This is a genomic window from Promicromonospora sp. NPDC050880 (genome assembly GCF_044456525.1).
Taxonomy (GTDB): domain Bacteria; phylum Actinomycetota; class Actinomycetes; order Actinomycetales; family Cellulomonadaceae; genus Promicromonospora.
This window is the reverse complement of sequence record NZ_JBITFV010000020.1, coordinates 1-56627: the sequence shown is the minus strand read 5'-3', so window position 1 is coordinate 56627 and position 56627 is coordinate 1. Positions and strand designations below refer to the sequence as shown.

Here is a 56627-nt window from a genome sequence, read left to right as displayed (position 1 = left end):
GCGACGACGATGAGGCCCTGGACACCGCCCTGCCAGTAGGGGCTCACCCCGACCTGGACGAGCCCGTTGGTCAGCACGGTCACCAGCAGCACCCCGACCGTGGACTGGAGGATGCCGCCGCGCCCGCCGGTGAGCAGGGTGCCGCCCACGACGGCCGCCGTGATGGCGGAGAAGTCGTAGCCCCGGCCCGCCTGGACCAGGCCCGCGCTGAGCTGGCTGGTGACCAGCACGCCCGCGAGCCCGTAGAACGCGCCCGCCATCGTGAAGACCCCGACCTTGTAGGGCGCCACCCGGACGCCGGAGAGCGCCAGCACCTCCTCGGCACCGCCGATCGCGAAGGCGTACCGGCCCAGCCGCGTGTAGCGCTGCACGAGCCAGGCCACCAGCACGCAGGCCAGGGCGATCCACGTCAGGAGCGCCAGCCCGGCGAACCGCTCCACGGCCCAGCCGCCCACCGTGGCGTCGGTGATGTTGGGCTGCACGCCCGCGAACAGGAGGGTGGCCACACCCAGGCCGACGGCGGAGACGCCGAGGGTGGCCATGAACGACGGCACCTTGAGCAGCACCAGCGCGAGCCCGCTGAGACAGCCGAGCGCGGCCGCGAGCAGCACGGCGACGCCGACGCCGAGCAGCCCCAGGTCGTTGTCGTTGCGGTTGTTGGCGACCAGGAGCGCGACCGTGATCGCGGACGCGCCCATGATGCCGGGGGCGGACAGGTCGATCGACCCCATCATCAGCACGAAGCTGATGCCGCAGGTCACCACGGCGAGGACCGCCGCGGCGTCGAGGACGTTCTGCACGTTGGACAGCGTGCGGAAGTCGGGGCTGAGGACCGCGAAGATCCCGGACACGACGACCAGGGCGATCGGCGGACCGGCGTCCCGCAGCGACACCCCCCGCCGAGGCCGGGGGCGGGACGCGGGCACGACGCCGGTGCGGGCCCCGGAGCCGGCCCCTGTGCCGGCTCCGGTGTCGGTGGGGGGTGCCATGGTCACGAGATCGCGCCCTGCGAGCGGCTGAAGAGGTTGTCGCAGGCGAAGTCGGCCTCGCTGGTGGCCGGCGAGACGAAGTCGGCCACGTTGTCCTGCTGGATGAGGAACTGCTCGGCGTACCAGGCACGGTCCTCGTCGGCGATGTCCTCGACGGCGAGCTCCCCGGTGGCCACGCAGTAGCCGATGGCCAGGCCGATACCGCCCTGCCACGGGCCGTCGCTGGAGACGGTGGCCGTCATGGTGCCGTCCTGGATCGCCGTGAGCGCGTCCGGCACGGCGTCGATACCGACCACCGCGACGTCGTCCCGGCCGGCCTGCTCCAGGGCCTCCAGCGCGCCGAGCGCCATGTCGTCGTTGGCGGCCCAGATGCCCTTGACGTCGTCGCCGTGCTTGGTGAGCAGGGTCTTGGTGACCTCCAGGGCCTCGGCCCGGGAGAAGTTGGCGGTCTGGTCGTCGAGCAGCTCGACGTCGGGGTTGGCCGCCAGGGACTCCTCCAGCCCGGCGAACCGGTCCTTGGCCGCGCCGGTGTCGAGGATGCCCTGGAGGGCGACGATGCCGCCCGAGCCGCCGATGGCCTCGGCCAGCGCGTCGCCGATCTGCCGGCCGGACTCGACGCCGTCGTAGGTGATGTGGGACAGCCAGTGGTCGTAGTCGGTGACGTCCAGGTCGGCCGGCTTGTTCCACTGGGTGACGAGGTAGGCGCCCGCGTCCTGGGCGCCCTCGACGATCGGCGGGGTGTCGGAGTCGCCGTTGGGCAGCACGTTCATGACCAGGCACTCGGTGTCGCCCGCGAGGAGCTGGCTGATCTGCTCCTGCTGGCGGGTCGAGTCGCCGTCGTAGGTGAGCCGCTCCTGGGTGAGGCCGACCTGCTCGGCGAAGGCGTCGCCGCCGTCGAGCCACGAGGCCTCGTAGGGGTTGGACTCGTTGCGGACCTGGCCCACCAGGGTCACGTCGGCGGGGTCGCAGGCGCCGGAGGCGGCCTCGCCGCCCTCGCCGGCGGCCGTCTCGGTGCAGGCGGTGAGCGTGACGGCCGCGAGGGCGACGCCGAGGGCGGCGGCCGTGTGCCGGGCCGCGGAGCGTCGAGAGGTGAACTTCATTGTCGTTCCTCGTTTTCGTTCGGTGCCGGTGTCCGGCGGTGGGGGTGTGGCGGGGGGACGGGTCAGCGGGCCATCCATCCGCCGTCGACTGCCAGGACGTGGCCGTTGACGTAGTCGGCGGCGGAGGAGCTGAGGAAGACGGCCGCTCCGGCGATGTCCTCGGCGGTACCCCAGCGGCCGGCCGGGATGCGTTCGAGGATGGAGCGCGAGCGGTCCGCGTCCTCGCGGAGCGCCGTGGTGTTGTCGGTGACCATGTAGCCGGGGGCGATGGCGTTGACCTGGACGCCGTGCGGTCCCCACTCGTTGGCCAGGGCCTTGGTGACCCCGGCGACGCCGTGCTTGCTCGCGGCGTACGACACCACCCGCAGGCCGCCCTGGAAGGACAGCAGGCTGGCGATGCTGACGATCTTGCCGTGGCCGCGCTCGACCATCGGGCGGCCGAGCTGCTGGGTGAGGGCGAAGAGGCCGTTGAGGTTGACGTCGAGCACGTGCTGCCAGGCGTCCCGGCGCACGGCCACGGAGTCCTCGCGGTCGATGATGCCCGCGTTGTTGACCAGCACGTCGATCCGGCGCGCGGCGGTCAGCTCGGCACCGACCCGCTCGACCGCGTCGAGGTCGCTCACGTCGAGGTCGACGACGTCGGCCTGCGCACCGAGCGCGACGACCTGGTCGCGGGTCTCCTCCTGGCGGCCCGGCCGGCCCAGCAGCACGACGTCCGCGCCCGCGCGGGCGAGGCCGAGCGCGACGGCACGACCGAGGCCGCGTCCCGCGCCGGTCACCGCGGCGCACCGGCCGTGCAGGTCGAAGGGCGAGCGCGCCGGGCCGCCGGGGTCGGTCGTCACAGGTCCTCCAGCGCGACCGGGCTCAGGTCGGTGTAGTGGTTGTTCTCGCCGGCCATGGCCCAGATGAAGGCGTACGACCCGGTGCCGGCCCCGGCGTGGATGGACCACGGCGGGGAGATGACGGCCTCGCGGTTGCGCAGCACGAGGTGCCGCGTGGCGCCGGGCTTGCCCAGGAAGTGGAAGACGCGGTCGTCCTCGTCGAGGTCGACGTAGCAGTAGATCTCGGTGCGCCGGTCGTGCAGGTGCGGCGGGAACGTGTTCCAGACCGAGCCGCTGGCGATCACGGTGACGCCGAACTGGAGCACCGAGGTCTTCAGCTCCTGACCCCACGCGTACCGGAAGAGGTTGCGCTCGTTGGCGGCCTCTGCCGAGCCCAGCGGCACCGGCTCCACCTCGCCGTGGCGCAGCGCCTGGGTCGGGTAGGTCGTGTGGGCCGGGGCGGACACGAAGTAGAAGGCGGCGTCGGCGCCACCGAAGGACACCTCGCTGCCGCGCCCCACGAACAGGCCGTCGAGGTGGTCGAGCTCGAACTTCTCGTCGTCCACGACCACATGACCGGCGGAACCGACGTTGATGACGCCGAGCTCGCGGCGTTCCAGGTGGGTCTCGGTGCCCAGCACCTCGGTCCAGGACGGCAGGGCGAGCTCCTCCGCGCCGGGGAGCGCCCCGCCCACCACCATCCGGTCGTCGTGGGTGTACGTGCCCCGGACCTCTCCGCTCACGAAGAGGTCTGCGACGAGGAAGCTCTCGCGCAGGTCCGCGGTGGTGGCCGTCTCCGCGCCGGACGGAGATGTCGAGTATCGAACCTGGATCACGAGGTCGCCTCTCGGTTTGTGAACTGCGTTCGTCTATGTGAACTTGCTCGACCATAGACGTGACCTGGCTCACGGGTCAAGGGGCGGAAACCTGTCCATGTATGCGAACTCGGGGTAGGGTCGGAATCACCCGGGGGGCTCCCCGGTGCACCGTGGAAGGGCCAGGGGAGAACATCGATGCCGCTACAGAAGGAACTGCGCAGGGAGTCGGCCGGTGCGGGCGACGCCGGGCCGGTCAAGTCCGCCGCGCGCGCCCTGGACCTGCTGGACGACATCGCGGCGCGCGGCCCCGGCACCCAGCTCCAGCTCTCGACCCGCCTGGGTATCCCCAAGAGCAGCCTGCACGCGCTGCTGCGGACCATGACCGACCGCGGCTGGCTGCAGACCGACCCCACCGGGAGCGTCTACCAGCTCGGCATCCACTCCCTCGTCGTGAGCTCCGCCTACCTCGACGGCGACCCGGTCCTGGCCCGGGCCACGTCGGTGCTCGACGAGGTCGCGGCCGTCACCGAGGAGACGGTCCACCTCGGCCGCCTCGACGGCGCCGACGTCATCTACACGGCCAAGCGCGAGTCGGTGCACCCGCTGCGCATGCACTCCGCCGTCGGGCGGCGCCTCCCGGCCTACGCCACCTCGCTGGGCCGCGCGCTGCTCGCGGAGCTGCCGGCCGAGGCTCGGCGCGACCTGGTGCCGGAGTCGATCGCCGCGATCACGTCGCACACGACCACCGACAAGGAGGCCGTGCTCGAGATCATCGACCGCGCGGCCGACCAGGGCTACGCCACCGAGAGCGAGGAGTCCTGCCTCGGGGTGCGCTGCTTCGGCGTCGCGCTCCCGTTCGGCCACCGGGCCGTGGACGCCATGAGCGTCGCCGTGCCGATCAGCCGGCTCGGCGGCGGGCGCGAGGACCTCATCATCGAGACCCTGCTGAGCGTGAAGTCGCGGCTCACGGCGGTGCACGACAACAGCATGGTGCGCTGAGCACGCGGGCCCCGCAGCGCCGGACGCTGCGGGGCCCGCGTGCTCAGGCGGTCAGTCCACGTCGCCGCGCCAGGCTCCGGTCTCGGTGCCGCGAGCCTCGATGTACTCCTTGAACCGGTCGAGGTCGCCCTGGACCCGGCGGTCGTCGGCGTTCAGGGCGCTGCCGATCTTCTCCGTGGCGTCCTCGGGCGTCCAGTCGAGCTGCACGGTGACCCGGGACTGCGCGTCGTTCAGGCGGTGGAAGGTGACCACCCCGGCCTGTTCGGGACCGGACACGCTCTTCCACGCCACGCGCTCGTCCGGGTGCTGCTCGGTGATCTCGGCGTCGAACTCGCGCTCGACCCCGCCCACCTTCGTCGTCCAGTGCGTGCGGGTCGGGCCCAGCTGACGGATCTCCTGCACGCCCTGCATGAACCGAGGGAACTCCTCGAACTGCGTCCACTGGTTGTACGCCGTGCGCACCGGGACGTCGACGTCGACGGACTTCGTGATGCTCGTCATGAGCGTCTCCTCTTCTCTCGGGTCCTTCCACCCTCGGGCCGTGCCCGGTCACTCGCCCGCCGGGCGACCGGGCGCGCACGCGAACGTGCGAGTGGGCGCGAACGGGTCCAGCGTCGGAGGGGACCAGACGGCGAAGGAGCACTCCATGCGCATCGGGTACACCCTCATGACCGAGCAGAGCGGGCCGCGCGAGCTGGTCCGGCACGCGACGGCGGCCGAGGAGGCCGGCTTCGACTTCGAGCTCTCGAGCGACCACTACTCCCCCTGGCTCCCGGAGCAGGGCCACGCGCCGAACGCGTGGGTGCTGCTGGGGGCCGTGGCCCAGGCCACGAGCCGGGCCGAGCTGATGACCTTCGTGACCTGCCCGACGATGCGCTACCACCCGGCCGTGGTGGCCCAGCAGGCGGCGACGCTGCAGATCCTGGCCGACGGCCGGTTCACCCTGGGGCTCGGTGCGGGCGAGAACCTGAACGAGCACGTGGTGGGCCGGGGCTGGCCCAGCATCGAGGTGCGCCACGACATGCTCGAGGAGGCGGTCCACGTCATCCGCGAGCTGCTCACCGGCGATCTCGTGACGTGGGAGGGCAAGCACTTCCGCGTCGACTCGGGGCGGCTCTGGGACACACCGGGAACGGGCGTCGAGATCGGGGTCGCGGTCTCCGGCGAGCGCGGCGTCGAGCGCTTCGCGCCCCTGGCCGACCACGTGGTCCAGGCGATGCCCGACGGCGACGTGGTGCGGCAGTGGCAGGCCGCGCACCCCGGCGGGTCGCGCGTGTTCGGGCAGGTGCCGATCTGCTGGGACCCGGACGAGCAGGCAGCGGTCGAGCGGGCGCACGCGGAGTTCCGCTGGTTCGGCGGCGGCTGGTCCGTCAACGCGGACCTGCCCACGCCGGCCGGGTTCACCGCGGCCTCGCAGTTCGTGCGGCCCGAGGACGTCGCGTCGTCGATCGCGTGCGGCCCGGACCTGGACAGGCTCGCCGAGAGCGCGCGCCCCTTCCTGGAGGCCGGGTTCACCGACCTGGCGATCGTGCAGGTGGGCGAGCACCACCAGGACCGGTTCCTGGCCGAGGCCGCCGGGCCGCTGGTCGAGCGGCTGCGCAACCTGTAGCGGCCCGGCCCCTCAGGTCCGGTCGGCGGCACCCTCGCCGAGACCGAACCGCAGACCCAGGTGGTCCATGGTGGCCGGGAGCGGATCCTCCGCGAGGTAGCGGCCGCGGGCCACCCGGAGGTCGTGGGCGGCCAGGTGCGCCAGCAGGTGCGAGGTCACCAGCAGCACGACGTTCCGGCCCGGGCACGACACCGGTCCCCCGCTGAACGGCACCAGCCCCCAGTCGTCGGCGTTGCGGCCGTCCAGCCACGCCTCGGGCACGAACGCGTCGGCGTGGCCGAGCCGTGCCGGGTCGCGGTGGAAGAACGCGCTGACCACGGCGAACCCCGTGCCGGCGGGCAGGGTGCGCTCACCCCACACGGTGGGAGCGGTGGAGTCCCGCAGCACCACGAGCGTCGTCGGCCACAGGCGCAGCGACTCCAGCACGCAGGCGCGCGCGTAGGGGAGGAGGGCGGTGCCGGGCCCCGGCGCGGCCACCTCGGCCAGCAGCCGTGCGCGCACCTCGGGCCGGGCGGACACGACGGCGAGCGCCCGCAGCGTCGCCGCCCCGGCGGCGTCGAACGCGAACAGCCAGTGCGGTACCTGGCCCGGCGCCATGGCGGCGCCCGCGGCGTGCGCCGCAGCGGCCAGGGTGCCCGGCTCCGGGGCGGCCAGGTAGGACTCGATACGGCTCGCGAGCTCGGTGCGGCGGCGCTCGTCCCGCGGGTGGAACCACGACCAGTTCGCGTCCCGGCGCAGGGCGTCGAGCAGGTCCACGAGCTCCCGGTCGGCGCGTGCGCCGGCGCCGAGCACCACCTGGAGCACGATGCCCCACCACACGTCCGTGAACGTCGCGGCGTCGAGCCCGCCGGAGCCGCGCAGGCGACGGGCCAGCTCCGCCGCTCCGTGCCGGACGGCGTCGGTGAAGGCGGCGCCGTCGTCGTGCACGGGCAGCTCCGTGCGCAGGGCGGTCTCGTTGAAGGGGCGGCGGTAGCGCCGGTCGGCGGTGGACGAGATGAGCACGCCGTCGGGCTGGAAGTGGCGCAGGGCGCCGACCTTCTCCTTCGACGCGGGCGTGAAGGGCTCGGGTGACTCCTCGAGCAGCCGGCGCACGTGACCGGGCTCGGTGACCACGACCATGCGGCGCGGGCCGAGCCGCAGGACGAGCGGGGCGCCGTCGTGCCGGGCGCGCAGCCCGGTCAGGACGGCGCGGGCGGCGCGGTCGGTCTGGTGGCGCTCGGCCCAGGCGGTGGCCCGGGGACGGCGGACGATCGCGCCCTGGGCGACCAGGGGTGCGAGCACGCCCGCCAGGACGCGGGTGGCCTCCGCGGGGTTCAGGTCTACCGGTGTGGACGTCATGGAGCCTCGCCTTCGGGTGTGCCGTGCGCTCGTGGGTGGGGTGGGTCAGGTGCCGTCGGCACCCGGCGCGAAGACCTGCCGGTAGAGCGCGACGGCCTCGTCCACGACGGGCCGGGCGAGGTAGGCCACCGGTGTGATCTCGACGAGCAGCGGCTCACAGTCCGGGCCGCGGGCGGAGACCGTGCCCGTCAGCAGCCACGGGAAGCGGTCGTCCACCATGAGGTGGGCGTACTGGCTGAGCTGGCGCGCCACCCAGTGCTCCACGGGGCGGGTCCACCACGGCTCCGGCGTCATCGGGTTGGCGCTGAGCCCCGGCATCAGGCAGCCGCTCTCGTGGTCCCGGCTGACCGTGGACCGGTCGGCCTCGGGGCCCGCGCTGAAGCGGACGTACAACGGGGCCAGGAGCTGGGCGAGCTCGGCCGCCTCGGCGAGCGACCCGAGCCGGGGCACGCCGGGCGGCGGCGAGGAGCCGGCCCGGTCGCCGGTCACGACCGGTGCCCCCGCACGGTGCACGGGCGGAACCTCAGGCGGCCGGGTCGAGCACTACCTTGACGCATCCGTCGTCCTTCCTCTGGAACATCGCGTAGGCCTCGGGCGCCCGTTCGAGCGGCCAGCGGTGGGTGCGCAGGTCGAGCACGCCGAGGGGGTCGGTGGGGTCGCCCACCAGCGGCAGCAGGTCGTCCGTCCAGCGGCGGACGTTGGCCTGCCCCTGCCGTATCGTCACCTGCTTGTCGAAGAGCCGCAGCATGGGCAGCGGGTCCTTGGCGCCGCCGTAGACGCCCGCGAGCGAGAGCACGCCGCCCCGGCGCACGAGCTCGATGCCGGTCAGGAGGGCGGCCAGCCGGTCGGTCCCGGCGTGCTCGGTGAGCGGCTTGGCCAGCACGTCGGGCAGCAGGCCGGAGGCCTTCTGCATCGTCTCGGCGAGCGGCGACCCGTGCGCCTCCATGCCGACCGCGTCGATCACCGCGTCCGGACCGCGGCCCTCGGTCAGGTCGCGCACGGCGCCGACGACGTCGGTCCGGTTCTGGTCGATCACCGTGGCACCGTGGCGGGCCGCCATCGCCAGCCGTTCGGGCACCAGGTCGACGCCGACCACGAGCCCGGCGCCGCGGTGCGCGGCGACGCGGGCCGCCATCTGGCCGATCGGGCCCAGGCCCAGCACCACGACCGACCCGCCCTCGGGCACCTGGGCGTATTCGACCGCCTGCCACGCCGTGGGCAGCACGTCCGAGAGGTAGAGGTAGCGCTCGTCGGGCTCGCCGTCGTCGGGCACCACGACCGGGCCGTAGTGCGCCTGGGGCACCCGCAGGTACTCGGCCTGCCCGCCCGGCACCTGCCCGTACAGCTTCGTGTACCCGAACAGGGCGGCCCCGCTGCCCTGGTCGGTCACCTGCGTGGTCTCGCACTGGGACTGCAGCCCGTGGCGGCACATCCAGCACCCGCCGCAGGCGATGCCGAACGGGACCACGACCCGGTCGCCGGGCTTCAGGTCACCGGCCTCGGGCCCGACCTCCTCGACCACCCCCATCGCCTCGTGCCCCAGCACGTCGCCGGCGTCGAGGAAAGCGCCCAGCACCCCGTACAGGTGCAGGTCGGACCCGCAGATCGCCGTCGAGGTGACCCGCACGACCGCGTCCTGCGGTTCCTGGATCGTCGGGTCCGGCACGTCCTCGACGCTGACCCGCTCGTTGCCCTGCCAGGTGAGTGCTCGCATGTTCGCCGTCCGATCCGTGTCGTCTGCGTCGGCCTCGTCCTGCCAGCCTCACCCCGGGCGCGGTCACCCGCATCAGCACGGGATCCGGCACGGATCTCGGCACAGGATCCGGCACGGACGTGGCGGGAAGCGGTTCGAGATGCGAGTGGTTCCGGGGCGCTCGACGGTGGTGGAACCGGAAGAAGCCCGGTGACGACCCTTCGGTGGAGGTCACCTGTGCGAGTTCTCGGAGTGAACGCTCTCTTCCACGACCCCTCGGCGGCGCTCGTGGTGGACGGTCAGATCCTCGCGGCGGCCGAGGAGGAACGCTTCACCCGGCGCAAGCACGGCAAGCGCCCGGTCCCGTTCGCGGCCTGGGAGCTGCCGGAGCAGGCCGCGCGGTGGTGCCTGGAGGTGGGCGGGCTGGAGCCCGGCGACCTGGACGCCGTGGCCTACTCGTTCGACCCGGCGCTGGCCAGGCCGTCCGAGGAGATGGGCCTGCCCGACCCGTGGGACTGGCTGCGGTTGCGGTACGCCGAGCGGGCGCCGTGGTTCCTCGCGACGGCGCTGCCCGGGCTGAGCCCGGACGCCGTGCGGTTCGTGCCGCACGAGGTGGCGCACGCCGCGTCGGCGGCGCTGGCCTCGCCCTTCGAGGCGTGCAGCGTGATGTCGCTCGACGGTCGCGGCGAACGGTCGTCGTTCCTGGCGGGGCGGTACGCGGACGGCAAGCTGGAGACGCTGGCGAGCCAGGACCTGCCCCACTCCCTCGGCCTCGTGTACGAGTCGCTGACCGAGCACCTCGGGTTCCTGCGGTCGAGCGACGAGTACAAGGTGATGGCGTTCGCGTCCTACGGCCGGCCGCGGTTCCTCCCGGAGCTGCGGGAGCTGTTGCGCACCACGCCGGACGGCGGCTTCGAGGCCGAGGCGCCCGACTGGTCGCGATGGGCGGAGCCGGCGGTGCCGGGGGCTGCCGACGAACCGGGTGCCGGCGGGCCCGCGCGCGACCGGGCCGACCTCGCGGCGTCGGTCCAGGCGCGCCTGGAGGAGCTGCTCGTCGAGCTGGCCACGGCACTGCACGCGCACACGGGCGACGACGCGCTGACGCTCGCGGGCGGCACCGCGCTGAACTGCGTGGCCAACTCGCGGCTGTGGCGCGAGACGCCGTTCGAGCACGTGTGGGTGCAGCCCGCCGCCGGTGACGCGGGCACCGCCCTGGGCGCCGCCCTGCAGCTCACGGCGGAGGCGGGCGTGGTGCCCCGGCCCATGACGTCGGCCGCGCTCGGGCGGTCCTGGTCGGACGACGAGCTGGCCCGGGCGCTGCGCACGGCGCGGGTGCCGTTCACCACGCCGCCCGACCTGCCCGGGCAGGTGGCGGCCGCGCTGGCCGACGACGCCATGGTGGCCTGGTTCGACGGCCGCTCGGAGTTCGGGCCGCGAGCGCTGGGCCAGCGGTCGCTGCTGGCGCACCCGGGTCACCGGGCCAACACGGAGCGGCTCAACGACGTCAAGGGCCGCGAGCAGTTCCGCCCGGTGGCACCGATGGTGCTGCTGGAGGACGCCCCCGAGATCTTCTCGGGCGGCCCGGTCCCGAGCCCGTACATGCTGTTCGTGCACGAGGTCGCCCCCGGGTGGCGCGACCGGATCCCGGCGGCCGTCCACGTGGACGGCACGGCCCGCGTCCAGACCGTCGACGACTCGCAGCCGCGGCTGCAGGCGACCCTCCGCGCGTTCCGCGACCGCACGGGCCTGCCGGTCGTGGTCAACACGAGCCTCAACACCGCGGGCCGGCCCATGGTCGACAGCCCGCGCGACGTGCTGGAGCTGTTCGGCTCCACGCCGGTGGACGTGCTGGTGCTGGGGCCGCACCTGGTCCGGCGCGCCGACGCCTTCGCCCCCGCCGGAGGTGCGCGATGAGGCCGTCGTACTCGATCGTGGTCCCGACCGTGGGCCGCCCGCAGCTCGGTGCCCTGCTCTCCTCCGTCCGCGCCACGGCCGCGGTGGGCCCGGCCCCGCTGGAGGTGCTGGTGGTCGACGACCGCCCGTTCCCGGCCCACGGGACCAACCCGCCGCTCGACCTCGGCCCCGACCCGGTGCCCGGCGTGCGCGTGCTGCGCAGCGGCGGGCGCGGCCCGGCGGCCGCCCGCAACGTCGGCTGGCGCACCGCGCGCACGGAGTGGGTCGCCTTCCTGGACGACGACGTCGTGGTGCCCCCGCTCTGGGCCGACGCGCTGGCGCAGGACCTGGCGGCCGCCGACCCGGACGTCGCCGGCGTGCAGGGACGCATCCACGTACCCCTGCCGGGCCACCGGCCCCCGACCGACCTGGAGCGCAACACCGCCGGCCTGGAGCGGGCACGCTGGGCCACGGCCGACATGGCCGTCCGCCGGGCCGCCCTGCAGGAGGTGCACGGGTTCGACGAACGCTTCCGGCGTGCCTACCGCGAGGACGCCGACCTGGCCCTGCGCCTGCGGACCGCGGGCTGGCGGCTCGCGCGGGGCGTGCGGTCCGTCGACCACCCGGTGCGGCCCGCCGGGCACCTCGCGAGCGTGCGCGCCCAGGCGGGCAACGCCGACGACGCCCTGCTGCGGGCCCTGTACGGCCGCTCCTGGCGCGCCCGGACCGAGGCGGGTCCGGGCCGCCTGCCCTGGCACGCCGCCACGGTCACCGCCGGGCTGACGGCGCTCGGTGCCGGCGTGACCGCGGCCGCGCTCGGCGGACGGGACCCGCAGACGACCCGCGCCGTCGCCGTCCTCGCGGGCGCCGTCTGGGCGGGGCTGACCGCGAAGGTCTCCGCCGAGCGGATCGCGCCGGGCCCCCGGCCCGGCGACGAGGGGCACGGCGCCGAGCTGGCCCGGATGCTCGTGACGAGCGCGCTGATCCCGTTCGCCGCCGTCGCGCACCGGGTGCGCGGGGCGTGGCGGTGGCGGCAGGGCCTGGGGCGCTCCGTCCCGGCCTGGCCGCTGCCGGTCCGGGCCGTGCTGTTCGACCGGGACGGCACCCTGGTCCGTGACGTGCCCTACAACCCGGACCCGGACGCCGTCGAGCCGCTGCCCGGTGCGCGGCGTGTGCTGGACGAGCTCCGGGGCGACGGCGTGTTCGTCGGCGTGGTGTCCAACCAGTCCGGCATCGGCCGCGGGCTGGTGACCACCGCGCAGGTGGACGCCGTGGACCGGCGGGTGCGCCGGCTGCTGGGCCGGTTCGACACCTGGCAGCGCTGCCCGCACACCCCCGAGGAGGGGTGCACGTGCCGCAAGCCGGAGCCCGGCCTGGTGCTCCGGGCGGCCGCCGACCTGGGCGTGCTGCCGGCGGAGTGCGTGGTGGTGGGCGACATCGGCAGCGACGTGGGCGCGGCGGTCGCCGCCGGCGCGCGCGGCGTCCTGGTGCCCACCGAGGTGACCCGCGGCGAGGAGCTGACCCGGGCGCCGGCGGTGGCCGCCACGCTCGACGAGGTGGTGACGCTGCTGTGACGACCACCGTGCACGCACCCCCGGACCGCGTGCTGGCCGTGCGGCTCGACAGCGACGGCGACGTGCTCCTGACCGGCCCCGCCGTCCGCGCGCTGGCCGCGACCCACGAGCAGGTGGACCTGCTGGTCTCCGGCGCGGGCGCCCAGGCCGCCGCCCTGCTGCCCGGCGTCACCGAGACGCTCCGCTTCGAGGCGCCGTGGTCGGGCACCGCGCCCCCGCCCGTGTCCGCCGAGGCGGTGCTCGACCTGGTGGCCCGGCTCGTGGCGCGCCGCTACCGGCTCGCGGTGATCTTCACGTCCTTCCACCAGTCACCGCTGCCGATGGCGCTGCTGGCCCGGCTCGCGGGTGTCCGCCGGGTCGTGGCCACCAGCGAGGACTACCCCGGATCGCTGCTGGACGTGCGGCACCGGCGCGGCCCGGGGCTGCACGAGGTCGAGGCGGCGCTGGACCTCGCCGCCCGCGCGGGGGCCGCGCTGCCCGCGGACGACGACGGGCTCCTCGCCGTGCGCCGCCCGCTGCCGCCGGTCCCCGCGGCCGCACGACCGCCGGGCCAGGACGGCACGCCGGCGTGGAACGCCGTCGTGCTGCACCCGGGCGCGTCCGTGCCGGCACGGGCCCCGCTGCCGGAGCAGGCCCGGGCCATCGCGCGGCAGCTCAGCGACGACGGATGGGACGTGCTCGTCACCGGGTCCGCGGCCGAGCGGGGGCTCACCGCGTACGTCGCGGACGGCCACGCCACCGACCTGGGCGGGCGCACCAGCCTCGCCGAGCTCGCCGCCGTCCTGGACACGGCCGTGTGCGCCGTGGTGGGCAACACCGGGCCCGCGCACCTGGCGGCGGCCGTCGGTACCCCGGTGGCCAGCCTCTTCGCCCCGGTGGTCCCGGCCGAGCGGTGGCTGCCCTACGGCGTGCCCCGGCTCGTGCTCGGCGACCAGGGCGCGGACTGCCGCGCCACCCGGGCCCGGACGTGCCCGGTCCCGGGCCACCCCTGCCTCTCCTCGGTCACGCCGGGGCAGGTGTCCCAGGCCGTGGCCCGGCTGGCCCGGCGGCCCGCCCCGGCCACGGCCGGCGCAGGGCGGTGGCGCTCATGAGGATCCTGCTCTGGCACGTGCACGGGTCGTGGACCACCGCCTTCGTCCAGGGCGGGCACGAGTACCTGGTGCCCGTGCTGCCCGGACGTCCCGCCGACGGCCGCGGCCGGGCCCGCACCTGGGACTGGCCGCCCGCTGTCCGCGAGGTGGGCCCCGAGGAGCTGCGCCGCGCCTTCGACGCCGGCGGCGTCGACGTGGTGCTGCTCCAGCGGCCCCACGAGGCCCGGCTCCTGCGGGAGTGGACCGGCCGCCGCGCCGGGTACGACGTGCCCGCCGTGTACCTGGAGCACGACGCCCCCGGCGGCCCCGCCGCGGCCACCCGGCATCCCCTGGCCGACGTCGACGTCGTGGCCCGCGGCCGTCTCCCCCTGGTGCACGTGACCGGGTTCAACGCCCTGATGTGGGACACCGGGCAGGCCCGCACCACGGTGATCGACCACGGCGTACCCGACCCCGGGCCCCGGTACACCGGCGAGCGGGAGCACGTGGCCGCCGTCGTGAACGAGCCCGTGCGCCGGTGGCGGGCCGCCGGCACCGACGTGCTGCTGCACGTCGCGAGCCAGGTCCCGGCCGAGGTGTACGGCATGGGCACACCGCTCCTCGCGGAGCACCTGACCGCCCGGGGCCCGACGGCGGCCGCGGCGGCCGGGCGGCTGGCGGACCTGCCGCAGGCGGAGCTGCACGACCGGCTCGCCGGCGCCCGCCTCTACCTGCACCCCTACCGGTGGACCAGCCTCGGCCTCGCGCTGCTGGAGGCCATGGCCCTGGGCCTGCCCGTCCTGGCCCTGCCCGTCACCGCGGCCTACGCCGCGGTACCGCCGCAGGCCGGCGTGCTCAGCGCCGACCCGGACGAGCTCGTCGCGGTGGCCCGCCGGTGGCTGGCCGACCCCGCGGAGGCGGCCACGTACGGCAAGGCGGCCCGCGAGCACGTCCTGACCCACTACTCCCTCGACGTCTTCCTCGACCGGTGGACCACGCTGCTGAACCAGGAGGTGTCCGCATGAAGATCGCCATGATCTCCGAGCACGCCAGCCCCCTCGCCACGCTGGGCGAGGCCGACGCGGGCGGGCAGAACGTCCACGTCGCCGCCCTGGCCGCACGGCTCGCGGCGGACGGCCACCACGTCGACGTCTACACGCGCCGCGACGACCCGGCCCTGCCCGGGCGCGTGCCGTTCGCGGACGGCGTGGACGTGGTGCACGTCGACGCCGGGCCGGCCGAGCCGTTGCCGAAGGACGAGCTGCTGCCCTGGATGGACCCCTTCGGGGACGACCTCGCGGCTCGCTTCACCGACCCGGAGAGCCGGCCCGACGTGCTGCACGCCCACTTCTGGATGTCGGGGCTCGCCGCGCTGCGCGCCACCCGCTGGTCCGCCCACCCCGGAGTGCCGGAGATCCCCGTGGTCCAGACGTTCCACGCCCTCGGCACCGTCAAGCGGCGCTACCAGGGCGCGGCCGACACCAGTCCCGCCGCCCGCATCGGCCTGGAGACGGCCCTGTGCCGGGACGTGGACCTGGTGGTCGCGACCTGCCGGGACGAGGTGCGGGAGCTGCACGAGATGGGCGGCACGGACGACCGCGTCCGCGTGGTCCCCTGCGGCGTCGACCTCGGGGTGTTCACGCCGGGACCGAACGGTCCCCGGCGGCCCGGCGAGGGTTCGCCCCTGCGGGTGCTCTCCGTCGGCCGGCTCGTGGAGCGCAAGGGCGTCGCGACCCTCGTCGAGGCGCTCGCCGTGCTCGCCGGACGGGGGCCCGCCCCGGTCGAGCTGCTCGTCGCGGGCGGCCCGCCGGCCGACGAGATCGACCGTGACCCCGAGGTGCGCCGCCTGCGCGACCTCGCCGCGCGGGCCGGGGTGGGCGACCGGGTGCGGTTCCTCGGTGCCGTGGCGCACGAGGAGGTGCCCGGCCTCCTGCGCGACGTCGACGTCGTGGCCTGCACGCCCTGGTACGAGCCGTTCGGGATCGTGCCGCTGGAGGCGGCGGCGTGCGGGCGTCCGGTCGTCGCCTCCGCGGTGGGCGGCATGCTCGACACCGTGGTGCACGAGCGCACCGGGCTCCTGGTGCCGCCGCGCGACCCCGAGGCGGTGGCCGACGCGCTGGCCCGCCTCACCGACCACCGGTTCCGGCACCGCCTCGGCGCGGCCGCGCGCGTGCGCGCCGAGCGCCGGTACGGCTGGGTCTCCGTGGCCCGGCAGACGGCCGACGCCTACGCCGAGGTCGCCGAGTTCCCGCCCGTCCGCGCCCGGGACGGCGCGCGACGGGCCGCGGCCCGCACGTCCCTGACCCCCACGGGAGGCATCCGATGAGCGAACGACCCGGCAACCCGGCAGGCTGGTCCCCCGACGACCACAGCGGGCAGGGCTGGCTGCGGCAGCACCGCGCCGACCTGCTGGCCGGCCTCGACCACCTGACCGCGGTGCACCACCAGATCGAGCGGTGGGGGGTGGACCTCGCCGGACGGCTCCTGTCCGGCCACCGTCTCCTCGTGGCGGGCAACGGCGGCAGCGCCGCCGAGGCCCAGCACCTGACCGCGGAGCTCGTGGGGAGGTTCGAGGGCGAGCGCGTGCCGCTCGCCGCCATCGCGCTGCACGCGGAGACCTCCAGCCTCAGCGCGATCGTCAACGACTACGGCCAGGACGAGATGTTCGCCCGCCAGGTCGCCGCACACGGCCGCCCCGGCGACGTGCTGCTGTGCCTGTCCACGTCGGGCGCGAGCGCCAACGTGCTGGTCGCCGCGCGCCGGGCCCGCGAGCTCGGGCTCAGTACCTGGGCCCTGACGGGACAGGCGCCCAACCCGCTCGCCGCGCTGTGCGACGACATGCTCGCCGTCCCGTCCGTCTCCGGTGCGGCCGTCCAGGAGGCCCACCTGGTCGTGGTGCACGCCGTCTGCGCGGCGCTCGACGCCGAGGTGGCCCGGCGTGAGCAGGCGGCCCGCAGGCGCCCGGCCAGGGCAGCGGAGGTGCGCGCATGAGCCGCCCGGGCCCCGCCGCAGGTGCCGTCCCGCCCGCACGGCTCACGCCCGTGCCGCATACCGTGCCGGACGCAGTGCCGGACGCAGTGCCGGACGCTGTGCCGGCCCGGCCCCTCGTCGTCGTGGTCGGTGACGTGCTGCTCGACCGGGACGTGGACGGCACCGTCACGCGGCTCGCGCCCGACGCCCCGGTGCCCGTCGTGGACGTGGCGCAGGTGCGGCAGAGCCCCGGCGGTGCGGGCCTCGCGGCGCTGCTGTGCGCCCCGCGCGCCGACGTGGTGCTGGTCGCCCCGCTGGCCGACGACGCGGACGGCGAGGAGCTGCGCCGCCAGCTCGCGGACGTCACGCTCGTCCCCCTGGGGCACGAGGGCCCGACGCGCCGCAAGACGCGGGTGCGCAGCTCCGGGCAGAGCCTGGTCCGCGTGGACGAGGGCGGGCCCGGCACGCCGGCGGGGGTCACGCCCGAGACGGCGGAACCGGTGCGGGAGGCCCTCGCCCGCTGTGACGCCGTGCTCGTGGCGGACTACGGCGGCGGCGTCACGCGCGACCCGCTCCTGCGGGAGCTGCTCGCCGAGACGGCCGGCCGGGTCCCGCTCGTCTGGGACCCGCACCCCCGGGGCGGGCCGCCCGTGCCCGCGGCGGCGCTGGTCACCCCCAACGCGGCCGAGGCCGAGCGCGCCGCCGGCAACCTCCCGGACCCCCCGGCGGGCCAGGACGGGCACGTGCCCGCCGTGGCCGACGCGCTGCGCCGGGCCTGGGCCGCGCGGTCCGTCGGCGTCACCGCCGGCGAACGGGGCGCCTTCGTCGTCACCCGGCCGGACGGCGACGACGACGGGGCACCCGCCGTGGTCCGGCACCTGCCCGCCCGGCCCGTGCGCGGCGCGGACCCCTGCGGCGCCGGCGACCGCTTCGCCGCCACGGCTGTGGACCGGCTCGCCCGCGGCGACACCCCGGCGGACGCCGTCCGCGAGGCCGTCGCCGCGGCGAGCGCCTGGGTCGCCTCCGGGGGCGCGGACGGTTTCCGCCGGGCGCGCGACGCCGGCCCCCGCGCCGTCGTCGCCGAACCGGACCGCCCGGTGACACGTGCGGAGCTGGGGGCCCGGCTGCGCGCGACGGGCGGCGTGCTCGTCGCGACCAGCGGCTGCTTCGACCTGCTCCACGCGGGCCACGTCAGCATGCTGACGGCCGCCCGGCGGCTGGGCGACCACCTCGTCGTGCTGCTCAACTCCGACCGCTCCGTGCGCCGCCTCAAGGGCCCCGAGCGGCCGGTCGTACCCCTGGCCGACCGCAGGCGCGTCCTGGAGGGCCTGGAGTGCGTCGACCACGTCGTCGTGCTGGACGACGACGAGCCCTCGGCCGCGGTGGCCGACCTGCGGCCCGACATCTGGGCCAAGGGCGGCGACTACACCCGGTCGGGCCTGCCCGAGGCGGCCGTCGTGCACGCCTACGGCGGGCAGGTCGTGACCCTGCCCCGGCTCGACGGCCGCTCGACCACGGGGCTCGTCAGCCAGGTCCGGGCGAGCGACCCCGCGAACGCCACCATCCCACCGACCATGAGGAGGTCATCATGACCGTGCCCACCACCACCAGCACCGGCACCAGAACCAGCACCAGCCCTGCCACCCGCCCCACCACCGGGTCCGCGCCTGCCCCTGCCACGGCCCCGCTCGCGCCCCGGTCCGTCGGCACCGTGCTCGTCACGGGCGGCTCGTCCGGTCTCGGCGCGGCCCTGGTCGACGCGGTGGCCGCCGCGGGCGGCACGCCCGCCGTCCTCGACGTGGCCGAACCCCGGGCCGACGTACCGTACGCCGCGGCCGACCTCGCCGACCCGGGGGCCGCGCAGCGCGCCGTCGACGCACTGGTCGACCAGGTCGGCCCGCCCGACGCCGTGGTGACCGCCGCCGGGATCGACGCGTGCGGACCCCTGCTGGAGATCGATCCCGGCGACTGGGAGCGCGTGATCCGCGTCAACCTCCTGGGTACCGTGGCGGTGGTCCGGGCCACCCTGCCGTACCTGGAGGAACGGCACGGCACGGTCGTCACCGTGGCCTCCACCCTCGCGCTGCGGGGTGCCGGCGACGCGACGGCCTACTGCGCGTCGAAGTGGGGCATCCGCGGGTTCAGCCAGGCGCTGGCGGCCGAGTACGCGGGCCGGGTCGGGGTGACCTGCCTGATCCCGGGCGGCATGCGCACACCGTTCTTCGACGGCCGGACCGAGCAGTACAAGCCCGGTCCGGACGCCGACCTGAACGACCCCGCGGCCACGGCCGGAGCCGCCCTCACCGCCCTCACCCAGCCGCCCGGGAGCGAGATCCGGGAGATGCTCGTCATGGCGTCGGGTGAGGCGTCCTGGCCGTGAGCGGACCGGTCACCGGGAGCACGGCATGACCGTCCTGGTGCTGCGCGCGCTCGGGCTGGGCGACGCCCTGACCGGCGTGGCCGCGCTCCGCGGGGTACGGCGGGCCTGGCCGGGACACCGGGTGGTGCTCGCGACCGGTCAGGGCATCGGCGACTGGCTGAGCGGCCTCGGCGTGATCGACGCGGTGCTGCCGACCCACGGCCTGGCTCGGCTGCCCTGGCCGTGGGCCGGGCCGGGCGGTGCCCAGGACGCGCCCGGCTGCCTCGCCGTCGACCTGCACGGCCGCGGGCCGGAGAGCCACCGCGTCCTGCAGGCGACGCGGCCGGACGCGCTCATCGCGTTCGACAACGCCGAGGCTGGGCACATCGGCCCCGACTGGGACGACGACGAGCACGAGGTGCTGCGCTGGTGCCGGCTGGTCCGGAGCGTCGGCGGGTCCTGCGGTCCGGACGACCTGCGCCTGCGCCGGCCCCACCCGCAGCGTCACCTGCCGGGCGGGCGCGGCGCCCCCGTGGTGGTGCACCCGGGCGCGGCCGCCGGGGCCCGGCGCTGGCCGGCGGCGCGCTGGGCCGAGGTCGTCGCCGCGCTCGCCGCGCGCGGGCACGACGTCGTGCTGACCGGCTCGCCGCAGGAGCGGCTGCTCTGCCGGCGCGTGGCGGCCGCGGCGGACGCACCGGTCCGCGACCTCTCCGGGGGTCTCGCGCTGCCCGCCCTGGCGGACCTGGTCGCCACGGCACACCTGCTGGTCAGCACCGACACCGGTGTGGCCCACCTGGCCACGGCGTACGGCACGCCGTCCGTGACGCTGTTCGGCCCCACGCCGCCGGCCCTCTGGGGGCCGCTGATCGACCGGGACCGGCACGTCGTCCTCTGGCTCGACGAGCCCGGCACCGCGCCGCGCGACGCGAACGCCGACCGCCTCGACCCGGCGCTCGCCCGCGTGACGGCCGCCGACGTCGTCGCCGGGTGCGAGGCGGCGCTCAGGCCGCGTCGCGCGAACGGGAGCGGAACCACTCCACCGTCCGTGCCAGCCCGTCCTGCCAGCTGACCTGCGGCTCCCAGCCCAGCTCCGCCCGCGCCAGGCCGATGTCGGGGCAGCGCATGCCCGGGTCGTCCGTCGGCCGCTCGACGTGCTCGATGCGCGACGCCGACCCGGTGGCGGCGAGCACGTCGTCGGCGATCCGGCGGACCGACAGCTCGTGCGGGTTGCCGAGGTTCATCGAGCCCGGGTGGCCGCTGCGCGCGAACGCCAGCAGCGCGGCCACGAGGTCGTCGACGTAGCACAGCGACCTGGTCTGGCTGCCGTCCCCGGCGACCGTCAGCGGTTCGCCGGCCAGCGCCTGCCGGATGAACGTGGGCACCACCCGGCCGTCGCGCTCGCGCATGCGGGGCCCGTAGGTGTTGAAGATCCGCACGATGCCGGTGTCGGTGCCGAGGGCACGCCGGTAACCCGCCGTGAGCGCCTCGCCGAACCGCTTGGACTCGTCGTACACGCTGCGCGGCCCCACGCTGCTCACGTTACCCCAGTACCCCTCGTCCTGCGGATGGACCTGCGGGTCGCCGTACACCTCGGACGTCGAGGCGAGCACGAAGCGCGCGCCCTGGTCCTGGGCCAGGTCGAGGGCGGCACGCGTGCCCCGGGACCCGGCGTCCAGCGTCTCGAGCGGGTGCTCGAGGTAGTCGACGGGCGAGGCGGGGGACGCCAGGTGCAGCACCAGGTCCACCCCGGGCCGCACCGCGGCCCGGACGCCGCGGGAGGAGAGGCCCTCGGCGATGTCGCACTGCTCGAACCGGAACCGCTCGTGCGTCCGTACGGCCGCGAGGTTCTCGGTCCGTCCCGTCAGCAGGCTGTCCAGGCACACCACCTCCGCGCCGGAGTCCAGCAGCACCTCGCAGAGCCTGCTGCCCACGAACCCGGCACCGCCGGTGACGACGGCTCTCGTCACGTGTTCCCGGGGGTTCTCGCGCACGCCTTGGCTGCCCATCGGTCGTCCTCTCGCCGGACCCGGCAGCCTGGTCTCGACCACACGATCCACCGTGCACCCGAGCCGGTTCACTCGCAGCGGCGGACCCGGGAACGCTTCCTCGCGCCCGCCTCTCGCCTTTCTCCGGTTCTCGGTGCAGAGTGAAGGGGTGACGTCCGGCAACCCCGCCCACCCGGGCACCGGTACGGCACGCCGGCCCACCCAGCACGAACGACGGGACGAGACGTGAACGGTTCGCGACCCACGGAGCAGGCCCTCGAGGCGGCGCTCGCACCGGGTCATCACGCCCCGGTCGGCCGGTACCGGCTCGACGTGGCCAGCGGGCGCTGGTCCTGGTCGGACGAGGTCTTCGTGATGCACGGCTTCAGCCCCGGCGAGATCGTGCCGACCACCGAGCTGATCCTCTCCCACAAGCACCCCGACGACCGGGACCGGGTGGACCACGTGCTGCGGGCGGCGGCGGCCACGGGCCGCCCCTTCAGCTCCGTGCACCGCATCGTCGACGCCCACGGCGCCAGCCGCACCCTCGCGGTGACGGGCCAGGCCCGGCGTGACCCGACGTCGGGCGCGGTGACGGAGCTGTACGGCTACTTCATCGACGTCACGGAGGCCAGCCGCGAGGACGCCCAGCGCGAGGCGACCGCCTCGATCCGGGCGGCCGCCGAGCACCGGGCCTCCATCGAGCAGGCCAAGGGCGCCATCATGGTCGCCTTCGGCATCACCGACGACGAGGCGTTCGACCGTCTGCGCACGGCCTCCAACCAGCTCAACGTGCCCGTGCGGGAACTGGCCACGTGGCTGGTCGACTGGCTGTCCGACCCGTCGTGGGCCGAGGCGCCCCGCGCGGAGGACATCACGGACTTCCTCGCCGCACCCGTACCTCCCGGCACGGCCGACGTCGTCGTCCGCCCGGAGCCCACGTCGGACGCCGTGGGCTGAGCCGCCGGGCACCCGGGCCGGCGTACCGGGTGTGAACGGGCACACCCCGGGCTACGTTGGCAGAGGTCCAGAAGCGGCCGACGCGACGTCCTGGCGAGGTGCCCCATGAAGGCCCTGTTCCTGAGCTGCACCCTGAAGTCCTCCCCCGCACCGTCGAACACGGAGGCGCTGGCCGCCGTCGTGGTGTCGGCCCTGCAGGAGCACGGCGTGGCCGTGGACCAGCTCCGGCTGGCCGACCTGAACGTCCCGCCCGGGGTGGTGACCGACCTCGGGGACGGCGACGACTGGCCGTCCGTCCACGACCGTCTGCTCGACGCGCAGATCCTCGTCGTCGTGACGCCCACCTGGCTCGGCCGGCCGTCGTCCGTGGCCCAGCGCATGCTGGAACGCATGGACGCGATGCTCTCCGAGACCTCCCCGGCGGGCACCCCCGTGGCGTACAACCGGGTCGCGGGCGTGGTGGTGACCGGCAACGAGGACGGCGCGCACCACGTGATCTCCGAGATCAGCGGGGCGCTGGGCGACATCGGGTACACCGTTCCCGGCCAGTCCTGGACCTACTGGAACCAGGGTCCCGGGCCCGGTCCCGACTATCCCGACACCGAGCACGGCCACGAGTGGTCCCACAGCACGGGGCGGCTCATGGCGCACAACCTCCACGCGGTCGCGTCGGCCCTGGCCGCGCACCCGGTGCCCCCGCAGCAGGACTGAGCGAGCCTGAGCCAGGCCGAGCCGGGGCCAGGACACGGGCACGGGCACACGCGACGCCTACAGGTCGGGCGACTCCTTGGTCCACCCCGCCCGGAGCCGCACCGTGACGGGCTCCTCGTCCGTCCGCACGTCGGCCACGTCGTCCCAGTCCACGAGGAACGTGCCGCGCATCCGACGGCGGACGAGCTGCGGGACGGGCCAGGGCGAGCGCACCTCCGTGCGCTCGTACCCGAGGAACGACCCCCCGCCGCGCGGGCTCACCAGCAGCCCGAGCAGGCGGGCGGCACCGACCGAGCCCCGGCTCGCGGTGTGCGCGCTCAGCGGGCGCTCCGGGTCCTCCCGGTCCTGCTCGTGCTCCTCCTCGTCGTCGTGCTCGTCGAGGATCTCCAGCGCGAACCGCGCGTCCACGACGACGCCGAGGGCCGTGCCGTCGGCGTCCAGGACCCGCGCGTCGAGCAGGTCGCCCACGTTCATCCGTCCGCCTCCGGGTCGTGGCGTCCGCCAGGGATCCGGCCCACGAGGTGCTCGCGGAGCCAGCGTTCCACCCAGTCGGCGTCGAGCCGGTCGGACGGCACCGTGAGCTCGATGGCCGTGCCGACGTGCCCGACGTCCGACCAGTCGATGCGGGGCAGCCGCGAGTCCGGGACCCGGCCGCCGAAGAGCCGCACGAGCAGCACCGGACCCACGAGGATGGCGCCCACGGAGGCCTCGGCACCGGCCCGGGCCTCCTGCCCGTCGGGCCCCGTCAGCTCCAGGTCGTCGACGGCGCGCACCGGCTCGCCGTCGGCGTCCAGCACCTGCCGGCTGAGCAGGTGCAGCCGGGCGTCGACGATCCGTTCGCGCGTCATGAGCCCGCTCCCGTCGCGATCATCAGGGGGATGGCGGCCACGGCCGCCACGACCACGATCACCAGGTACACCGTGCCCAGCGCGTTGACCACGCGCCCGTTGACGTGCCGGCCCATGTACTGCGGGTCGTTGGCCACCACCAGGATGGGCACGTACGTGAGCGGCAGCGCGACGGCGGAGAACACGACCGACATCTCGGTCACCGCGACGGGGTCCACGCTGGTCATCAGGATGCCCACGCCCAGCAGGATCGCCACGATCATCGTCACGTGGAACCGGGCCGCGCGGGCCGGCCTGCGGAACTTGCCCCACGACCAGCCCAGGTACTGGGCCAGGGAGTACCCGCTGGACAGCGCGGTCTCCAGCGCGGCCCCGAACGAGGCGGCGACGATGCCGACGATGACCACGGCCAGGAGCATCACCCCGCCGGCCTGGGCCACCGGGAGCACGATCTGGGACAGCGACGACACCTCGATCCCCGCCGGGAGCAGCACGACGGCCGCGCACGCGGCGATCGTCACCGACAGGAGCCCGCCGAGCGGGAAGCCGATCAGCACGTTGGCCCGGTTGGTCGCCAGGTCCTTGGCCGTCCAGCGCTCCTCGACGGCACCCGAGGAGAAGAAGAACACCTCGTAGGGCGTCATCGCGGCGCCGAACAGCGCGACGGCGTAGTACCAGTAGGCCGGCGCGGGCTCCGTGGACGGTGGCGACGGCGGCACCGCCTGCCGCATCAGCTCACCCCAGTCCGGGCCGAGCAGGAACAGCGCGACGGCGAACCCCACCAGCAGGAGCCCCATCAGCCCGGCCACGTTCTCCATCACCTGGAACTTCACGCGCCACAGCACGAGCCAGACCGCGAGGCCCGCCACGGGGATCCACAGCCGCGGCTCGACGCTGCTGGCGAGGTGGAGCGCGAGCGCGATGCCGCCGATCTCGGCCGTCAGCGTGAGGAGGTTGATGGCGAAGGACGCGAGGAGGTTGGCGCCGGCCGCCCTCGGCCCGAGCCGCTCCCGGATGATCTCGAACGTCGCGCGGCCGCTCACGGCGGCCACCCGGCCGGCCATGCTGGCGAACAGGCAGATGCCGACCACGCCGAGCGCCACGACCCAGACGAGCGAGAGCCCGAACCGGGACCCGACGACGGCGTTGGTCACCAGGTCACCGATGTCGACGAAGCCACCGATGGCCGTGAGGACGCCGAGCGCGGCGCCGAGCACCTTCTTCACGGCCCACCCGCCTCGGCCAGGGCCTCGTCGACGCCCTCGATCGCGGTCGCCAGGTCCGCGAGCAGCTCCTCGGCGGTGGCCGGCACGGCCGACGCCCCGTCGAGGCCGCCCCCGGACCGGGCCGCACCCCACTCGCGCGCGTGCACGACGACGTCCGTCACGTCACCCACCGCGGTCAGGCCCGTGGCCCGCTGGTCGCTCGAGGCCGCGTCGGGCGGGACCAGCGTGGTCAGTGCCATCTCCGCGTCGTCCAGCGCCCGGAGCTGGTCGAGCAGGGCGGTGTCGGCCACGGGCCCGGTCAGGCGCCCCTCGGACAGGAGCTCGACGGTGATCCGCGTGGTCTCGGCCGCCGAGCTCGCCTCGGACAGGGCGTCGGCGACGGCGGCGCTCGCCTGCCCGGGCTGCTGATGACTGGCGACGGTGCATGCGGTGGTCCCGGCGAGCACGGCCACGACGACGACGACCCGCGCCACCATCCGCCACCCCGTCACCGTCATGACCTCGATGGTGCTCCGGAGCGCGGTCGCTCGCACGCCGGCGCAGCGACCCTGCGCACCGGGGACCCGGGTCACCGGGGTGCGAGCGCCTCGGTCGCGGGCCCTTCGAGCAGGGTGCCGTCGGCGGCGAACCGGGAGCCGTGCACGGGGCAGTCCCACGACTGCTCCTGGTCGTTCCACCGCACCACCCCGCCCAGGTGCGGGCACACGCGGGACACGCGCCGAGCCCCGGCGTGCTCGCCCGCGGGCCGGGTCACGGCGCACGCCCAGCCCTTGCTCTGCTCGGCGAACGTGGCCGCCGCCGCGGTGGTGGGCCGCGCCGGCCGGGCCCACGGTTCGAGGGCCGGTCCCCAGTCCTCCGGCTCGCCGAGCAGGCGGCCGGCGAGCGCGAGCCCGGCCGCCGCCGCCGTCGTCAGGCCCCACTTGGCGTAGCCGGTGGCCACGAGCACGCGGTCGTCGCCGGGCGTGACCGGTCCGACGAACGGGACACCGGTGTCGGTGCCGTAGTCCTGGGCGGCCCACGCGTGCCGCGCGCCGCCCACCGGCAGATGCTCCCGCGTCCACGCGTCCAGGGCTGCCAGCCGGGCGGCGGGGTCCGGCTCCCGGCCGACCGTGTAGCCCTCCCCGCCCACCATGAGCAGCCCGCCGGCGGTGCGCAGCGAGCGGACCGGGGAGCCGGCCGTGATGGACATGGTGGCCCCGAACCCCGGCGGCAGGTCCTCGGGCCGCGCCACGTCCCACGTCGTGAGCAGGCTCCGGCCCGCGTGCAGCCGCAGGAACAGGCCGCCCAGCCGGCCGGGCGGCGTCCCCGTGGCCAGCACCACCCGGTCCGCGACGACCGTGCCACGGGTGGTGCGCAGCGCCACGCCGGACGTCGTCCTGCGCACCTGCCGTACCCGGACGCCGTCGTGCAGCCGCACCCCGCGGGAGCGCAGGCGGGCGCGCAGTGCCGCGAGCGCCCGCAGGGGGTCCACCTGCCCCTGGTCGGGCAGGCGCACGGCGCCGTGGGCCGGTCCGGGGTAGGGCGGCCGGTCCTCCCAGTGCACGGGCAGCCCGCCGCGCAGACCGGCCGCGAGCACGTCGTCGAGCACGGCCGCCTGTTCGGGCGTGGTGGCGACGGTCAGGTCGTCGCGGTCCTCCACGGGGACGCCGAGGTCGCCGAGGGTGCGGCGCAGCCACGCGAGGCCGGCCTTGCCGGCCGCCAGGTAGTGGTGCAGCGTGTCGTCACCGTGGCGGGCGACCTCCGTGAGCCGGGTCCCCTGGAGCACCGAGAGCTTGCCGGTGGACCGGGCCGTCGTGGTCGTCGTGGGCGCGGTGCCGGCGTCGAGGACGACGACGTCGGCGCCGCCGTCGGCCAGCAGGTGCGCGGTGACGACGCCGGTGAGCCCGGCGCCGACCACGACCACGTCGGCGTGCAGCGGTCCGCGCGGAGGTTCGGCGGGGGCCGTGGTGTCCGCCGGTGCGCCGGTGGTCTCGCGGGTGCTGTCGCTCACGGTGCCTCCTCGTGCCAGGTGTGCGGCCTGTCGACCGTCTCAGGCTGGCACGCGGGCCGGGCACTCGCAGGTCGCCCGGGGAGGGCCGCACTGGCCGGCCGGGCGGGACGGGGCTACGGTGTGGGGTGGAGTCAAGCCACGGCGCCGCACCGCACAGACGGAGGCCCCCGATGGCACAGACGACCTTCACCACACCTCCCGACCAGATCGGTGACCTGGTCAAGCACCTGGCAGTCGGCACGCCCGTGCTGGCCGGGCAGTACCGGGTCGACCTGACGACCGGAACCTGGTGGTGGTCCGACGAGGTCTACCGGATGTACGGGTACCAGCCCGACGACGTCCAGCCGGGTCTGGCGGCGCTGCGCAGCCACCGGCACCCGGACGACCCGGACCGGGTGGTCCACGAGGCGGTCCGCTCGCTCCGTGCCGGCCGTCCCTTCACCTGCGCCCACCGCATCGTCGACGCGCACGGCCGGATCCGGACCCTGCTGGTGACCGGTCAGGCCGTGCGGTCCGAGCGAGGGCCGGACCTGGTGGGCCAGGTGGCCGACGTGACGCCCCTGCAGCGGGAGGCGGTGTCACGGGAGGCCCGGCGCTCCGTGGACAGCGCGATGGCCTCGGCGGCCACGATCGAGCAGGCACGCGGCATCCTGATGGCCGTGCACGGCGTGGCCGAGGAGGAGGCGCTGACCATGCTCACGGAGCGGGCGAGCGCCGCCGGGACCGACCTGCGCACGACGGCGGCACACCTGCTCGCCGGCCTGTCCGGCACCGGCCTCGGCGCACCCGCGGCGAAGCACGTCCGCCGGATCCTGGCTGACGTCGCCCCGGAACGGAAGTCGCGGGTGCACGACCCGCTGCTCACCCGCCGGGTGGCGTGAGGCACGTGGCGAGGGCCCGGCCGGCCGTCAGGGTACGGCGCGGCCGGGCTGCTCGGCGCCGTCGAGGAGCGCCTGGGTGGCGCCGTCGAGGTTCTGGAGCAGCTTGTACACACCGCTCAGGAGCACGACGAGCCCGGCGAGGAAGGCCGCGATCCCGACGAGGGTGGCGATCGTCATGAAACTGGTGGTACCGATCACGAAGAGCGCGGCCCCCAGGATCAGCCCGGCCAGGCCCGCGGTGATCGGGGCGGCGGAGTTGTGGGCACGGGTCAGCCGGGAGCCCGTGCCCGTGGTCTCGTCGGTCATGGGTGCCATGGTCGTGGATCGCGGGCGCCCCTGACCAGCAAACCCGGGGATCCGCACGAGCAGGTCAGCGCCGACCGCGCTCCGGTCTCAGGCGCTCGCCATCGAGTCCTGGCTGAAGGTGTTCCACCAGCGCCCGTCGCGCTCGACCCACAGCGAGCTGATGTACATCGCCTCCTTCTCCGGCCCGGTCGAGGGCTGGTAGTCGGCGCGGTAGCAGAGCAGCACCGAGTCCGGGGCGACGTCGATCAGCCGGGCCTCGCTGAGGGCGTACGACGTGACGGTCGGGCCGTCCGCGAGCTCGCCCACGTGCTCCGCCCGCGTGGCGAACCCCGAGGGGTAGACCCCGACGAAGTCCTCGGCGAGCAGCTCGCGGTCGGCGTCGCCGTCGCCGCGGGCGAGGGCGTCCCAGACCTGGGACTCGAGGTCCAGGAAGAACTGGATGGTGCGGTCTGGCATGTGGTTCGCTCCCGCGTGGTGTGGCCGGACGGACGGTGAACCGTCTCATGGTGCCTGGTCTCGCGGCGCACCGTCCGGCCGGTTCAGGAACTCACCACAGACCGCCCTTGCGCCGCCTGCTGGTGCCCCACACCCCCTTGATGAGGTGGGCCGGGGCCTCAGTAGGATCGCCGGGTGGAGACAACCCGGCTGATCGCACGCGTGGATGCCGAGTTCGCGCGCCTCGATCCGCCGTGGTGGCCGAATCCTCACGAGGACCGCGAGGCGACCGAGGAGGAGTACTCGCGGGTGACCGACCCGGGCAGGTACCGGGTCGTCGCGCTCCGTGCACGGGCATGGTCCCGGGTGCTCGGCACGGTGCCGGACATCGACGTCGAGCCCGTGGCCCCCGAGGCGCTCGGACCCGACCTCGACGGCGGGGTACGCCTGACGTCCCGCCGCCCCGGCACCCTCCCCCTCTTCTTCCTGGAGCGCGGTCCGACACCGGACAGCGACGTCCCGCTGGTCCGCATCGGCATGGCCGATCCGGACACGGAGCTCGAGCTCGTCCCCGACTGCGGCTGCGATGCGTGCGACCACGGCTCGGACGACCTGGTCCGGGGCCTCGACGAGGCCGTCGTCGAGGCGATGAGCGGCATCGTCCTCATGCTTGCTGGCACGTGGCGAGGTGTGTGGACGCCTGACGGCGGAGGTGTGGGTGGCGATCCGGGCCTGCCGGAGCTCGACCAGGTGCTGGCGTGGGGCCGGCGTCTGTCCCGGCGGGAGCACGTCTCGTTCCCGGAGGACGTCCGGGTGCTGGTCAACGACCCGTGGATGTGAGGCCGACGGCGGGCCGCTCCTCCGTGTCGCGGCGCCCCCCGGCCGGCCCTGCCCTACGCTGCCCGGCGTGACGTCCTCCGAGCACCTCGCGACCGCCCGTACCGACTACGACGCCATGGCGGAGGCCTACACCGCGTTCATCGGTGACGCGTTCACCGGCAGCCCGCTGAACCACGCGCTCGTCCAGACCTTCGCGGACCTGGTCCGGCAGGCAGGCGGCGGCGCCGTGGCCGACGTCGGCTGCGGGCCCGGGCACGTGACCGCGTACCTGCGCGACCGGGGCGTGGACGCCTTCGGCATCGACCTCTCGCCCCGGCTCGTCGCGACGGCCCGCGAGACCAACCCGGGTGTCCGGTTCGACGTCGGCGACATGGGGGCGCTCGACGTCGCCACCGGCAGCCTCGCCGGCGTGCTGGCGAACTACTCGATCATCCACACGCCCCCGGACCGGCTGCCCACGGTGCTCGGCGAGCTCGGCCGCGTGCTCGCGCCCGGCGGCCACCTGCTGGTCGCCTTCCAGGCCCTGCCGGACGCCGAGGGGACGGCCGAGGCCTTCGACCACAAGGTCTCCCCCGCCTGGCGGTACGCACCGGGCCACGTCACCGGCCTGCTCGGGCGGGCCGGGGTCCACGAGGTCGCCCGGCTCACGATCGCCGCGAGCGAGGACCCGGCACGCGGCTTCCCGCAGGCGCACGTCCTGCTGCGCAAGACGCCGGCCTGAACCTCAGGACCGGCCGCCGCGGCGTCGGCCCGGAGGAGGACCCTCCTCAACCGGAACGGCGGTGCGGCCGACGGGAGGAACCCGTCGACCGCACCGCCTGCGGTGCCGTGCGCCGTCAGGCGCCGGAACCCTCGGTGAACAGCCGGGGCAGGAAGTCGATGAGCGACTTCTGCCAGACGTCCCAGCTGTGCGGCCCGGGGACGATGGGCGCGAACTCGTGGTTCACCCCACGGCTCTCCATGGCCGCGATGAGCTGCAACGTCGCACCGTAGGTGAAGTCCTGCACGTCACCGGAGTAGACGCGCAGCAGCTTCGTGCCCTCGTTGATGGCCTCGACGTCGGCGTTGGCCGGCGGTGCACCGAACGCCGACATGGCGCCGATGTAGCCGAACTCGCCCGGGTGCGCCCAGAGCGTGCTGAGCGTGTGGCCCGACCCCATGGACAGGCCCGCCAGCGCGCGCTGGTCGCTCTCGGAGCTGATGTTGAACTGCTCCTCGGCGGCCGGCACGATCCGCGTCGTGATCTCCGTGGGGAAGTCCACGCCGTTGCCGTTGGCCATGACCACCACCATCGGCACGATGTTGCCGCGCAGGTAGTGGTTGTCGAGGATGCGCTGGACATACCCCACCTCGACCCAGTCGGTCCACGTCTGCCCGCCACCGTGCTGCAGGTAGAAGACCGGGTACTCCTCGGCACGGTCCGGGTCGTAGTCCGGGGGCGTCCACACGTACGCCGAGCGCTGTGTGCCGCCGCCCGCGGTGCTCTGGTAGCTCATGACGCTGACCTCGCCGCGCGCGTCGGCGGGCACCTGGGCCGTGTACTGGCCGCGGAGCGTGTCGCCCTCGACGGTGAAGGTGCTCCACGTCGGCTCCGAGAACACCGTCGTGGGGTTGTTCGCGTCCTTGCGGTCGACGCCGTCGACCACGAACTTGTAGTAGTACGACCCGCCCTCGACGGCCAGCGAGAGCCGCCACGACCCGTCGGCCTGCTTGACCATGTGGGTGCGCGGCCAGCTTCCGGCCGGGCCGAAGTTGCCCCAGACGGTCACGTTGTTCGCGTCGGCGTACTCGGGGCCGAGCTCGAAGGTGACCACGCCGTTCTCGTCGATCCACGGCGTCGGGGTCGTCCCCGCCGGCGGGAGCCGGTGCTCGACGAACGGCAGGTGCCCCTCGCTCGGGCCCTCGTCGTCGACGTCCTGGAAGACGCGCCCCGCGAAGTCGTGCAGGTTCTTCTGCCACGTGTCCCACGTGCCGCCCGTCTCCGGGTCCGACCCGTCGGACTGGAACTCGACGCCCGCCGTCGTCAGCCGTTCGGCCAGCGCGACCGTGTCGTCGTACGCGGCGTCGGTCACGTTGCCCGCGTACAGCCGGACGATGTCCGTCGCGTCGTTGATCTGCTTGGCCTTGCCCCGGGAGATCGGCTTGTCGTAACCGCCCGAGAACGAGCCGACGCCGGCGAACTCGCGCGGCTTGGCGACCACGGCGTCCACGGCCAGCTCCGCACCACGGCCGATGCCGGCGATCGCGCGGCCGGAGCCCTTGTCGGAGACGTTGAACGCACGCTCGACGGCGGGCAGCAGCTCCTTCGTCACACCGGCCGGGCCCGGCACGCTCGCGTCACCCATGACGACGACCATCGGCTCGGCGTCGCCGTCGAGCGTGAGGTTGTCCATGATCTGGCCGAGCCGGCCCAGCTCCACCCACTCGCGGTAGCTCTGCCCCTCGCCCTGCAGCAGGTACAGCACCGGGTACTGCTCGGCGCGGTCCGCGTCGTAGCCGGACGGCGTCCAGACGAGCGCTTCCTTGTCGCGCTTCGGTCCCTTGCCGTACTCGAGGGTCGTGAGCCGGCCGCCGTCGGCCACGTCGTCGAGCCACTCCGCGCCCGGTCCGGGGACGAACAGGGTGCTGTAGGTGGGCTTCGACGTCACCTCCTGCGGCGCGCCCGGGTTACGGAACGCGACCGCGTCCTGGTCCGCGGCGGGGCGCGCGGCGTACTGGTAGTAGTAGAGGCCGGGTTCGAGGGGGCCGAGGGTCGCGGTCAGGTTCGCCCCGCTGGCCCCCATGTTGAGGTCGGTCCACGCCTTGCCGGGGCCGAAGTTCCCCTGCACGGCGACGGGACCGTCGGCGATCCCGGTCGCCTCGGTCACGGCCGCGCGGGGCACCGTGAAGCGGTAGACGTCCGAGATCGGGTTGTTCGGCACCTCACCCACCCAGGGGTCGGAGCTCACCGCTTGCGCGGCAGCGGACGGCGCGACGAGCAGGCCGCCCGCCACCACGGCGCTCGCGGCGGCCGCCGCGAGCGCCTGTCGGCCCCGCCGGACGCGACGAGGGGGTCTTGCCTGAGATTCAATCGTCATTGACCTGCCTCTCGTTTGGAAAACGTTATCGACGACGCGAGGGACGGCCCAGGCCGAGCTCGCGCACGGCCGGCACCCGGGCGGGCACCGGTGTCACGGTGGTTGGGTCAGGGGCGAGGTCCGCCCCGGGGTCGGGTCCGCCGCGGGAGCCCCAGCACGTCGGTTCGCCCGGTGGTGCGGGACGTCGGCGACGAACCGCCCGCTGGTGGCGTCCGGGTCGCGGTCGACGACAGGGCCGGTGCACGACGTGGCATCGCTGTTCCTCCTTGAACGGCGGACGAGCACGCCTGCACGGCGGCTCGCCAGCCCAGGTTAGCGATCGATTCCGACGTTGTAAACGGATCTCGCCAGGATCACCCGGAAGATGGCCCAGAACCGCGCTGAGCAGCGGGAACACAGGTGTGTGCTGGCACGCAGTGCCATTCCGACGTTGTAAGCACCAGGCCCTGGGGTCAGCGGGCTCCGCCTTGATCCCGTCGACGCGCGAGGCATCGTGCGCCAGCGGTCTGCCAGGACCTCCCGGTCCCCGGCCGTCCCACGGCTCATTCGACCGCGTCGGCGAAGCGCGCCCGCGCGGCGACGGACAGCCGCTGCAGCTTCCGGTAGCTCTCGCTGCCCGGCACGGCGGTGTAGACGAACAGGTAGTGAGCCTGATCGGGGTCGACCAGGGACTGGCAGTGCAGCTCCAGGGCGCCGACCTCGGGATGCACGAGGTGCTTGACGTCGTGGGCGTGGACGCCGATCTCCTGGTCGTCCCACACCGCGCGGAACTCCTCGCTCCGCTCCAGGAGCCGGCCGGCGAGCTGCGCGGCCCGGGATCCGGGGCCACGGAGCGTCGCGAGCCGGCGCAGGTCGGCGGCGATCATGCGGCTGAGGAGGGAGTGCTCCTCGGGGGCGTAGAGCCGTCGTGCGGCGGGGTCGGTGAACCAGCGGTAGCCGAGGCTCCGGGCCGGGCCGCTGTGGGCGGTCAGGTCACCGGTGAGGGCCACGCCCAGCGGCGTCTGCCGGAGCGTCTCGCCCAGCTCCGTGACGATCTCCGCGAACGTGTCGGTCAAGCGGTCGAAGACGCGCAGCAGGCCGGGACTGATGTGCTCGCCGGCCGGGCCGCGCGGCGGTGGGTTGTGCCCCGCCAGGCGGAACAGGTGGTCACGCTCGTCGAGGGAGAGGTGGAGCCCTTGCGCGATCGACGCCAGCATCTGCTCGGACGGACGGGGCCCACGCTCCCGTTCGAGCTGCATGTAGTAGTCGGTCGACATGTGGCACAGGAGGGCGACCTCCTCCCGGCGGAGCCCTGCGGCCCGTCGCCGCCGCCCCCGGGGCAGGCCGACGTCCTCCGGCTGGAGCGACTCCCGCCGACGGCGCAGGAAGTCGGCCAGCCCGGCCCGATCGACTGTCATCTCTCGTTTCTAGCAGTCGCGCACAGGGCTTTACCACGGATCGTCGATACCCCCGTAGCGGCGACCTGGACCGGAGCCCGGGACCCGGGCCTGGCACCCCAGCCTGGGATCGCCGACCCCCTGGTTGCCGTCCGCAGGCGTGGTCAGCCTGGACCCGAGCACGTGACCAGCGACCGACCAAGGAGCCACGATGGCCTTCACACCAGTGGGACGCGAGATCGACCGCATCGACGGCAGGCGCAAGGTCACCGGTGCCGCCGAGTACTCCGGTGACCACCCGGCCCCCGATCTCGCGCACGCCTACCTGATCACCAGCACCGTCGGGCGCGGCCGCATCCGCGCCATGGACACCGCCGCCGCGCTGGCCGCCCCGGGTGTCCTGGACGTGTACAGCCCGTTCCATCCTCTGCGGCAGTACGTGCTGCCCGGTCTGGGCGAGAGCTACGCGCCCCTCCAGGACGTGGACGTACGGTTCCACGGGCAGATCATCGCCATGGTCGTCGCCGAGAGCTTCGAGCAGGCCCGCGACGCCGCGGCGATGGTCACCACGACCTACGACGCCGAGCCGCCCCGCACCTCGCTCGACGACGAGCCCGGCACGCTGCCCGACGCGCCGGCCGGCAGGCGCCCGGCCCGGTCCACGACCCTCGCCGACGGCGTCGCCTCGATCGATGCGGCACTGGCCGCGAGCGACGTCGTCGTGCAGGCGGACTTCCACCAGGACTCGCAGCACCACGTCGCGATGGAACCCCACACCACCCTCGCCCGGTGGCAGGACGGCATCCTCACCGTGCACAGCGGCACGCAGGTGCCCCTCTTCGCCGTCATGCTGATCGCCGCCCGGCTCGGCATCGCGACCGACCGCGTGCGGGTCATGAGCAGGTACGTGGGAGGCGGTTTCGGCAGCAGGGTCCTGTCCTGGTACGACACCTCCCTCGCCGCGTCCGCGGCCGAGGTGCTGGACCGCCCTGTCCGGCTCGTCCTGACCCGGGAGCAGGTCTTCCAGGTCATCGGCCGGCGGGGCCGGATCAACCAGACGGTCAGGCTGGGCGCCCGGCGGGACGGTGTGCTGACCGCGGTCAGCCACGTGACCGACGCCGAGATGCCCGCCGTCGGCGGATGGCAGATGACCGCGGCGGAGTCCTCCACGGCGCTCGCCTACCGGACACCGAACCTGCATGTCGAGGACCGGCAGGTGACCCTCGACATGTCGCCGACCTGGGCGATGCGGGCACCCGACGAGGCCCCGGGGTCGTTCGCGCTGGAGACCGCGATGGACGAGCTCGCCGTGGCCACCGGCGTCGACCCGGTCGAGCTGCGGCTGCGCAACTACACCACCGTCGTGCCCGGCACCGACCGCCCCTGGACGAGCAAGCACCTCGACGAGTGCTACCGCGTGGGCGCCCGCCGCTTCGGCTGGTCGGCGCGGTCCGCCACGCCCCGCTCCCGCGTCGACGGGGACTGGCTGGTCGGCATGGGGATGGCGTCGGCCGTCTACCCGACGGACCGGCAGCCGGCCACCGTCCGGGTCCGCCTGCGGGCCGACAACACCGCCGTGGTGTCCACGGCGACGGTCGACCCGGGCACCGGCGCGGCCACCATGGTCTCGACCGTCGGCGCCCACGCCCTGGGGATCCCGATGCGCCGGATCGAGCTGGAGTACGGGGACTCGACGCTGCCGCAGGGCGGTTCGTCGGTGGGGTCCGGAGCCACCGCGAGCACCGCTCCGGCGGTCCAGGCCGCCGCCCGGGCCGCCGTCGACGAGCTGAAGCGGATCGCCGTGACCAGCCCGGGCTCGCCGTGGCACGGTGCCGACCCCGCCGCGCTGACCTACGAGCACGGTCGCCTGCGCTCGGCGGACCGGGCGATGACCTTCGGCCAGCTGCTCACCGCCGCCGGTGTCCCGGCGGCCGGGGGCGAGGGGACCCAGCAGCCGGGCGACGAGGCCACCCGGTACGCGGTCCACAGCTTCGGTGCGCACTTCTGCGAGGTGCGGGTCCACCGCTTCACCGGCGAACCGCGTGTCAGCCGGTTCACCACCGTGGTCGACGCCGGCCGCGTCGTGAACGCGAAGGCCGCCCGGAGCCAGCTCGTCGGTGGCGTCATCATGGGCATCGGGCACGCCCTGCTGGAGCACGACCCGGTCGAGCCGGCCACCGGCCGGCTGGCCGCCGGCAACCTCGCCGACTACATGGTCCCCGTCAACGCCGACATCCCCGACATCGACGTGCACTGGCTGGACCGGCCCGACCCCGTGCTCAGCGAGCTCGGCGTCAAGGGGCTCGGCGAGATCGGGACCGTCGCATCGGCCGCCGCGGTCGGCAACGCCGTCTTCAACGCCACCGGCAGACGGGTGCGCGACCTCCCCATCACCCTCGACAAGCTGCTGCGGGAGGACTAGGTCCGGCCTCGTCAGCCTGTGATCGCCAGGCCCTGGATGGGCCTCCGGCGTCCGACAAGGATCGCGGCAGGGCGACGACGTGCGCGTCGCCTGCCCGTCGCCGGACGACCGAAAGGCATCTGTCATGCCCAGCTATCACGTCGGGACCACCACCTCCGCCGCACCCGGGACCGTGTGGCGCCTGCTGATCGACGGCCGCTCCTGGCCCCGGTGGTCATCGGGGCTGGACGAGCTCGTGGAGACCCGGTCCAGCGGGCTCGACCCGGAGGGCCGGGACGGCGTCGGGGCGGTGCGCGCCTTCCGCACGGGGCGCACCGTCGCGGCCGAACGGCTCGTCGAGCTGGTGGAGAACCGGAGGATGACGTACGAGGACGTCGTCAATCCTGCGCTGAGGGACTACCGCGCCGAGATCCAGCTCGAGCCGAACGCCGACGGCGGCACGACCATCAGCTGGCGCGGCAGCTGGCGCGCCCGGCCGGGCGTCGGCTGGCTGATGCCGTTCATCCTGCCGGGTGTCATGCAGCGCATGGCCGACGACCTGTCCGCCTACGCCGCGCAGGTCGACCGCGAGGAGAGCCGCTGACGCGGTCGCAGCCTGGGATCGGCAGGTCCTGGATGTCTCCGGTCCCGCCGCCCAGTCTGGGTGCAGCGCCCGAGCCGGACAGCCCACCCGGACGGTGGGGGCGCTGCGCCACCACCCTGCCTCGCCGCCCCTCAGGAGAGACACGATGACATCAGACAACGATGCGGGACACGGCCGTTCAGGCGTGTCCCGGAGAAGCTTCCTGGGCGGCGGCCTCGTGGCCGCCGCCGTGACGCCGCTGCTGACCGGCCAGGCGGAGGTGGCCGAAGCCGCCTCGGTGACCACCGCGGACGGCGTCCACCAGGTGACCGTGCGCGCCGCCGTCAACGGCAGCCCCGTCACGGTGCGGGTGGACCCGCGGGCCACCCTGCTGGACACGCTGCGGGAGCGGCTGGACCTCAAGGGCACCAAGAAGGGCTGCGACCGGGGCCAGTGCGGTGCCTGCACCGTGCACGTGGACGGGCGGCGCGTGCTGTCCTGCCTCACCCTGGCCGCCACGGTCACCGGGCACGAGGTGACCACCATCGAGGGCCTGGCCGACGGCGACCGTCTGCACCCGATGCAGGAGGCCTTCGTCGAGCACGACGGCCTGCAGTGCGGCTTCTGCACCCCGGGCCAGATCATGTCGGCGGTCGCCCTGGTCGAGGACGAGGGCGGCGCCGACTCGGACGAGGAGATCCGGGAGCGCATGTCGGGCAACATCTGCCGGTGCTCGGCCTACCCGCGCATCGTCGACGCGATCCGGGACGCGCAGCAGGTGATGCGCTGATGCGGCCCTACACCTACGCCCAGCCGCGCTCGGTGCGCCAGGCCCTGCGCGACGCCGGGCCGGACACCGCGTTCCTGGCCGGTGGCACCACGCTGGTGGACCTGATGAAGCTCGAGGTGATGACGCCCGAGCACGTGGTGGACATCAACCAGCTCCCGCTGGACGGCATCACGCTGAACGGCAAGGGCCTGCACGTCGGCGCGCTGGAGCGGATGAGCGACGTCGCCGCCCACCCCGTGGTCCGTGAGCACTACCCGGTCATCGCCCAGGCGCTGGAGCTCAGCGCGTCGGGTCAGCTGCGCAACATGGCCACCATCGGCGGCAACCTGCTGCAGCGCACCCGCTGCGGGTACTTCCGGGACGTGTCCACCCCGTGCAACAAGCGCGAACCGGGCTCCGGCTGCTCGGCGCTGGAGGGCATCAACCGCGGCCACGCCGTCCTGGGCACCAGCGACGCCTGCATCGCCACCCACCCCAGCGACCTCGCCGTGCCGCTGGTGGCGCTGGGCACGACGGTGCACCTCGCCTCCCCGCGCGGCACCCGCAGCGTGCCGCTGGACGCCTTCTACGCCCTGCCCGGCAGCACGCCCGACGTCGAGAACGTGCTGCGGCCGAACGAGCTCGTCACCGGAATCACGGTGCCCCGCTCCCCCTGGGCCGCGCGCTCCCTGTACGTGAAGGTCCGTGACCGGCAGTCCTACGAGTTCGCGCTCACCTCCGCCGCCGTCGCGCTCCAGCTGCGCGGCAGCACCATCGTCCAGGCCCGGATCGCGGCCGGCGGCGTGGGCACCCGGCCGTGGCGGCTGCCGGCGGTGGAGCACGCCCTGGCCGGCCGGCCCGCGACGTCCGCCACGTTCGAGGCAGCCGTCCGGCGTGCCGCGGACGGCGCCCGGCCGCGCGAGCACAACGCGTTCAAGCCCGCGCTGCTGCGCCGCACCCTGGTCCGGGCCCTGACCGAGCTCGTGGAGAGCCGATGAGCGGCCGGCCCCACGGCGCGAGGGCAGGTGACGGCCATGCTTGAGCTCGCCCATGAGCTGCTCGGACGGGTCCGGCGCGGCACCCCGTTCGTGACGGCCACCGTGACCGGCGTGGCCGGTAGCGCACCCCGGCAGCCCGGCTCGTCGCTCGTCGTGGACGCGGACGGCGCCGTGCTGGGCAACGTGTCCGGCGGGTGCGTCGACGCCGCCGTCCACGAGGCGTGCCAGGAGATGCTGGCCGGGGACCACGCCCCGCAGGCCCTGCGGTTCGGGTACTCCGACGCCGACGCGATCGGCGTCGGCCTGACCTGCGGCGGCACCATCGAGCTGCTCCTGCGCCACCACGACCCGGCCGCCGGACCCGCCGTGGAGCCGGAGCTCGGACCAGCCCTCGCCGACGCCGCGGACGGCCGGGCGGTGGCCGTGGCCACGGTCGTGCACGGCCCGGACGCCCACCTCGGGCGGACCATCGTCGTGCGACCGGGCCGGCCGCCGCAGGGCTCCCTGGGCGACGAGCTGCTCGACCGGGTGGCCGAGGCCCGGGCCACCGACCTGCTGCACGCCGGGCGGACCGGCACCGTCGAGGTCGGGGTGGCCGACAGCTACTGCCGTGAACCCATGACCCTGCTGGTGGAGTCCAGCGCCCCGCCCCCGCGGATGCTCGTCTTCGGCGCCATCGACCACGCCGCAGCCCTCGCCCGGCTCGGCACCTTCCTGGGCTACCGGACGACCGTCTGCGACGCCCGGGCCACGTTCACCACCCCGGAACGGTTCCCGGACGCCGAGGTGGTCGTGGACTGGCCCCACCGCTACCTCGAGGCCCAGGCCGACGTCGGGCTCCTCGACGCCCGCACCGTCGTCTGCGTGCTGACCCACGACCCCAGGTTCGACCTCCCGCTCCTGACCGCCGCCCTGCGCATGCCGGTGGCCTACGTCGGCGCCATGGGCTCGCACCGCACCCACGAGGAACGCCTCGCCCGGCTCCGCGACGCCGGCCTGACCAGCGGCGAGCTCGACCGCCTGCACTCCCCCATCGGCCTCGACCTCGGGGCCCGTACCCCACAGGAGACCGCGCTGTCGATCGCCGCGGAGATCGTCGCCCACCGGCACGGCGGTACAGGGGCACCCCTGAGCACCGGCGTCCCCATCCACCGCAGTGCCCCGCCGGCCGGCGCACTCGCCCTCAGCAGCTGAAGGAGTCACGATGCCCCGTACCCCAGTCGGACGCGAGACCGACCGCGTCGACGGCAGACTGAAGGTCACCGGCGCGGCCGAGTACTCCGGTGACTACCGCGCCACCGACCTCGCCCACGCCCACCTCGTGACCAGCACCGTCGCACGAGGCACCATCACCGGGATCGACACGGCCGCCGCGCTCGCGGCGCCCGGTGTCCTGCGCGTGTACGCCGCACCGGAGCCTCGCCTCAACCTGTACCCGATCACCGGCCCGCTCGCCGGCTTCGTGGAGAACTACCTCCCCCTGAAGGACACGGAGGTCCGGTTCCACGGACAGGCCGTCGCGATGGTCGTCGCCGAGACCCCCGAGCAGGCACGCGACGCCGCAGCGCTGATCACCACGACCTACGACACCCGCCCACCGCGCACCTCCCTCGCGGACGAGCCCCACGTGCCGGCCGGCCCCACCCTCAGCGGGTCGCCGAGCAGCGTCGAGGTGCTGGCTCCCGGCGTCGGGTCGATCGACGACGCGCTCGCCGCCAGCGACGTCGTCGTCGAGGCCGAGTTCCACCAGAACATCCAGCACCACGTGGCCATGGAGCCCCACGCCATCCTCGCGGTCTGGGACGGCGACCGGGTCACGATCCACGCCGGCGCGCAGATCCCCGCGGCGTTCGCGCTCGGGATGTCCCAGCGGCTCGGGGTGCTGCCCCAGAACGTCCAGCTGATCAGCAAGTACGTGGGCGGTGCGTTCGGCGCCCGCGTCATCCTGTGGAGCGACACCCCGCTCCCCGCCGCCGCGGCCCGCGAGCTCGGCCGCCCCGTCCGGCTCGTCCTGACGCGCGAGCAGATGTTCACGCTCACCGGTCACCGTCCCGAGCTCACGCAGACCGTCCGGCTGGGCGCCTCCCGCGACGGCGTCCTGAACGCCGTCAGCCATCGGAGCGTCTCCGAGCGCCCGACCACCGTCGCCTTTCCCATGACGCCTGCCCACAACACCACGGACGCGCTGTACCGGACGCCCAACCTGCACGTCCACGCGGAGCTGGCCGTCCTGGACATCCCCGGGAGCCGCGCGATGCGCGGGCCCAACGAGGCTCCCGGGTCCTTCGCCCTGGAGACGGCCATGGACGAGCTGGCCGTCGCCACCGGCGTCGACCCGGTCGAGCTGCGGCTGCGCAACCACGCCACCGCGCACCCGGTCTCCGGTCTGCCCTGGTCCAGCAAGCACCTCGAGGAGTGCTACCGCGTCGGGGCGGAACGCTTCGGCTGGTCCGCCCGCAGCGCCACGCCCCGTTCACGCGTCGACGGTCAGTGGCTGTACGGCACGGGCATGGCCGCAGCCATCTATCCGGCGCACCGCCGTCCCGCGAGCGTGCGGGTCCGGCTGCTCGACGACGACACCGCCGTGGTCTCGACCGGGATCTCGGACTTCGGCACGGGCGGGCAGACCATGGTCGCGGTCTCCGGCGCCGACGCCCTGGGGTTGCCCCTGGACCGCGTGACGCCCGAGATCGGCGACTCCCTGCTGCCTCAGGGCGCGCCCGCCGTCGGCTCCAGCGCCACGCACGCCACCGTGCCCCTGGTCGTGAACGCCGCCCGCGACGCGATCACCGAGCTCAAGCGGCTCGCCGTCACCGACGAGGCATCGCCCTGGTACGGCGCGAGCGCGGACGACCTGCGCTACGAGCGTGGGATCGTGCACGGCCTCGGCCGCTCGATGACCTTCGGTCGCCTGCTCAGGGTCGTGGGCTCCCCGGCCATCACCACGCTCGCCGAGTCGGCCGGCGACGCCGACCCGGGGTACGTGCACCACAGCTTCGGCGCCCACTTCTGCGAGGTCCGGGTCAACCGCTTCACCGGCGAGACCCGCGTCTCCCGGTTCACGACGGTGGCCGACGTCGGCCGCGTGATCAACGCCAAGGCCGCCCGGAGCCAGCTCGTCGGCGGCGTCATCTTCGGCATCGGCCACGCCCTCCTGGAGGAGAACCACCTGGAGCTCACCACCGGACGCCTGACGAACAGCACCCTGGCCGACTACCTGGTGCCCGTGAACGCCGACGTGCCCGACATCGACGTGGTCATGCTCGACCGGCCCGACCCCGTCCTCACCGGACCGCTCGGCGACGGCAGCGAGGAGGTCGGGACCCGGAGCCTGGGCGCCCGGGGTCTGGGCGAGATCGGCACCGTGGGCTCGGCGGCCGCGATCGGCAACGCCGTCTACAACGCGACCGGTGTGCGGGTGCGCAACGTGCCCATCACGCCCGACAAGCTGATCTCGCTGTAGGTCTGCGGTGCCGGGCCACGAGCCCGGCACCGGAGCGACCCGTCAGCCGCGGGCCGGCTCGACCGGGTGGTTCCCGCGCACGCCCGACCGTAGGCGGCCTGGGACGACGAGCTGCTGGGGATGTGCGGCGCTCCGCCTGCGACCCGCTCACGCTGCGACAAGAGGCCAACCTGTGCCTGCTCCCCACCGCACAGGAGCCGCTCATCACCGTGGGTCGGGCGACTCCCCTCGCGCAGCAGCAACTGCGCCACGAAGGCGGCCCGCGAACGTCCGGGCGCCGTAGCACCGGATCGTGAACCTGTGTCCTCCGGCGCGCACGACGACAAGGCTGGTCACCATCCCCCACTTGGTGGTGATGTCGGTGATGTCGACCAACGGGACGACGAAGTCGATCGGGCCGTCGTGCATCGAACGGTTCATGGCGTTCGGGTGGAAGTGATACTCAGTCGGGGTCAGCGTTACTCGTCCCCCGACCCACAGCCCCTTGTGGATGGCGCGCGTCAGCGCCACCGCGGGTTGCGCGAGCACGCCTGCTCCGGTCGCACGGACATCGAAGAGAGCGTTGGCCAGACGGGAATCGATGGCGTCGGCGATCACGAGCACCGACAGTAGACCAGCGGCAACCCGCCGACCAGGCGGATCTAGGTCGTGGGGGCAGGGGTGCATCCGCCGTCGTAGCGTGTCCGCCGAGGCCGGCTGACCGACTCCGGCTTGACCCTGACGCGACGTCATCGTTTGAAGTTGTCGCATGACACGGATCGGCCTCGACACCGGCACCCCGCACTCGGCCACGTCGGCTCTCACCCTCCTGCGGATCAACGCGGCCGCTCTGCCCCTGCCAGGTCCCGGCATCCGCCGGCTGGGCCAGGTGTCACCCTGATGCGCATCTCAGAGCTGGCTCAACTCGCCGGGGTAACGGTCCGAACCATCCGCTACTACCACCAGGCAGGCGTGCTGCCGGAGCCTCCGCGTCGGCCCAACGGGTACCGGGACTACACCGCGGACCACCTGGTGGCAGTGCTGAGGATCAACCAGCTGACCGACTCCGGCCTGTCGCTGGCGCAGGCCGGAGTCGTGGCCGTCAGCTCTGGCTCCTCCGCCGACGAGGTGCTGGACGACGCGGACCGCGCCCTGGGGGCGAAGATCACGGCCCTGACCGAACAACGCGAACGGCTGGCCCGGGCACGTGCCGGACACCACGTGGGGCTCTCGACGGCGGCAGCCGCGCTGAGCCTGACACCCGCCGACGCCCCGGTCGCCATCGTCGTCGCCCACCTCTACCGGGAGCATCCGCAGAGCGATGTTCTCGTCGAGGCGCTCCACGACCCGCAGAAGCGGTCGGTCCTGGCGTCCTTGCAGGAGCGCTTCGAGGCCATCGACGAGAGCACGACCGATGGCGAGCTCGATCAGCTCATGGCCCAGGCGGGGGCACAGTTCGCCGAGGCTCCCGACGGGATGCCGCCACTGACCGAAGAGCAGTTTCAGGTCCTCCTCGACCTGGCCGAGCACCAGCTGAACGACCGACAGAAGAGCTTTCTACGAGGCCTGCGTCCCAGGCCGTCGCTCCACGACTGAGCGCGGCTCTCCCGATCACCTGCCCGCCACGACGACAAGGAGTATCCATGCGCCTCTTCGACAACTTCCGAACAGTGCTGCGTGACAACTGGAATGCCTACCTGATTTCCAACCTCGTGGTCTACGGCACTCTCGTCATGGCGATGATCGTCACCGTCTATCTTCCCGGGCTCCGCGAATGGGGCATGACGAATACCGAAGCCTTCCTGAGCTCGCCCGGGTCATCCGTGATCGTCGAGGCCTATGCCAGCGGCAGCGTCGTGAAGGCATCGCTGCTGACCTTTCTCGGTAACCTCCTGTTCGCCGCACTGGCGACGACGACGTTGCCCTCGCTCACCATCCCCTTCTTCGGTGTGCTCGCGACACTCGGGCGCGCAGCGTTCATCGGCATGCCGTATGCCCCGACAACACTCGAAGAGCTGGTAGTGGTCCTCGTCGCCTCGCCGGTGCTGCTGATCGAGTTCCAGGCCTACGTCCTGGCGATGCTGGGCTCCGTCATCCTCTGGCGTTCGACCTTCGGGTACCGGCGACGCAACCTGTCGTCGGCCTGGGACGGGTACCTCGCGGGCGTCAAGGACAACGTGCGCCTCTATCCGGCGATCATCGCGTTGCTTCTTGGTATCGCGGTGATGGAAGCGCTCACGGCTCCGCTGCTGCGGTGAGCGTCGGTGCGCCGCGACGGCGGTCAGTCGTGTGGGTCAGACGTTGAAGCGTGTCATGTGGCCCTGACCTTGTGGTTCGCCGATTGGGAACTGTGGGGAATCGGGCCGGGTGTGCCGCTACCACGAGGGCAGTAGCTGGGAACTGCGACGGGCTGTCGTGATTCTCGTCGAGCAGGACTCGTGTCTGCTCCGCATTGAGGCTACCTTTTCGCTTCTGGCCCACCGGGGTCTCGCAGGCGGTGAGAGGTTGGTCGTCGGAAGCGACGATCAGGTACATGGGCTCGCGCTCACGGTGGATCGCGGCGCAACGCGAGCCCCCTTCGCTGCCTCTTCCTCAGAGACGAGCAAGAACGTCTCGAAGTGCTTGCCGACCTCCAGAACTCTCACCCAAGACCAGCCGTCCGGTCGACCGGCGGCGAACAAAGCTCCCGCCTCGACGTGCAGCAGACTCCGGTTCGCCTGAACCCGTCCGATTCCGTTGGCATCAACCTCGACCAGATCGGTGAAGATGTCGATCTCGATCATGTCGGCGCTCCCTTCCTGAACGGCTCGGTTCCGTGCTCGTCGAGCGAGAGCTGCGCTGTCTCGGCGAACAGGACAGGGAGCCGCAGCAGAGCCGCGACATGGCTCACCTCTGGGGTGAGACCTTCGGCTCGCAACACCGCCGATGGCGCCGAGACCTGTTCGTAAGGGCCGCCGTGGACATGCCAGTCATAGGTGTACAGGCCGCGCTTACTTGCTTCAAACCAGTCTGAGTAGTCACCAAGACGGTCTTGTTCCCTGCGATCGAGCGATTCGCCGATCACAGGCAATTCCGTCCGCAGACCTGCAACGACGGTTTCGACTGACACTCCCTGACTCAGAACAGCGTCGGGAATCGGGCCGTATCCGGCACTGGAGATGAGTGCGACAGATCCATCCCGGTCGATCGCGAGGAAGTCCCACTCTCGCCCAGCTACATCATCTCGTTCCAGAGCGTCGCTCACGAGCGCATCTTGCCAGCGATCAGGCCAAGGTTGAGCCGCCGGGCAGGGCTACGCTCCGACCACGTGACGAAGAAGCGGCCCAGGGGCACGAAATACAGGTTGCGACGGGTCGGTGCGCTGATACCACCGAGCGGGTTCGAGACTCTTGTCTCCGCGGGCATGGGTCCGAAGGGCCCAGTGGATGGTGCCCGAGAAGGCGGGTCGGGAGGACGGCGCGACCTTGGAAAGCCCGGCCGCACCGTTGCTCTGGCGTCTTACACGGTCTCGGATCTCCACCCAGCGCACGTCGTCGTGCTCGCGCCTCTGCCCGTCAAGCCGGCATTCGTCCAGCCAGTGCCCGATGGCGGGTATCTCGTTGCCCGTTCCCGCTGCGCATGGGCGCCGCAAGGTCCGGAAACGAACGCCGCCGTAGTCGACCAGACCGGTCGTGCCGTAAGGCGCGCTCGGCGAGGGCATCGCGCACCTGCAGGTCGACCTAGACGGGCGCATCTGGGTCGGCTACTTCGACGAAGGCATTGCCGGCAGCCTCGGCTGAGGCTTCCTCGGACCGGAGCCCCTCCCCCTCCCCAGGGGATGACGGCATCGCTCTGGAGCCATGCGCCGATCTCGGGAGGCAAGCTCTGGAACGTCCGACGCGGTGGCCCCGTTCATGGCCGGGCTCTCCCCCGCGGTCCACTCCCGCCTACAGCGGACTGGGATTGCCCCACGATCACCAGAACTCGATGCCGCCCACCCCGTCGACGAGGTCAGACCAGAACGCAATTCGGCGGTGGTGGGTGCGGCCCGTCGCCGCACCGAGAAACTCGTGGGCACAGTAGTCGGCGAGATCTGTTCCGTAGTAGATGACGTCGGTCTGGTAGGCGGAGAACACCGGCGCACCACTGGGCTCCGGTGCTGCTGGGATGTAACGGTGGCCGAAGACCGGCACGAGTTGCGGCGCCGTGGTCAGGTGGTGCCGGGCGACCTCGATCGCAGCGGCCTTGGCCGCCGGTCGTTCGCCCCAGGCCGGCATCCAGAAGGCGCGCTCGACGTCGTACAGGACGCCTTCGATCGGCCATGCCAGGCTGTCGCGGATGGTCTGCTCGTCGCCGGTCCAGTCGATCCAGCCCTCGGGGGTAACGTGCCGCAGGACGTCTATGTGGTCGCGGTTGAACGTGAAGCCGAAGGTGGCTTGGATGTCGGCGATCTGGTCGCTGGTCAGCCCCGGGCCAAGGTCGAGCCGCGATCGGCGCAGGATCCTGATGGCGAGGTCGGCGATGGGGCTCACGGCGTTGATGATGCCAGCCCCAGCCATCGATCGGTGGCCCGTGCTGGAGGCTTTGGCCGAGGTCGGTGCGCGAGGCCGCGCTACCAGCTCTCGCACCAGCGGAGGCCCAGCGGGACTGGCCCTTACTGGCCCTAACTCCGTCAATCTGGCCCTAAGGACCAGTCCCGACCCCGGACGGGCTCACTCCAGCATTACAATAAGACCAGGCCAGGAGCTATCTTCGGCCGATTGGCCAGCATCATCCGTTCGCCATCCGGCAAGGCTTCCAAACTAATTAGGTGGGTTTGGTTTTCGTCGCCCGATTCGAGCGGAGGCACAGGCCCGACCGCTCCCTGACGCCAAATGTCCAGCATCTGCAGGCCAAGGCCCGTCTCCGGTTGTAGTACTAGGCGACGACTTTGGCACCCTTGGAGCGGTTGCACTTCCAACACAGCGTCTGAAGGTTCTCGGGCACGCTGAGCCCGCCCTTGGACACGGGCATGATGTGGTCGACCTCAAGCAGTAGGTGCGGCTCAGCTGCCAGCGAGACCCGGCAGTTCAGGCATGTGTGATTGTCGCGTTCCTTGATCTGGCCACGCAACCTCGTCGTCATGAGCGCGCGCTGGCCAGCAGCGGATTTGGCCCAGCGAATCTTCTCGACCAGCGTCGCGGACAGCGCCTCAAGCGTCGGCGTGTTGAGCTTGATGGTCGCTGTCTGGCCGCTGTTTCCACCGGCAGACGTGTACTGGAACTTGTACTGCGGGTAGGGCACCTCGATAGGCGAAAGATGTACGCCGACCTGGTCCCAAAATTCCTGGCGATAATGCTTGAGAATGAACGCGGGAGGGCTAATTTTCGCGGTGATGTCCGCTTCACGCCCCTTGACGTTAGCGACCGCCTCTTCCAGCCGGGCGATGTCATCGGCGACACGCTGGACATCAGCAAGTGTGCCCTGATCAGCCTTCACGGAAAAGTACTTCATCAGGTACTTGATCGGGTCGGTGCTAGCGTTACGCACGATTTGCAGTGAGGCGTTGTGCACGTGTGGGGCATGCTCGGCGACATTGCGGTCGCGCCGGTTGTTCCACGCCGAGGTGTTATCGAATGACGCGAGGTGCGCGTACTGGCCGGAGGACGATGACCCGAGTTCAAACGAACCCCGGGCGCGGATCTCCTCGACATAGCCGACCACATCGTTGTGCTCCGCAACCACTGAGGCGATCTCCCCCTTCAGTGCCCGGAAGTGGTCAGACGCGAAGTAGCGGTTCTTCCGGATCACGCGAACTACGGGGTTGGCAATGAGAATAACGCTAACCACCAGCACTGTAAGCCAGAAGCTGCTGGTGCTTGCCGGGACGATGATGACCGCTGCGATGAGCAGGAGTACGAAAAGAGGTGTAGGCATGCGCACGGAGCCTTCTCGGTCTGGGTGAATGGTGCCATAAGGCCACGGCAGACGGTCAGAGCCACTGCCATCCTCGCGACGAGTTCGCCCGGGTGATTATTGTCTTCGGAGCAAACATCGCGGCCGAACGCACGCACGTCGCGTCAGCGTCGACACCCTGTTCGCCCTAGCAAAATTGTCTCAGGGGAGATCAGTTTGGGTCACGTATATGACCCGATCTCACCCGCCCAAGAGCAGAGTTCACCCACGGTGAATATGCCAATGCATCGAAACCATCCGCGCCACCGTAAGATTCTCGTCATCCTTACCACCGGCGTACAAATTCACCCCTGGCGACGTTCCTCGCTTCGGACCAGTTCTCCCGATGCCCTATCGGATACCTGCGGTGCAACAGGGTGAGCGACGGCGTAGCGCTCGACGACGCGTCGTTCTTCCCCGACGTCAGAGACGCCCCGACCATCGTGATCTGCGACTTCGAGGTCAAGCACGCTGACGTGATCAGCTACATGCACGGCAGGTGCGCGAGAGGTAACCCGGGACCGAGCTGCATTTCGCGGTGTTCGGAGCGATGACCAAGGACCGAGAGCTGGCCGTTGGCAGCTTCGATGACCTGACGGGTGCCAAGACCATGCGGCCGCGGACTTCGAGGCCGTATTCATTGCTGCGACCATGAGCCCGCCGGGCATCGAGCCCCCACTTGAGTTGCGATAGCGGACTGGAGACGCCCTGCATGAGCAGCGAGACACCCACAGCGGAGCTGGCCGAGACCATCGCCGGACTCGTCAAGACCACGATGAGCGACATACGCCCCCGGCTCGTTCAGGCTGCGCTCACCGGACACCGTGCGGAACGAGAACCTGCGCCACGCGGACGACTTCCTGTCCGACTACGACCTGTGGATGCACCAGCGATACAAAGAACTCCTCAAAGAGGTGATCCCGTCGTTCATCTACGCCTCGGAGGAGGACGACCCGCAGGTCATCGGGGATGATCCCGACCCCGACTGTGCGTTCTGGTCGACCCGCTGGACACCAGCGAGCTAGCGGTACACGCCCTGCACGGGTACACGCACCTCACGGTCTCTGAGGAGACCGGTGATCGCGATCGTCGGCGTCGACCTCGACGGCAACCCCGTCACCCTCGACCACGGGCTCAACACCCTGCCCGAGATCAACACGACCATGAGCACATGGACGGCCCCCCGAGGCCATTCCTGTCCAGCCCTGTCCCGAGGGCTCAGAAGCGTTACCGCAGTTCAACCGGTATCCGGCCTGGTCGAAGGACCAAGTCGCAACCGGGGTGATGCTCAGACGTTGAAGCGTGTCATGTGGGCCTGACCCCGTGGTTCGCCGGTTGGCTGGGCGCCTTGGGGGAACTGTGGGGGAATCGGGCCTGGTGTGCTGCTCCCCGCTCGCGGGGAACGACTCGGGACCTTGACGGGTCTGTCGTGATTCAAGAACAGGGCTGCATGCCCGTTCACGCCACAGGCTACCCGCCGAACACCGGGGCGTCCCGGGGCAGTCGTCGGAGGCGACGACGGGGCCTCCGCTCGGACCCGCATCGCTCACGGCCTAGTTGGTGCGTTGGGGGTGAGTCGTGGTCCCGACCTCTGGCCTCGTGGCCAACTCCGCCTTGCCCTCGCCGTTGTACTCTCTCCAGCTATGTCGATGGGTGTCGATCTGGATCGCCTACGTGCGCTGCTCGCGCGCGGCGCAGAGTCGGATGATCTCGACTTCAAGGCGACGTGGGATCCTCGGCAGAAGTCCGACCTCATCGAACTGTGCAAGGACATCGCCGCGATGGAGTCCCTCTCGACCGGTGGCTACATCGTCGTGGGTGCTGACGATCATGGGGTACCGAGCGACATGTTCGCACCGGAGGCTGCTCGCGACTTCGATGAGCAGAAGATCCGATCCAAAGTTGCCGCTGTTCTCGGTGAACCCATTGACCTGAGCACCGCACTCCACCGCATCGAGTCCAACGACTTCCTCCTGATCGGCGTCGGCTCGAACCGCGATGGCATGCGGATCATGTCGAAGGACGGCGAGTACGAGAACAAGACCGTCTGGCGCGCTGGCGACGTTTTCGTGCGTCGTGGAACCTCTAGCGTTCGCTGGAATCAGCACGAAGCGCGCGGCATCATCGAGCGGGTCATCGCGGCCCGCAAGGAGGAGTGGCGGCGAGACATCTTCGAGACGGTCCGCGTCGCGACCCCAGCCTTCGAGCCAAATGGGTTCGTGAACGTGAACGTCGAGATGCCAGCTGAGTCGTTCGGCGCGGCAGTCACCGAGCTCATTCGACGCGGCGACGAGGTCGGCCTCGATCTTCTCCTACGGAAGACGATTAGCAGCGCAATCGCTGTCGTCGATACCGCCACAGAGAAGGATGCTAGAGCTGTCGCGTCAGAACTGAGCGACCAACTCAACCGCCTCGATATCATCGCCGTGCTCTCCGCGCGCTACTCAGCGGGTGCGACCTTCTCCCGAGTGACGGAGGGCTACCGAGACGTCTACGAAGCAGTCGATGAAGACTTCGTCAACGATCCGCGCCGGTTCCCGCTCGGCCACAAGGAGGTGCTGATGCATCTCTACGCCGTCGGCGCCGTACTCGTGCACGAAAGACAGTGGGAGGACCTGGCGGTCCTGGTCCGCCTCACCCCGATCGCTACGCACAATGGCTACTGGAAGTCCCTGCTCCGTAAGGCCGAAGTCATGGTCGCCCGAGCCGAGCTGCTGAAGGACGAGGAAGGTGCACGAAGCGGCGTCATCGAGGCCGCAAAGCCCGTGGCGGCTCATCTGTTCGACCTCCTCGGCGATAGTCGACCACAGGATCTCACCAATCTCCTCGTCGAGTTCGACGTCTACCGAGGCATCGCGAACGCTGGCAAAGACGAGGACGACAAGCTCGGCGCCTACACCAACTTCGCCCTCTACTACTCAGCGAGGGCCGAGCCCGCCTTCCTCACCCTGCTCGACAATGCCGTCGCGCGTGCCGCGCTCTTCGATGGCACCGACGCTCAACTCGCCGCGGTGTATCGCCGCATGAACAATGCGGCGCTACGTGAAGCCTTCGCCTACAACGGCTGGGACGGCTTCGAGAATCCGCGCCTCGTGTCCTTCACCGGGCCAGCCAACGGTTGAGCGCTCGCGAGCGAAGGGGTCGACGAGTAGACCTGGCGAGCCGGGGCGACTCCGGCAGCCGGCACATGCGCAGGTGCGGCACCTGCCGGGTCACGACTGCCCGGCAAGCACCGTCACCCGACTAGTCGCCAGGCGCGTCGCTGCCGGCACGGCGGAGACAGTAAGGAAATTCATCACGGGGCGGTTCAGATACCGTTTGCCCGTGACTGCGACCCGGGAAGACATCGAAACGGCCTGGGGCCGTGTGGTCTGGGATTGCGGCTGCCCGGACATCTACTACTGCCGGCCTCCGTTGACGTTGAGTGCCCGCGACACAGCGGGTTCGACACTTGCTGCAACCGCATCTCCGAGCCGTACCTGTGCCGTCAGATCTGCGAGCGTGATCACGCAAGGGCCGCACGCTCCGCTCGCCGATCCCCACTCACCCGTGCAACGGCCCAGCAACGCGAACACCAACAGGCTCCCACGGTAGTACCTGTCCAAGGGAACCGACCCGCGACATCACTCCCAAGAAGACCGAAACCGCATCGCCGCGGAACACAAAGACTGGCCTCACCCCTGCCTCCAGGACCGCAGCCCGACCCAGCTCATGCGAGCATGAACCGACGAAAATCAACGACCATTCGCTTCGTTCGCTAGACCGACTACCTGATCGTCGTCACCGACATAGCGTCTATTGTGGCGACGCCCGATCAAACGCAGGGAGGCGGCAAGTCGAGCGCGCGTCGTGTCGTCAGTTTCGGTCAAGTACCTGGGCATGAGGACCCCCATCACCATCTCCTCTGTCGCAATCAGCTCAAGTGTACCCAACCGATGGAAAGCATCAGGCTTGTCTCCCGCACGAGAGAGAATCCACTCAGTCGCTTCTGCGGACAGATCGTCTGCACTAATTCCGCGAATGCGCGGAAGTATCCATGCATTCATGAGAGGCCGCACAGCCGGCTCCGAATTGAACTTCGACAACAACGCATCGCGGGTTTCGTCGCTCGTGTGTCTGCACAAGAAATCCGACAGCCGGTCGGCAGGGAATGAGATAGGATCGATCCTTGAGAGCCGGTCCAACCACTCCAAATACGAGTCAATCTCGCCCGACAAATTCAAGCCCAGAGAGTCAACAGCCGAACTTGAGCCATACAACGCGTCCAATATCGCACCAGCCAATCCATCATGGCGAGTCGAGATCAGCGTACGAACCGTGTCCGGTGACATGCCCTCCACGTCCTCAAGTGCGAACGTCGGCTCCTGGTCCCAGTCAATTCCACTACGCACCAGGAGACGAAGTTCCTCCTCAAATGCGACGACGTTGCCGCACGCGTATTTGAGGAGTGCACCAACAAGCCCCTTCTCGCGATAACGTGTGATGATATCCGCTGTCCCCGGTGCCCACACCACTAAGATCCGGAGCAGGCCCAATGACCACCTGCCCACATCAGGCACACGCAGTTTAGCGACTAGCGCACTCACAAGTTCAGGCGAAGGCTCTAAAACTTCGACATCGTCCACTTCGTCCAGACGCGCCAATTGTAGATAGTGCCCAAATATCGCCTGGTCAGAGCCAGCAGCGATACGCTCTCTTAAATAAACCATCCCCTCGGGATCAAATGACCTATCAACCCGCCTCTCGACAACCAATTTGACTAGTTCAGAATCACTGGATCGAGCTCTTCTGACGCATACCGCGACCGATGCCGACTCTTGGATTACCTCCGCGACCGCAGATATCTCGGCAACAAACGGCTCTCGCCCTCCAAGCATCTTGACGACGGTCAATTTCTGCTCGCGTTCCCGTCGCTCCAAGGCCTCGAGGCATCCAACTGCAGTAGCCTCGTCGATGCGGCCCTTGATCAGTGCAGCCGCAGCGTTCAAGTAGTTGTAATCCCGCCGACCATAGACGATGTCGTCCAGGATTTGACCAACCTGCTCCGGCTGGATGTCGCATAACTTCGCCGCGGCGGTGCCGCCAACGGAATTTGGTCGCTCCGACAAGTCACTTAGTACTTCCGTGTGCACATCCTTGAAAGATATGAGTTCGAGAGCTCTCGCGATGTTGAGGTCCTCCTGCATCCCTAGTTCTTCCGGGATATGGGCCAGCGCCTTTGCGATCCACTCATCCCTTCGATGCTCCAAGAAATGGAGCGCACGAAGCCCCATCAACGTATCCACGCGCATGACCTCGCCCTGAACTCTTGCCGCCAGATCATCGCTCAGAAAGCCCAGAGTGAGCAAAAGTGACTGATCCCAATCGACTCGGCCGAGGCATCCTATTACGGTGCCAAGGTCGCCCTCGACAAGGCGCGCGAGATGACTGGCAGCAAGATACTCTGTGACGGAGTGATGGTAAAAGGCCAACCGCTTAAGGGGGGTGGCTATCAGGAGGCCGGTCTCGATCAGGTAATCCAGCACGTCCCCCTCACGAACGTCGCTTGGAAGAGCTCTTCTCAAGCCAACAAGAACGTCTGTCAGGGAGGCTGAGAGCTCCCCGTCATCGACCATCCCGTGAGCTATTCGACCGAGGAGTGCATGCAGTGAAACATCGATGTCAAACCGCGCACATATGGCATCTTGATGCCGTGAAGCCAGTTGTGAATAGACGTCATGGACGGTGCCGGTCAAACGAAGATCAATATCGCCGCGTTTCCAGGCTGCAAAGAAGAGCGGGCGGCGGAGCAACTCACGCGTCTCGGGATTAACTCCCTCGGGACATATGGAAAGAGTTCTTAGCGCGTTATCTACATATTGAGAGTCGACCGCATCAAGCAGCACGGTGGTGAAGTCCGCCGCCATGTCAATTGCCGACGCGAATCTCGTCGTCACAATTATTGTCGCATTTGGCGCAGCAACAAGCTGCGATAGGTCTCGGGCAAAGGATTCTTCGTACTTCGGCTCAATCTCATTTGCCCCGTCGAGGATTAGATAAGTCATGCCACTATCTAGCATCCCAGCAAATGACAGATCGACTGGCAAGACCTTCTCAAGCATGGCAGACAAGTCGCCCCGGTAGTCGCGGAGCTGAATGAGGACAGGAACGGGCGTTGTGAAAGAGACATCACCGCTGTCGAGGCATGCCGCTTCCAGCTGGCGCGCCAGGCGCCCCGCAACTCGCGTTACAAGGAAGGACTTCCCTGAGCCTGGCGCACCTTCGATCAAGAGTTTTCCGCGATATGCGGTCAGAGCACCTAGCGCGTCTGCGGTCGTTAATCGCCAAGATGACTGCGACCACGTCTCGTTCGATTCCTTTGCCCGTGCACGTGACAGCTGCAGCGGGAATCCGTCGCTACTCTGAGACAAGCTCTCGCCAAATCCGCGTGCGAATCGTGCGAGGCTTAGGATTGTACTAGGATCGGATCGAGGCGCGGTCGAAGCGGCGTCGACCAAGGTACCGCGCGGTTCATCCTTGAGATTCTGGATAAGGTCAAGTATCGGACTGTGGGGATTTCTGGCTTTGCGGTCGGTCTTATAGGAGAGCAATTCTATCCCGTAACTACGTCGCCAATACTGCATTTCGAGCTCGTGAACGTCCGGCATGATTGCCACATGGTCCGCGGGGCTTGAGGTGTACGTACCCAGCAACTGATCCCGCATTAGAAGGAAATCTGGATCACGCAGCCCGAATCCAATGAATATTACGGGTCGGCTGGCCAATAGGGTCTTGGTGGCTTCGAATACGTTTCGTCGATGATCTTGAAAGATTCGATAGTCTTCACGCGTGAGCACCACGGTATCGCTGTTTCCAATATCGCCATGTGGTTTAAATATGAAGTGGTTTGCTCGAGCTTGGATTATCGAGGGTATTTCCAATCTGTGCACAGGGGTCACGACGTCAAAGTGCTCTCCTGGCCGCTCGTCTGCGAGGGCGCGTTCAAGAAGCGAGTCATAGTTGGTCGTTAAAAAGCAAGTAGGTCCAAGCTGACTTATAGCCAGATGCAGCTCCGACGGCCCCGAATCCGCGCCTATGAATTTTGATCGCATGTACACGCGGCGTTCTTCGAGCGTCAACTGGTCGGATGCGTAACTCGCCGCGAGGAGGAGATCTCCGCTCCTCAGTTGGCTTCGAGCCAAATCGCTATCCCGGCCGAGGCGGTCGAGTTCATTGCATAGGCCCTCAAGGAGTTGTTCCCAACTCGGAAGCCCCGACCAGCGAGAGGCGCCTGATCCGACAAACACGAGTGTGTCCGGCCTGTGTAACAGTTCTCGAACGTTGTCCAGATCGGGCAAGAGAGACTCCCTAGGGTCGGAGGGACCCATGGTATGCGATTGAAGCCTCTCAGATACGGACTAGCTTCACGAACCACCGTCCCGCCCGGGTGAATCCTGCGTCTCCTATGCCTGTACGTCGAGATCATCTGCTAGCCGCGAGCCTTCGGGCTACGGTCAGCGTGGGGACTGTGCTGCACGGATAGGTGACAACTGACTTGTGGTGCCGACAGGCACTGCTGGAAGGATGTTCACCGTGCCCGCACCCCACCCCAAGGAGTTCCGCGACGACGTCGTGGCCGTCGCCCGGCGTGGTCAGGCTCCGATCAGGCAGATCGCGAAGGACTTCGGGATCAGCGAGTCCTGCCTGCGCAACTGGCTGCATGCCGCCGACGTCGAAGAAGGCACCAAGCCCGGTGTGACCTCGAGCGAGTCCGCCGAGCTGCGTGAGGCCCGCCGTAAGATCCGGTTGCTGGAGCAGGAGAACGAGGTGCTGCGTCGTGCGGCGGCGTATCTGTCTCAGGCGCAGCTGCCGGGAAAATGATGTACCCGCTCGTGAGAGAGCTCGCCGGCGCGGGGATCCCCGTGACGGTGGCGTGTCGGGTCCTGAAGCTCGCCAGACAGCCTTACTACCGGTGGCTCGCCGCGCCCGTCACCCGCCGAGAACTCGAGCAGGCCTACCTGGCCAACGTGTTGTTCGACGCGCATCGTGATGATCCGGAGTTCGGGTACCGGCTCCTGGGTGACGAGGCCCGCCAGGCCGGCCTGACTGCGTGTGACCGCACGATGTGGCGGCTGTGTCGTGACGGGCGCTGGTGGTCGGTGTTCGGCATGAAACGTGGCAAGAACGGCAAGCAGCCCGGCCCGCCCGCGCACGACGACCTGGTCCAGCGGAACTTCACCGCCACCGCACCGAACCGGTTGTGGCTCACCGACATCACCGAGCACCACACGGGTGAAGGCAAGCTCTACCTGTGCGCGATCAAGGACGTGTACTCGAACCGGATCGTGGGCTACTCCATCAGCGACCGCATGAAGTCGTCCCTGGCCGTGACCGCGTTGCGTTCCGCGGTCGCTCGCCGCGGTATTAGTGGCGCACGCGTGGCTGGGTGCGTGGTCCATTCCGACCGCGGATCGCAGTTCAGGTCCCGGAAGTTCCTGGCCGAGCTGCGACGTCATGACCTGGTCGGATCGATGGGACAGGTCGCCTCGGCCGGCGACAACGCCGCGATGGAGTCCTTCTTCGCACTGCTACAGAAGAACGTCCTGGACCGGCGCCGCTGGACCACCCGCGAACAGCTGCGCATCGCGATCGTGACCTGGATCGAACGGACCTA

The 56627-nt window shown here is 71.6% G+C and carries 53 protein-coding genes (1 of these 53 running past the window's edge); 29 read left to right on the top strand and 24 right to left on the bottom strand.

Annotation, left to right across the window (positions count from 1 at the left end):
- From ACIBBF_RS22880 to kduI, 4 genes are all read right to left on the bottom strand, one after another.
- Window positions 1–989 carry the 5' portion of an ABC transporter permease gene (locus ACIBBF_RS22880; protein ID WP_397418037.1) on the bottom strand. The gene continues 55 nt to the left of window position 1, outside the view, so 989 of the gene's 1044 nt are visible here — the first part of the coding sequence; the start codon lies at window positions 987–989; its stop codon lies off the left edge, out of view.
- Between the two features lie 2 nt (window positions 990–991).
- A complete protein-coding gene (locus ACIBBF_RS22875; RefSeq protein WP_397417978.1) occupies window positions 992–2089 on the bottom strand; it encodes a sugar ABC transporter substrate-binding protein in 1098 nt (365 codons plus the stop codon).
- Between the two features lie 62 nt (window positions 2090–2151).
- Window positions 2152–2931 carry a 2-dehydro-3-deoxy-D-gluconate 5-dehydrogenase KduD gene (gene kduD, locus ACIBBF_RS22870; protein ID WP_397417975.1) on the bottom strand — a complete coding sequence of 260 codons (780 nt, stop codon included), beginning with the start codon at window positions 2929–2931 and terminating at the stop codon, window positions 2152–2154.
- Window positions 2928–3746, bottom strand: coding sequence for a 5-dehydro-4-deoxy-D-glucuronate isomerase (gene kduI / locus ACIBBF_RS22865; RefSeq protein ID WP_397417973.1), 819 nt, complete (start codon window positions 3744–3746; stop codon window positions 2928–2930). The genes kduD and kduI overlap by 4 nt, the downstream gene beginning before the upstream one ends.
- Window positions 3747–3923: 177 nt before the next feature.
- Between kduI and ACIBBF_RS22860 the strand changes: the two genes are divergently transcribed.
- Complete coding sequence (locus tag ACIBBF_RS22860; protein WP_397417971.1) at window positions 3924–4727, top strand: IclR family transcriptional regulator; 804 nt, start codon at window positions 3924–3926, stop codon at window positions 4725–4727.
- A 51-nt stretch (window positions 4728–4778) separates the two neighbouring features.
- Here the strand turns inward: ACIBBF_RS22860 and ACIBBF_RS22855 are convergent, their stop codons facing one another.
- Entirely contained in the window at window positions 4779–5228 is a 450-nt protein-coding gene (locus tag ACIBBF_RS22855; RefSeq protein WP_397417969.1) for an SRPBCC family protein, read from the bottom strand.
- A 145-nt stretch (window positions 5229–5373) separates the two neighbouring features.
- Between ACIBBF_RS22855 and ACIBBF_RS22850 the strand changes: the two genes are divergently transcribed.
- On the top strand, window positions 5374–6336 hold the full coding sequence (locus ACIBBF_RS22850) for a TIGR03557 family F420-dependent LLM class oxidoreductase (RefSeq protein WP_397417967.1): 963 nt from the start codon (window positions 5374–5376) through the stop codon (window positions 6334–6336).
- A gap of 12 nt (window positions 6337–6348) precedes the next feature.
- Here the strand turns inward: ACIBBF_RS22850 and ACIBBF_RS22845 are convergent, their stop codons facing one another.
- The 3 genes from ACIBBF_RS22845 to ACIBBF_RS22835 are packed head-to-tail and all read right to left on the bottom strand — an operon-like array spanning window position 6349 to window position 9388.
- Window positions 6349–7674 (bottom strand): cytochrome P450, encoded by a 1326-nt coding sequence (locus ACIBBF_RS22845; protein ID WP_397417964.1) that lies wholly within the window; start codon window positions 7672–7674, stop codon window positions 6349–6351.
- Between the two features lie 45 nt (window positions 7675–7719).
- Entirely contained in the window at window positions 7720–8187 is a 468-nt protein-coding gene (locus ACIBBF_RS22840) for a DUF6098 family protein (RefSeq protein ID WP_397417962.1), read from the bottom strand.
- A 10-nt stretch (window positions 8188–8197) separates the two neighbouring features.
- A complete protein-coding gene (locus ACIBBF_RS22835) occupies window positions 8198–9388 on the bottom strand; it encodes a zinc-dependent alcohol dehydrogenase (protein WP_397417960.1) in 1191 nt (396 codons plus the stop codon).
- A 216-nt stretch (window positions 9389–9604) separates the two neighbouring features.
- On the opposite strand from ACIBBF_RS22835, the gene ACIBBF_RS22830 reads away from it, so the two are divergent.
- The 9 genes from ACIBBF_RS22830 to ACIBBF_RS22790 are packed head-to-tail and all read left to right on the top strand — an operon-like array spanning window position 9605 to window position 20302.
- Window positions 9605–11281 carry a carbamoyltransferase gene (locus ACIBBF_RS22830; RefSeq protein ID WP_397417958.1) on the top strand — a complete coding sequence of 559 codons (1677 nt, stop codon included), beginning with the start codon at window positions 9605–9607 and terminating at the stop codon, window positions 11279–11281.
- Window positions 11278–12834 carry an HAD-IIIA family hydrolase gene (locus ACIBBF_RS22825; RefSeq protein WP_397417956.1) on the top strand — a complete coding sequence of 519 codons (1557 nt, stop codon included), beginning with the start codon at window positions 11278–11280 and terminating at the stop codon, window positions 12832–12834. The genes ACIBBF_RS22830 and ACIBBF_RS22825 overlap by 4 nt, the downstream gene beginning before the upstream one ends.
- On the top strand, window positions 12831–13925 hold the full coding sequence (locus ACIBBF_RS22820; protein WP_397417953.1) for a glycosyltransferase family 9 protein: 1095 nt from the start codon (window positions 12831–12833) through the stop codon (window positions 13923–13925). Before ACIBBF_RS22825 ends, ACIBBF_RS22820 begins: the two co-directional genes overlap by 4 nt.
- The gene (locus ACIBBF_RS22815) at window positions 13922–14929 is read left to right on the top strand and encodes a glycosyltransferase family 4 protein (protein ID WP_397417951.1); all 1008 of its coding nucleotides are present in this window, start codon (window positions 13922–13924) and stop codon (window positions 14927–14929) included. Before ACIBBF_RS22820 ends, ACIBBF_RS22815 begins: the two co-directional genes overlap by 4 nt.
- Window positions 14926–16230, top strand: a complete 1305-nt coding sequence (locus ACIBBF_RS22810) for a glycosyltransferase (protein WP_397417949.1) — start codon at window positions 14926–14928, stop codon at window positions 16228–16230. The genes ACIBBF_RS22815 and ACIBBF_RS22810 overlap by 4 nt, the downstream gene beginning before the upstream one ends.
- Window positions 16227–16895, top strand: coding sequence for an SIS domain-containing protein (locus ACIBBF_RS22805; protein ID WP_397417946.1), 669 nt, complete (start codon window positions 16227–16229; stop codon window positions 16893–16895). The genes ACIBBF_RS22810 and ACIBBF_RS22805 overlap by 4 nt, the downstream gene beginning before the upstream one ends.
- Window positions 16892–18466 carry a PfkB family carbohydrate kinase gene (locus ACIBBF_RS22800; protein ID WP_397417944.1) on the top strand — a complete coding sequence of 525 codons (1575 nt, stop codon included), beginning with the start codon at window positions 16892–16894 and terminating at the stop codon, window positions 18464–18466. Before ACIBBF_RS22805 ends, ACIBBF_RS22800 begins: the two co-directional genes overlap by 4 nt.
- Window positions 18463–19254, top strand: a complete 792-nt coding sequence (locus tag ACIBBF_RS22795) for an SDR family oxidoreductase (protein ID WP_397417942.1) — start codon at window positions 18463–18465, stop codon at window positions 19252–19254. The genes ACIBBF_RS22800 and ACIBBF_RS22795 overlap by 4 nt, the downstream gene beginning before the upstream one ends.
- 25 nt (window positions 19255–19279) lie before the next feature.
- Window positions 19280–20302: a glycosyltransferase family 9 protein gene (locus ACIBBF_RS22790; RefSeq protein ID WP_397417940.1), complete on the top strand. Its 1023-nt coding sequence runs from the start codon at window positions 19280–19282 to the stop codon at window positions 20300–20302.
- Here ACIBBF_RS22790 and ACIBBF_RS22785 read toward each other — a convergent pair.
- Complete coding sequence (locus ACIBBF_RS22785; RefSeq protein WP_397417938.1) at window positions 20235–21239, bottom strand: NAD-dependent epimerase/dehydratase family protein; 1005 nt, start codon at window positions 21237–21239, stop codon at window positions 20235–20237. The two genes, ACIBBF_RS22790 and ACIBBF_RS22785, sit on opposite strands and share 68 nt — an antisense overlap.
- A 225-nt stretch (window positions 21240–21464) precedes the next feature.
- On the opposite strand from ACIBBF_RS22785, the gene ACIBBF_RS22780 reads away from it, so the two are divergent.
- Both ACIBBF_RS22780 and ACIBBF_RS22775 read left to right on the top strand, forming a co-directional pair.
- Window positions 21465–22178, top strand: a complete 714-nt coding sequence (locus tag ACIBBF_RS22780) for a PAS and ANTAR domain-containing protein (RefSeq protein WP_397417936.1) — start codon at window positions 21465–21467, stop codon at window positions 22176–22178.
- 105 nt (window positions 22179–22283) lie between these two features.
- Window positions 22284–22889, top strand: coding sequence for a flavodoxin family protein (locus tag ACIBBF_RS22775; RefSeq protein ID WP_397417934.1), 606 nt, complete (start codon window positions 22284–22286; stop codon window positions 22887–22889).
- Window positions 22890–22946: 57 nt separating this feature from the next.
- Here ACIBBF_RS22775 and ACIBBF_RS22770 read toward each other — a convergent pair whose 3' ends face one another.
- The 5 genes from ACIBBF_RS22770 to ACIBBF_RS22750 all read right to left on the bottom strand — a co-directional run bounded on the left by ACIBBF_RS22770 (window position 22947) and on the right by ACIBBF_RS22750 (window position 26953).
- Window positions 22947–23363 (bottom strand): PRC-barrel domain containing protein, encoded by a 417-nt coding sequence (locus tag ACIBBF_RS22770; protein ID WP_397417932.1) that lies wholly within the window; start codon window positions 23361–23363, stop codon window positions 22947–22949.
- Window positions 23360–23737 (bottom strand): hypothetical protein, encoded by a 378-nt coding sequence (locus tag ACIBBF_RS22765; protein ID WP_397417930.1) that lies wholly within the window; start codon window positions 23735–23737, stop codon window positions 23360–23362. The genes ACIBBF_RS22770 and ACIBBF_RS22765 overlap by 4 nt, the downstream gene beginning before the upstream one ends.
- A complete protein-coding gene (locus ACIBBF_RS22760; RefSeq protein WP_397417928.1) occupies window positions 23734–24963 on the bottom strand; it encodes an NRAMP family divalent metal transporter in 1230 nt (409 codons plus the stop codon). Before ACIBBF_RS22760 ends, ACIBBF_RS22765 begins: the two co-directional genes overlap by 4 nt.
- Entirely contained in the window at window positions 24960–25460 is a 501-nt protein-coding gene (locus tag ACIBBF_RS22755; RefSeq protein ID WP_397417926.1) for a hypothetical protein, read from the bottom strand. Before ACIBBF_RS22755 ends, ACIBBF_RS22760 begins: the two co-directional genes overlap by 4 nt.
- Before the next feature lie 71 nt (window positions 25461–25531).
- Window positions 25532–26953 carry an FAD-dependent oxidoreductase gene (locus tag ACIBBF_RS22750; protein WP_397417924.1) on the bottom strand — a complete coding sequence of 474 codons (1422 nt, stop codon included), beginning with the start codon at window positions 26951–26953 and terminating at the stop codon, window positions 25532–25534.
- A gap of 170 nt (window positions 26954–27123) precedes the next feature.
- Here ACIBBF_RS22750 and ACIBBF_RS22745 point away from each other — a divergent pair, with 170 nt between their 5' ends.
- Window positions 27124–27834, top strand: coding sequence for a PAS and ANTAR domain-containing protein (locus ACIBBF_RS22745; RefSeq protein ID WP_397417922.1), 711 nt, complete (start codon window positions 27124–27126; stop codon window positions 27832–27834).
- 27 nt (window positions 27835–27861) lie between these two features.
- Here the strand turns inward: ACIBBF_RS22745 and ACIBBF_RS22740 are convergent, their stop codons facing one another.
- A complete protein-coding gene (locus ACIBBF_RS22740) occupies window positions 27862–28140 on the bottom strand; it encodes a hypothetical protein (RefSeq protein ID WP_397417920.1) in 279 nt (92 codons plus the stop codon).
- A gap of 87 nt (window positions 28141–28227) precedes the next feature.
- Window positions 28228–28596: a DUF4440 domain-containing protein gene (locus ACIBBF_RS22735; RefSeq protein ID WP_397417917.1), complete on the bottom strand. Its 369-nt coding sequence runs from the start codon at window positions 28594–28596 to the stop codon at window positions 28228–28230.
- Between the two features lie 174 nt (window positions 28597–28770).
- Here ACIBBF_RS22735 and ACIBBF_RS22730 point away from each other — a divergent pair, with 174 nt between their 5' ends.
- Window positions 28771–29415 (top strand): DUF6226 family protein, encoded by a 645-nt coding sequence (locus ACIBBF_RS22730; protein WP_397417915.1) that lies wholly within the window; start codon window positions 28771–28773, stop codon window positions 29413–29415.
- Between the two features lie 67 nt (window positions 29416–29482).
- Entirely contained in the window at window positions 29483–30136 is a 654-nt protein-coding gene (locus ACIBBF_RS22725; RefSeq protein ID WP_397417913.1) for a class I SAM-dependent DNA methyltransferase, read from the top strand.
- A 115-nt stretch (window positions 30137–30251) separates the two neighbouring features.
- Here the strand turns inward: ACIBBF_RS22725 and ACIBBF_RS22720 are convergent, their stop codons facing one another.
- Window positions 30252–32492 (bottom strand): alpha/beta hydrolase-fold protein, encoded by a 2241-nt coding sequence (locus tag ACIBBF_RS22720; RefSeq protein WP_397417910.1) that lies wholly within the window; start codon window positions 32490–32492, stop codon window positions 30252–30254.
- Between the two features lie 542 nt (window positions 32493–33034).
- Complete coding sequence (locus ACIBBF_RS22715) at window positions 33035–33889, bottom strand: helix-turn-helix transcriptional regulator (RefSeq protein ID WP_397417908.1); 855 nt, start codon at window positions 33887–33889, stop codon at window positions 33035–33037.
- Window positions 33890–34079: 190 nt separating this feature from the next.
- On the opposite strand from ACIBBF_RS22715, the gene ACIBBF_RS22710 reads away from it, so the two are divergent.
- The 6 genes from ACIBBF_RS22710 (at window position 34080) to ACIBBF_RS22685 (ending at window position 42082) form a co-directional block, all read left to right on the top strand.
- A complete protein-coding gene (locus ACIBBF_RS22710; protein WP_397417905.1) occupies window positions 34080–36290 on the top strand; it encodes a xanthine dehydrogenase family protein molybdopterin-binding subunit in 2211 nt (736 codons plus the stop codon).
- A 124-nt stretch (window positions 36291–36414) separates the two neighbouring features.
- Window positions 36415–36873: an SRPBCC family protein gene (locus ACIBBF_RS22705; RefSeq protein ID WP_397417903.1), complete on the top strand. Its 459-nt coding sequence runs from the start codon at window positions 36415–36417 to the stop codon at window positions 36871–36873.
- 145 nt (window positions 36874–37018) lie between these two features.
- Window positions 37019–37642 carry a (2Fe-2S)-binding protein gene (locus tag ACIBBF_RS22700; protein ID WP_397417901.1) on the top strand — a complete coding sequence of 208 codons (624 nt, stop codon included), beginning with the start codon at window positions 37019–37021 and terminating at the stop codon, window positions 37640–37642.
- Window positions 37642–38619, top strand: coding sequence for an FAD binding domain-containing protein (locus tag ACIBBF_RS22695; RefSeq protein WP_397417899.1), 978 nt, complete (start codon window positions 37642–37644; stop codon window positions 38617–38619). The genes ACIBBF_RS22700 and ACIBBF_RS22695 overlap by 1 nt, the downstream gene beginning before the upstream one ends.
- A 36-nt stretch (window positions 38620–38655) precedes the next feature.
- A complete protein-coding gene (locus tag ACIBBF_RS22690; RefSeq protein ID WP_397417897.1) occupies window positions 38656–39813 on the top strand; it encodes an XdhC family protein in 1158 nt (385 codons plus the stop codon).
- 10 nt (window positions 39814–39823) lie between these two features.
- On the top strand, window positions 39824–42082 hold the full coding sequence (locus tag ACIBBF_RS22685) for a xanthine dehydrogenase family protein molybdopterin-binding subunit (RefSeq protein ID WP_397417895.1): 2259 nt from the start codon (window positions 39824–39826) through the stop codon (window positions 42080–42082).
- 204 nt (window positions 42083–42286) lie between these two features.
- Here ACIBBF_RS22685 and ACIBBF_RS22680 read toward each other — a convergent pair whose 3' ends face one another.
- Window positions 42287–42679 carry a hypothetical protein gene (locus ACIBBF_RS22680; RefSeq protein ID WP_397417892.1) on the bottom strand — a complete coding sequence of 131 codons (393 nt, stop codon included), beginning with the start codon at window positions 42677–42679 and terminating at the stop codon, window positions 42287–42289.
- A gap of 151 nt (window positions 42680–42830) precedes the next feature.
- Between ACIBBF_RS22680 and ACIBBF_RS22675 the strand changes: the two genes are divergently transcribed.
- The 3 genes from ACIBBF_RS22675 to ACIBBF_RS22665 are packed head-to-tail and all read left to right on the top strand — an operon-like array spanning window position 42831 to window position 44319.
- A complete protein-coding gene (locus tag ACIBBF_RS22675; protein WP_397417890.1) occupies window positions 42831–42962 on the top strand; it encodes a hypothetical protein in 132 nt (43 codons plus the stop codon).
- A complete protein-coding gene (locus tag ACIBBF_RS22670; protein ID WP_397417888.1) occupies window positions 42962–43657 on the top strand; it encodes a MerR family transcriptional regulator in 696 nt (231 codons plus the stop codon). The genes ACIBBF_RS22675 and ACIBBF_RS22670 overlap by 1 nt, the downstream gene beginning before the upstream one ends.
- A 47-nt stretch (window positions 43658–43704) precedes the next feature.
- Complete coding sequence (locus tag ACIBBF_RS22665) at window positions 43705–44319, top strand: hypothetical protein (protein ID WP_397417886.1); 615 nt, start codon at window positions 43705–43707, stop codon at window positions 44317–44319.
- Window positions 44320–44586: 267 nt separating this feature from the next.
- On the opposite strand, the gene ACIBBF_RS22660 is transcribed toward ACIBBF_RS22665, so the two are convergent.
- From ACIBBF_RS22660 to ACIBBF_RS22645, 4 genes are all read right to left on the bottom strand, one after another.
- A complete protein-coding gene (locus tag ACIBBF_RS22660; RefSeq protein ID WP_397417884.1) occupies window positions 44587–44844 on the bottom strand; it encodes a hypothetical protein in 258 nt (85 codons plus the stop codon).
- Window positions 44841–45305: a hypothetical protein gene (locus ACIBBF_RS22655; protein ID WP_397417882.1), complete on the bottom strand. Its 465-nt coding sequence runs from the start codon at window positions 45303–45305 to the stop codon at window positions 44841–44843. Before ACIBBF_RS22655 ends, ACIBBF_RS22660 begins: the two co-directional genes overlap by 4 nt.
- A gap of 709 nt (window positions 45306–46014) precedes the next feature.
- Window positions 46015–46572, bottom strand: coding sequence for a hypothetical protein (locus ACIBBF_RS22650; protein ID WP_397417880.1), 558 nt, complete (start codon window positions 46570–46572; stop codon window positions 46015–46017).
- Window positions 46573–46957: 385 nt separating this feature from the next.
- Window positions 46958–47956, bottom strand: a complete 999-nt coding sequence (locus ACIBBF_RS22645) for an HNH endonuclease (protein ID WP_397417878.1) — start codon at window positions 47954–47956, stop codon at window positions 46958–46960.
- Between the two features lie 842 nt (window positions 47957–48798).
- Here ACIBBF_RS22645 and ACIBBF_RS22640 point away from each other — a divergent pair.
- The 3 genes from ACIBBF_RS22640 to ACIBBF_RS22630 all read left to right on the top strand — a co-directional run bounded on the left by ACIBBF_RS22640 (window position 48799) and on the right by ACIBBF_RS22630 (window position 51096).
- Window positions 48799–48999: a hypothetical protein gene (locus tag ACIBBF_RS22640; protein ID WP_397417876.1), complete on the top strand. Its 201-nt coding sequence runs from the start codon at window positions 48799–48801 to the stop codon at window positions 48997–48999.
- Between the two features lie 51 nt (window positions 49000–49050).
- Window positions 49051–49293, top strand: coding sequence for a hypothetical protein (locus tag ACIBBF_RS22635; protein ID WP_397417874.1), 243 nt, complete (start codon window positions 49051–49053; stop codon window positions 49291–49293).
- Window positions 49294–49617: 324 nt separating this feature from the next.
- Window positions 49618–51096, top strand: coding sequence for a helix-turn-helix domain-containing protein (locus tag ACIBBF_RS22630; RefSeq protein ID WP_397417872.1), 1479 nt, complete (start codon window positions 49618–49620; stop codon window positions 51094–51096).
- Between the two features lie 612 nt (window positions 51097–51708).
- Here the strand turns inward: ACIBBF_RS22630 and ACIBBF_RS22625 are convergent.
- Window positions 51709–55065 (bottom strand): SIR2 family protein, encoded by a 3357-nt coding sequence (locus ACIBBF_RS22625; protein ID WP_397418034.1) that lies wholly within the window; start codon window positions 55063–55065, stop codon window positions 51709–51711.
- Window positions 55066–55546: 481 nt separating this feature from the next.
- On the opposite strand from ACIBBF_RS22625, the gene ACIBBF_RS22620 reads away from it, so the two are divergent.
- A protein-coding gene (locus ACIBBF_RS22620; RefSeq protein ID WP_397417870.1) for an IS3 family transposase occupies window positions 55547–56627 on the top strand; the annotation gives its coding sequence in 2 pieces (ribosomal slippage) (window positions 55547–55825 and window positions 55828–56627; 1079 coding nt annotated over the 2 pieces). This gene is flagged as partial in the annotation.

Coding starts and splice junctions, on each gene's coding strand:
- ACIBBF_RS22875 (WP_397417978.1), bottom strand. CDS start 2,089: ATGAAGTTCACCTCTCGACGCTCCGCGGCCCGGCACACGGCCGCCGCC.
- ACIBBF_RS22860 (WP_397417971.1), top strand. CDS start 3,924: ATGCCGCTACAGAAGGAACTGCGCAGGGAGTCGGCCGGTGCGGGCGAC.
- ACIBBF_RS22855 (WP_397417969.1), bottom strand. CDS start 5,228: ATGACGAGCATCACGAAGTCCGTCGACGTCGACGTCCCGGTGCGCACG.
- ACIBBF_RS22850 (WP_397417967.1), top strand. CDS start 5,374: ATGCGCATCGGGTACACCCTCATGACCGAGCAGAGCGGGCCGCGCGAG.
- ACIBBF_RS22845 (WP_397417964.1), bottom strand. CDS start 7,674: ATGACGTCCACACCGGTAGACCTGAACCCCGCGGAGGCCACCCGCGTC.
- ACIBBF_RS22835 (WP_397417960.1), bottom strand. CDS start 9,388: ATGCGAGCACTCACCTGGCAGGGCAACGAGCGGGTCAGCGTCGAGGAC.
- ACIBBF_RS22825 (WP_397417956.1), top strand. CDS start 11,278: ATGAGGCCGTCGTACTCGATCGTGGTCCCGACCGTGGGCCGCCCGCAG.
- ACIBBF_RS22815 (WP_397417951.1), top strand. CDS start 13,922: ATGAGGATCCTGCTCTGGCACGTGCACGGGTCGTGGACCACCGCCTTC.
- ACIBBF_RS22810 (WP_397417949.1), top strand. CDS start 14,926: ATGAAGATCGCCATGATCTCCGAGCACGCCAGCCCCCTCGCCACGCTG.
- ACIBBF_RS22805 (WP_397417946.1), top strand. CDS start 16,227: ATGAGCGAACGACCCGGCAACCCGGCAGGCTGGTCCCCCGACGACCAC.
- ACIBBF_RS22800 (WP_397417944.1), top strand. CDS start 16,892: ATGAGCCGCCCGGGCCCCGCCGCAGGTGCCGTCCCGCCCGCACGGCTC.
- ACIBBF_RS22795 (WP_397417942.1), top strand. CDS start 18,463: ATGACCGTGCCCACCACCACCAGCACCGGCACCAGAACCAGCACCAGC.
- ACIBBF_RS22790 (WP_397417940.1), top strand. CDS start 19,280: ATGACCGTCCTGGTGCTGCGCGCGCTCGGGCTGGGCGACGCCCTGACC.
- ACIBBF_RS22785 (WP_397417938.1), bottom strand. CDS start 21,239: ATGGGCAGCCAAGGCGTGCGCGAGAACCCCCGGGAACACGTGACGAGA.
- ACIBBF_RS22775 (WP_397417934.1), top strand. CDS start 22,284: ATGAAGGCCCTGTTCCTGAGCTGCACCCTGAAGTCCTCCCCCGCACCG.
- ACIBBF_RS22770 (WP_397417932.1), bottom strand. CDS start 23,363: ATGAACGTGGGCGACCTGCTCGACGCGCGGGTCCTGGACGCCGACGGC.
- ACIBBF_RS22765 (WP_397417930.1), bottom strand. CDS start 23,737: ATGACGCGCGAACGGATCGTCGACGCCCGGCTGCACCTGCTCAGCCGG.
- ACIBBF_RS22755 (WP_397417926.1), bottom strand. CDS start 25,460: ATGACGGTGACGGGGTGGCGGATGGTGGCGCGGGTCGTCGTCGTCGTG.
- ACIBBF_RS22745 (WP_397417922.1), top strand. CDS start 27,124: ATGGCACAGACGACCTTCACCACACCTCCCGACCAGATCGGTGACCTG.
- ACIBBF_RS22740 (WP_397417920.1), bottom strand. CDS start 28,140: ATGACCGACGAGACCACGGGCACGGGCTCCCGGCTGACCCGTGCCCAC.
- ACIBBF_RS22735 (WP_397417917.1), bottom strand. CDS start 28,596: ATGCCAGACCGCACCATCCAGTTCTTCCTGGACCTCGAGTCCCAGGTC.
- ACIBBF_RS22720 (WP_397417910.1), bottom strand. CDS start 32,492: ATGACGATTGAATCTCAGGCAAGACCCCCTCGTCGCGTCCGGCGGGGC.
- ACIBBF_RS22715 (WP_397417908.1), bottom strand. CDS start 33,889: ATGACAGTCGATCGGGCCGGGCTGGCCGACTTCCTGCGCCGTCGGCGG.
- ACIBBF_RS22710 (WP_397417905.1), top strand. CDS start 34,080: ATGGCCTTCACACCAGTGGGACGCGAGATCGACCGCATCGACGGCAGG.
- ACIBBF_RS22705 (WP_397417903.1), top strand. CDS start 36,415: ATGCCCAGCTATCACGTCGGGACCACCACCTCCGCCGCACCCGGGACC.
- ACIBBF_RS22700 (WP_397417901.1), top strand. CDS start 37,019: ATGACATCAGACAACGATGCGGGACACGGCCGTTCAGGCGTGTCCCGG.
- ACIBBF_RS22695 (WP_397417899.1), top strand. CDS start 37,642: ATGCGGCCCTACACCTACGCCCAGCCGCGCTCGGTGCGCCAGGCCCTG.
- ACIBBF_RS22690 (WP_397417897.1), top strand. CDS start 38,656: ATGCTTGAGCTCGCCCATGAGCTGCTCGGACGGGTCCGGCGCGGCACC.
- ACIBBF_RS22685 (WP_397417895.1), top strand. CDS start 39,824: ATGCCCCGTACCCCAGTCGGACGCGAGACCGACCGCGTCGACGGCAGA.
- ACIBBF_RS22675 (WP_397417890.1), top strand. CDS start 42,831: ATGACACGGATCGGCCTCGACACCGGCACCCCGCACTCGGCCACGTCG.
- ACIBBF_RS22670 (WP_397417888.1), top strand. CDS start 42,962: ATGCGCATCTCAGAGCTGGCTCAACTCGCCGGGGTAACGGTCCGAACC.
- ACIBBF_RS22665 (WP_397417886.1), top strand. CDS start 43,705: ATGCGCCTCTTCGACAACTTCCGAACAGTGCTGCGTGACAACTGGAAT.
- ACIBBF_RS22660 (WP_397417884.1), bottom strand. CDS start 44,844: ATGATCGAGATCGACATCTTCACCGATCTGGTCGAGGTTGATGCCAAC.
- ACIBBF_RS22645 (WP_397417878.1), bottom strand. CDS start 47,956: ATGCCTACACCTCTTTTCGTACTCCTGCTCATCGCAGCGGTCATCATC.
- ACIBBF_RS22630 (WP_397417872.1), top strand. CDS start 49,618: ATGTCGATGGGTGTCGATCTGGATCGCCTACGTGCGCTGCTCGCGCGC.
- ACIBBF_RS22625 (WP_397418034.1), bottom strand. CDS start 55,065: ATGCGATCAAAATTCATAGGCGCGGATTCGGGGCCGTCGGAGCTGCAT.